This is a genomic window from Thermosynechococcus sp. M3746_W2019_013 (genome assembly GCF_015296045.1).
Taxonomy (GTDB): domain Bacteria; phylum Cyanobacteriota; class Cyanobacteriia; order Thermosynechococcales; family Thermosynechococcaceae; genus Thermosynechococcus.
In genome coordinates this window covers 1-57,671 of sequence record NZ_DVDW01000026.1, presented here as the reverse complement: position 1 = coordinate 57,671, position 57,671 = coordinate 1, and the positions used below count along the sequence as shown (strand labels likewise).

General features: G+C 53.8%; 42 protein-coding genes, 1 tRNA gene and 1 pseudogene (1 of these 44 running past the window's edge). 29 read left to right on the top strand and 15 right to left on the bottom strand.

Features of this window, described 5'->3' with window-relative positions; translation table 11 throughout:
• The 3 genes from tig to clpX form a co-directional block, all read left to right on the top strand.
• Positions 1-1,144, top strand: partial view of a trigger factor gene (tig, locus tag IGQ16_RS05100; RefSeq protein WP_225871808.1) — the 3' portion only. The gene continues 290 nt to the left of window position 1, outside the view; the window shows 1,144 of its 1,434 coding nt (coding positions 291-1,434); its start codon lies beyond the left edge, outside the window; its stop codon occupies positions 1,142-1,144.
• Positions 1,145-1,239: 95 nt separating this feature from the next.
• A complete protein-coding gene (gene clpP / locus IGQ16_RS05095) occupies positions 1,240-1,929 on the top strand; it encodes an ATP-dependent Clp endopeptidase proteolytic subunit ClpP (protein ID WP_024125397.1) in 690 nt (229 codons plus the stop codon).
• A 32-nt stretch (positions 1,930-1,961) separates the two neighbouring features.
• On the top strand, positions 1,962-3,284 hold the full coding sequence (gene clpX, locus IGQ16_RS05090; RefSeq protein WP_024125398.1) for an ATP-dependent protease ATP-binding subunit ClpX: 1,323 nt from the start codon (positions 1,962-1,964) through the stop codon (positions 3,282-3,284).
• An 18-nt stretch (positions 3,285-3,302) separates the two neighbouring features.
• On the opposite strand, the gene IGQ16_RS05085 is transcribed toward clpX, so the two are convergent.
• On the bottom strand, positions 3,303-4,022 hold the full coding sequence (locus IGQ16_RS05085; protein WP_041429190.1) for an SDR family oxidoreductase: 720 nt from the start codon (positions 4,020-4,022) through the stop codon (positions 3,303-3,305).
• 163 nt (positions 4,023-4,185) lie between these two features.
• On the opposite strand from IGQ16_RS05085, the gene IGQ16_RS05080 reads away from it, so the two are divergent.
• The 5 genes from IGQ16_RS05080 to miaE all read left to right on the top strand — a co-directional run bounded on the left by IGQ16_RS05080 (position 4,186) and on the right by miaE (position 13,114).
• Positions 4,186-8,895 (top strand): translocation/assembly module TamB domain-containing protein, encoded by a 4,710-nt coding sequence (locus IGQ16_RS05080; protein WP_297060485.1) that lies wholly within the window; start codon positions 4,186-4,188, stop codon positions 8,893-8,895.
• A gap of 88 nt (positions 8,896-8,983) precedes the next feature.
• Positions 8,984-11,272, top strand: coding sequence for a PAS domain S-box protein (locus tag IGQ16_RS05075; protein ID WP_297060483.1), 2,289 nt, complete (start codon positions 8,984-8,986; stop codon positions 11,270-11,272).
• A 2-nt stretch (positions 11,273-11,274) separates the two neighbouring features.
• The gene (ubiE, locus tag IGQ16_RS05070; protein ID WP_297060482.1) at positions 11,275-11,952 is read left to right on the top strand and encodes a bifunctional demethylmenaquinone methyltransferase/2-methoxy-6-polyprenyl-1,4-benzoquinol methylase UbiE; all 678 of its coding nucleotides are present in this window, start codon (positions 11,275-11,277) and stop codon (positions 11,950-11,952) included.
• Between the two features lie 81 nt (positions 11,953-12,033).
• Positions 12,034-12,525, top strand: coding sequence for a universal stress protein (locus tag IGQ16_RS05065; RefSeq protein WP_297060481.1), 492 nt, complete (start codon positions 12,034-12,036; stop codon positions 12,523-12,525).
• Positions 12,482-13,114 carry a tRNA isopentenyl-2-thiomethyl-A-37 hydroxylase MiaE gene (miaE, locus tag IGQ16_RS05060; RefSeq protein WP_297060480.1) on the top strand — a complete coding sequence of 211 codons (633 nt, stop codon included), beginning with the start codon at positions 12,482-12,484 and terminating at the stop codon, positions 13,112-13,114. The genes IGQ16_RS05065 and miaE overlap by 44 nt, the downstream gene beginning before the upstream one ends.
• A gap of 2 nt (positions 13,115-13,116) precedes the next feature.
• On the opposite strand, the gene IGQ16_RS05055 is transcribed toward miaE, so the two are convergent.
• Complete coding sequence (locus IGQ16_RS05055) at positions 13,117-13,776, bottom strand: hypothetical protein (protein WP_297060479.1); 660 nt, start codon at positions 13,774-13,776, stop codon at positions 13,117-13,119.
• A 204-nt stretch (positions 13,777-13,980) separates the two neighbouring features.
• Between IGQ16_RS05055 and rpe the strand changes: the two genes are divergently transcribed.
• Positions 13,981-14,676, top strand: a complete 696-nt coding sequence (gene rpe / locus IGQ16_RS05050) for a ribulose-phosphate 3-epimerase (RefSeq protein WP_024125405.1) — start codon at positions 13,981-13,983, stop codon at positions 14,674-14,676.
• On the opposite strand, the gene thiO is transcribed toward rpe, so the two are convergent.
• Complete coding sequence (thiO, locus tag IGQ16_RS05045) at positions 14,673-15,779, bottom strand: glycine oxidase ThiO (RefSeq protein ID WP_024125406.1); 1,107 nt, start codon at positions 15,777-15,779, stop codon at positions 14,673-14,675. The two genes, rpe and thiO, sit on opposite strands and share 4 nt — an antisense overlap.
• A 171-nt stretch (positions 15,780-15,950) precedes the next feature.
• Between thiO and IGQ16_RS05040 the strand changes: the two genes are divergently transcribed.
• From IGQ16_RS05040 to hmpF, 7 genes are all read left to right on the top strand, one after another.
• Positions 15,951-16,460 carry a TIGR02652 family protein gene (locus IGQ16_RS05040; protein ID WP_297041652.1) on the top strand — a complete coding sequence of 170 codons (510 nt, stop codon included), beginning with the start codon at positions 15,951-15,953 and terminating at the stop codon, positions 16,458-16,460.
• A gap of 2 nt (positions 16,461-16,462) precedes the next feature.
• Complete coding sequence (gene thiL / locus IGQ16_RS05035) at positions 16,463-17,449, top strand: thiamine-phosphate kinase (protein ID WP_365971106.1); 987 nt, start codon at positions 16,463-16,465, stop codon at positions 17,447-17,449.
• Positions 17,450-17,667: 218 nt separating this feature from the next.
• Positions 17,668-21,087, top strand: a complete 3,420-nt coding sequence (locus IGQ16_RS05030) for a phycobilisome rod-core linker polypeptide (RefSeq protein WP_297060478.1) — start codon at positions 17,668-17,670, stop codon at positions 21,085-21,087.
• Between the two features lie 237 nt (positions 21,088-21,324).
• Positions 21,325-22,080 (top strand): response regulator transcription factor RpaB, encoded by a 756-nt coding sequence (gene rpaB, locus IGQ16_RS05025; protein WP_071823306.1) that lies wholly within the window; start codon positions 21,325-21,327, stop codon positions 22,078-22,080.
• A 22-nt stretch (positions 22,081-22,102) separates the two neighbouring features.
• Entirely contained in the window at positions 22,103-22,903 is an 801-nt protein-coding gene (locus IGQ16_RS05020) for a hypothetical protein (RefSeq protein ID WP_297060477.1), read from the top strand.
• A gap of 5 nt (positions 22,904-22,908) precedes the next feature.
• A complete protein-coding gene (locus IGQ16_RS05015) occupies positions 22,909-24,105 on the top strand; it encodes a homocysteine biosynthesis protein (protein ID WP_024125412.1) in 1,197 nt (398 codons plus the stop codon).
• A 275-nt stretch (positions 24,106-24,380) separates the two neighbouring features.
• On the top strand, positions 24,381-26,066 hold the full coding sequence (gene hmpF, locus IGQ16_RS05010) for a pilus motility taxis protein HmpF (RefSeq protein ID WP_297060476.1): 1,686 nt from the start codon (positions 24,381-24,383) through the stop codon (positions 26,064-26,066).
• Between the two features lie 3 nt (positions 26,067-26,069).
• Here the strand turns inward: hmpF and IGQ16_RS05005 are convergent, their stop codons facing one another.
• Complete coding sequence (locus IGQ16_RS05005; protein WP_024125414.1) at positions 26,070-27,122, bottom strand: tetratricopeptide repeat protein; 1,053 nt, start codon at positions 27,120-27,122, stop codon at positions 26,070-26,072.
• Between the two features lie 203 nt (positions 27,123-27,325).
• On the opposite strand from IGQ16_RS05005, the gene IGQ16_RS05000 reads away from it, so the two are divergent.
• A complete protein-coding gene (locus IGQ16_RS05000; RefSeq protein ID WP_024125415.1) occupies positions 27,326-29,320 on the top strand; it encodes an elongation factor G in 1,995 nt (664 codons plus the stop codon).
• Here IGQ16_RS05000 and IGQ16_RS04995 read toward each other — a convergent pair.
• Positions 29,317-30,165 (bottom strand): glycosyltransferase family A protein, encoded by an 849-nt coding sequence (locus tag IGQ16_RS04995; protein ID WP_041429196.1) that lies wholly within the window; start codon positions 30,163-30,165, stop codon positions 29,317-29,319. The two genes, IGQ16_RS05000 and IGQ16_RS04995, sit on opposite strands and share 4 nt — an antisense overlap.
• A 100-nt stretch (positions 30,166-30,265) precedes the next feature.
• On the opposite strand from IGQ16_RS04995, the gene IGQ16_RS04990 reads away from it, so the two are divergent.
• A tRNA-Glu gene (locus IGQ16_RS04990) sits at positions 30,266-30,338 on the top strand.
• A gap of 104 nt (positions 30,339-30,442) precedes the next feature.
• The gene (locus IGQ16_RS04985; RefSeq protein ID WP_297060475.1) at positions 30,443-31,606 is read left to right on the top strand and encodes a pyridoxal phosphate-dependent aminotransferase; all 1,164 of its coding nucleotides are present in this window, start codon (positions 30,443-30,445) and stop codon (positions 31,604-31,606) included.
• A gap of 596 nt (positions 31,607-32,202) precedes the next feature.
• Here IGQ16_RS04985 and IGQ16_RS04980 read toward each other — a convergent pair.
• The gene (locus tag IGQ16_RS04980) at positions 32,203-33,099 is read right to left on the bottom strand and encodes an ROK family protein (RefSeq protein WP_297041830.1); all 897 of its coding nucleotides are present in this window, start codon (positions 33,097-33,099) and stop codon (positions 32,203-32,205) included.
• Entirely contained in the window at positions 33,096-34,466 is a 1,371-nt protein-coding gene (locus IGQ16_RS04975; protein WP_297041828.1) for an LCP family protein, read from the bottom strand. Before IGQ16_RS04975 ends, IGQ16_RS04980 begins: the two co-directional genes overlap by 4 nt.
• Before the next feature lie 199 nt (positions 34,467-34,665).
• On the opposite strand from IGQ16_RS04975, the gene cgtA reads away from it, so the two are divergent.
• The 5 genes from cgtA to dnaN all read left to right on the top strand — a co-directional run bounded on the left by cgtA (position 34,666) and on the right by dnaN (position 42,343).
• Positions 34,666-35,676 (top strand): Obg family GTPase CgtA, encoded by a 1,011-nt coding sequence (gene cgtA, locus IGQ16_RS04970; RefSeq protein WP_024125419.1) that lies wholly within the window; start codon positions 34,666-34,668, stop codon positions 35,674-35,676.
• A 38-nt stretch (positions 35,677-35,714) separates the two neighbouring features.
• The gene (locus tag IGQ16_RS04965; RefSeq protein WP_297060473.1) at positions 35,715-38,237 is read left to right on the top strand and encodes a CHAT domain-containing tetratricopeptide repeat protein; all 2,523 of its coding nucleotides are present in this window, start codon (positions 35,715-35,717) and stop codon (positions 38,235-38,237) included.
• A 5-nt stretch (positions 38,238-38,242) separates the two neighbouring features.
• On the top strand, positions 38,243-39,514 hold the full coding sequence (locus IGQ16_RS04960) for a sensor histidine kinase (protein WP_367116114.1): 1,272 nt from the start codon (positions 38,243-38,245) through the stop codon (positions 39,512-39,514).
• 66 nt (positions 39,515-39,580) lie between these two features.
• Positions 39,581-41,146, top strand: coding sequence for a murein biosynthesis integral membrane protein MurJ (murJ, locus tag IGQ16_RS04955; protein WP_024125422.1), 1,566 nt, complete (start codon positions 39,581-39,583; stop codon positions 41,144-41,146).
• An 87-nt stretch (positions 41,147-41,233) separates the two neighbouring features.
• Positions 41,234-42,343 carry a DNA polymerase III subunit beta gene (gene dnaN, locus IGQ16_RS04950; RefSeq protein ID WP_297040986.1) on the top strand — a complete coding sequence of 370 codons (1,110 nt, stop codon included), beginning with the start codon at positions 41,234-41,236 and terminating at the stop codon, positions 42,341-42,343.
• Here the strand turns inward: dnaN and IGQ16_RS04945 are convergent.
• Entirely contained in the window at positions 42,340-42,972 is a 633-nt protein-coding gene (locus tag IGQ16_RS04945) for a CPP1-like family protein (protein ID WP_024125424.1), read from the bottom strand. The two genes, dnaN and IGQ16_RS04945, sit on opposite strands and share 4 nt — an antisense overlap.
• Before the next feature lie 625 nt (positions 42,973-43,597).
• Here IGQ16_RS04945 and bchL point away from each other — a divergent pair.
• From bchL to IGQ16_RS04930, 3 genes are read left to right on the top strand one after another with little or no spacing between them, the layout of a single operon-like run.
• Positions 43,598-44,443: a ferredoxin:protochlorophyllide reductase (ATP-dependent) iron-sulfur ATP-binding protein gene (bchL, locus tag IGQ16_RS04940; RefSeq protein WP_024125425.1), complete on the top strand. Its 846-nt coding sequence runs from the start codon at positions 43,598-43,600 to the stop codon at positions 44,441-44,443.
• Positions 44,444-44,487: 44 nt separating this feature from the next.
• Positions 44,488-44,868: a DUF5331 domain-containing protein gene (locus IGQ16_RS04935; RefSeq protein ID WP_297060469.1), complete on the top strand. Its 381-nt coding sequence runs from the start codon at positions 44,488-44,490 to the stop codon at positions 44,866-44,868.
• A gap of 33 nt (positions 44,869-44,901) precedes the next feature.
• Positions 44,902-46,284 (top strand): ferredoxin:protochlorophyllide reductase (ATP-dependent) subunit N, encoded by a 1,383-nt coding sequence (locus IGQ16_RS04930; protein WP_297040987.1) that lies wholly within the window; start codon positions 44,902-44,904, stop codon positions 46,282-46,284.
• Between the two features lie 76 nt (positions 46,285-46,360).
• Here IGQ16_RS04930 and IGQ16_RS04925 read toward each other — a convergent pair whose 3' ends face one another.
• The 5 genes from IGQ16_RS04925 to IGQ16_RS04905 form a co-directional block, all read right to left on the bottom strand.
• Positions 46,361-48,508, bottom strand: a complete 2,148-nt coding sequence (locus IGQ16_RS04925) for an AMIN domain-containing protein (RefSeq protein ID WP_297060467.1) — start codon at positions 48,506-48,508, stop codon at positions 46,361-46,363.
• A 94-nt stretch (positions 48,509-48,602) separates the two neighbouring features.
• Positions 48,603-49,340: a pilus assembly protein PilO gene (locus IGQ16_RS04920; protein ID WP_297060465.1), complete on the bottom strand. Its 738-nt coding sequence runs from the start codon at positions 49,338-49,340 to the stop codon at positions 48,603-48,605.
• Positions 49,337-50,038 (bottom strand): PilN domain-containing protein, encoded by a 702-nt coding sequence (locus IGQ16_RS04915; protein ID WP_024125429.1) that lies wholly within the window; start codon positions 50,036-50,038, stop codon positions 49,337-49,339. Before IGQ16_RS04915 ends, IGQ16_RS04920 begins: the two co-directional genes overlap by 4 nt.
• 8 nt (positions 50,039-50,046) lie before the next feature.
• On the bottom strand, positions 50,047-51,126 hold the full coding sequence (gene pilM, locus IGQ16_RS04910; RefSeq protein WP_041429787.1) for a type IV pilus biogenesis protein PilM: 1,080 nt from the start codon (positions 51,124-51,126) through the stop codon (positions 50,047-50,049).
• Between the two features lie 298 nt (positions 51,127-51,424).
• Positions 51,425-52,654, bottom strand: coding sequence for an acetate/propionate family kinase (locus IGQ16_RS04905; protein ID WP_024125431.1), 1,230 nt, complete (start codon positions 52,652-52,654; stop codon positions 51,425-51,427).
• A gap of 122 nt (positions 52,655-52,776) precedes the next feature.
• Here IGQ16_RS04905 and IGQ16_RS04900 point away from each other — a divergent pair, with 122 nt between their 5' ends.
• Positions 52,777-54,474 (top strand): DUF655 domain-containing protein, encoded by a 1,698-nt coding sequence (locus IGQ16_RS04900; RefSeq protein WP_297040989.1) that lies wholly within the window; start codon positions 52,777-52,779, stop codon positions 54,472-54,474.
• Positions 54,475-54,536: 62 nt separating this feature from the next.
• Here the strand turns inward: IGQ16_RS04900 and IGQ16_RS04895 are convergent, their stop codons facing one another.
• Positions 54,537-55,049, bottom strand: a complete 513-nt coding sequence (locus tag IGQ16_RS04895; protein ID WP_024125433.1) for an adenine phosphoribosyltransferase — start codon at positions 55,047-55,049, stop codon at positions 54,537-54,539.
• A 50-nt stretch (positions 55,050-55,099) separates the two neighbouring features.
• Positions 55,100-56,404 carry an NCS2 family permease gene (locus tag IGQ16_RS04890; protein ID WP_225871747.1) on the bottom strand — a complete coding sequence of 435 codons (1,305 nt, stop codon included), beginning with the start codon at positions 56,402-56,404 and terminating at the stop codon, positions 55,100-55,102.
• A gap of 406 nt (positions 56,405-56,810) precedes the next feature.
• On the opposite strand from IGQ16_RS04890, the pseudogene IGQ16_RS04885 reads away from it, so the two are divergent.
• Positions 56,811-57,671, top strand: a pseudogene (locus IGQ16_RS04885) (hypothetical protein); the annotation flags it as partial.

The window sequence follows — 57,671 nt, the reverse complement described above, 5'->3', positions numbered from 1 at the left end:
CGAAGGGGGCATTACAGAGCTACTGGATCAATTTCATCCCGGCGAAAACTTTTCTTTCAGCGTCACCTTTGATGTCGAACCAGAAGTTACGGTCACAGCCTATAAAGGGTTAACCATTGAGTACAGTCCCGTCACCTACAATCCCGCAACCGTCGAGAAGCTCTTGCAGCGGCACCAACGGGAGCACGCCACCCTCATTCCCGTAGAAGACCGGCCGGCTCAGTGGGGCGATGATGTCACCCTGAAACTAGTGACCAAAGATGAAAATGGGGAAGTGGTGAAGGAACTCTCAGCAGATGAATTGCCCCTGTCCCTCGATGAAGATCAACCCTTTTTGCTCAAAGAAATTCCTGCTGCTGTTGTCGGCATGAGTATTGGTGAAGCGAAAACGGTGTCTGTTACCCAGGCAGCAGAGGTTCCCAAACAGTTGACCGCTGAGATTGAACTCTTGGGAATTAAAGTCCCGGAACTGCCCCCCCTAGACGATGCCTTTGCCGCTGAGCACAGTGAATTTAGCACGATGGCAGAATTGCGGGCTTATTTAGAGCAAAATCACCAAGAGCGAGCTAAAAATCAAGACAAGCAAGCCAAAGAAGCTGCCCTCATTGATACCCTCATTGCTCAAAATCCCGTTGAATTGCCAAAAACCCTGATCCATAAAGAAGCAGCTGTGAAGGTGCGGACCACTTTGATGCAAATTCAGTCCCAAGGTGTTGATCTCAACAAGATCATGACCGAGGAACTCTACGAGAAAATGCGTCAAGAGGCAGAGCCGGCGGCGGCTAAGGAGGTCCACTCCCGTTTGCTGTTGAAGGCGATCGCTCGCCAAGAGGGTATTGAGCCCAGTCCCGAAGCAGTTGAGGAACGACTAAACCGCTACAAAGAGGTGGTGAGGAACCAAACGGCAAAGGATCTGGAACGACTCCGCGAATTGGCCCACGATGAAGTGCAGCAGGAGCAAGCCCTCAACTGGCTCCTAGAGCAAAATACATTTCAGCCGGCGCAGTCCGACACAGCCACTGAGCAGTCCCCAGCAAGCGCTGAAGCGCCAGAGGATACCCAGACGGAGGCCGTTGCCGCAAACCCATCCAAGCTGCAAAAACGATCTGGCAAAAAAGCAAGTTCTGCCCCATCCCAAGAATAGTTCGGCATAATGAAGGTGATGATCCCTACGGGGATAAACCGCTAGTTACAATCTAGTTACAATTAATTACAAACGAACCGTCATTTTAGGCAACTATGCTGCAATCGCGTTACGACCATCCCCTTAGTGCCATTCTGCGCTCTCCAGCGCTCAACCTGCCACCTACCCATGCCAATATTGTGCCGATGGTGGTTGAGCAGTCGGGGCGGGGTGAACGAGCCTTTGACATCTATTCGCGGCTCCTCCGCGAACGGATCATCTTCCTAGGTGGGGGTGCAGGCGATCGCCGGGGCATTGACGATGCGGTTGCTGACTCCGTTGTGGCACAGCTTCTATTTCTTGATGCCGAGGATCCGGAAAAAGACATTTACCTGTACATCAACTCACCGGGTGGCTCGGTCACAGCCGGCATGGCCATCTACGATACGATGAAGCACATTCGCCCTGATGTGTGTACCCTCTGCTTTGGCTTGGCGGCAAGCATGGGTGCCTTCTTACTGTCCGGCGGTACTCCTGGCAAACGGATGGCGCTGCCCAATGCTCGGATCATGATTCACCAGCCCCTCGGAGGTGCCCAGGGTCAGGCCGTGGATATTGAAATCCAAGCGCGGGAAATTCTCTACCACAAGCGCAAGCTCAACGAACTCTTGTCACAGCACACGGGGCAACCCATCGAGCGCATTGAAGCGGATACGGAGCGGGATTTCTTTATGTCCGCTGAAGAGGCAAAAGCCTATGGTCTGATTGATCAGGTGGTGACGCGGCAGACCCTCCCTAGCCACTAAGTACACCCTACGTGCACCCCTAGAGGTTCCCTATGGCCAAATATGACACCCACCTCAAGTGCTCCTTTTGTGGTAAGTCACAGGAACAGGTGCGCAAGCTTATCGCGGGCCCTGGGGTCTATATCTGTGATGAATGCGTAGAGCTGTGTAATGAAATCCTCGATGAGGAATTGGCCACCGTTCCCAATGTCGCCGCTCCCCGTCGAGAATCCACGCCGTCGCGATCGCCCCGCAGCACACCCCGTAGTCGCCCCCTCAGTCAGGTCCCCAAGCCTCGGCAAATCAAGGAATTTCTTGATAAGCATGTGGTCGGGCAGCACGAAGCCAAGAAAATCCTCGCGGTTGCAGTCTACAACCATTACAAGCGCCTGAGTCTTCTGGATAGTGATCAGCGGGGCGATGACAACGTCGAACTGCAAAAGTCCAATATCCTGCTCATTGGCCCGACGGGTTCCGGCAAGACTCTCTTGGCTCAGACGTTGGCGAAGCTCCTCGATGTTCCCTTTGCGGTTGCCGATGCCACCACCCTCACGGAAGCAGGTTATGTGGGGGAAGATGTGGAAAATATCCTGCTGCGGTTGCTGCAAAACGCCAATATGGATGTGGAGGAAGCACAGCGGGGGATTATCTACATTGACGAGATTGATAAAATTGCCCGCAAAAGTGAGAACCCCTCAATTACCCGTGATGTTTCGGGGGAAGGGGTACAGCAGGCGCTACTGAAGATACTGGAGGGGACGATCGCCAATGTGCCACCCCAGGGGGGGCGCAAGCATCCCTACCAAGACTGCATTCAAATCGACACGACGAATATCCTCTTTATCTGCGGCGGCGCCTTTGTGGGTTTAGAAAAGACCATTGAGCAGCGGGTGGGCAAAAAAGCGATGGGCTTTGTCCGTGATGGCGAGCTCCTTCCCAAGGAAAAACGCTCTGCGGATATTCTCAAGGAACTGGAGCCCCACGATCTGGTGAAGTACGGCATGATTCCAGAGTTCATTGGCCGTATTCCGGTGGTTGCTGTGCTAGAGCCGCTGGATGTGGCGGCCTTGGCAGAAATTCTCACCCAACCTCAAAACGCGCTCCTGAAGCAGTACCAAAAACTGATGCGCATGGACAGTGTGGAGTTGCGCTTTGAACCGGCTGCGGTGGAGGCGATCGCCCAAGAGGCCTACCGTCGCAAAACCGGTGCCCGTGCCCTGCGCGCCATTGTTGAAGAGATTATGCTGGATGTAATGTACGAACTGCCCTCCCGCAAAGATCTGCGGGAATGTACCATCACTCCCGAAATGGTGGAAAAACGCTCCACGGCTGAACTGCTCCTGCATCCTTCTTCGCTGCCGACACTATCGGCATAGGGTTATAGCTACGGAGGACTAGAAGAAAACGTGGCTATCGGGCATCAAGCTCAACTCAAGGGGAACCGCATGGGGATCCGTCTCTAGGGTAGCGCGAATCAAATGGGCAACGGTGGCCGGCCGCAGGAGTTTCTGGCGATCAATTTTGAGGCTGACAGTATCCCAAAAGGGGGTATCCACACCGCCAAAGTAGAACAGGCTAAAGCGAATGCCATAGCGCTTCAGTTCTTCGGCCATACACTTGCTAAAGCCCACTACCCCAAATTTTGCAGCACAGTAGGCCGACCCCATCGCCATTGAATGTTTACCGAGAATGCCGACAATGGTGCAGATGTGTCCCTGCTGCTGCGCTTTCATGAGTTCGGCAGCCTGTTGGGTGGTGTAAAAGCAACCCTTGAGGTTAAGGTCTAACATTTGATCTAGTTCAGCCGCAGTAATCTTTTGATAGGGCTTGAGGAGGCCAGCGCCCGCTGCGTTGATCAATACATCGAGTCGTCCCTGTTGACTGCGGATAGCTTGCATCAATGCGCTCACTTGCTCCGGTTGGGTGATGTCACAGGGCTGAATTTGTACCGTTACTGAGGAGGGAAGTTGCTCTGCCAAGGCCTGCAGGCGATCGCGCGAGCGTGCCGCTAAGACCAACGTGGCACCGGTTTCTTGGAGTTGCTCGACAACGGCTTGACCAATACCCCCTGTGGCACCCACCACTAACACCACACGATCTGCTAAGACACTCATTTTGTTACATTTCTTTATGTTTACCCTTTTATCCTAGCGTTTCTTGAATGCCCGAGAACCTGCCAATGGCTTAGGCGATCCAATTTAGAAAGACAAGCCTTTGTTCTGCGTATTAGGATTGAGCCGTTAGGCTTCTCGCCTAGGTGTGACGGAGTTGGGATGAATGACGCAACAACCACAACCCCCCTCTAGTCTTCGGGTTGGTCAGTGGGGATGGAGAATGATTGGCTTGGCGGCCCTAGGGGCGATCGCGGTTGGCACGCGGACGTGGTGGTTTGTGCGCTATGAATTAGCTCCTGAAATCGCCCAACAACTGCAACAGCGCCTCAATCGGCCAGTGGAAATTGGTAGCGTCGAGTACGTCGGGCTGAATGTTGTGCGTTTTGGCGCCTCAGCGGTTCCCAGTTACACGCCAGAGAAGGGTAGCCCAGAATTGGACAATGCCCTAATCAACAGCATTGAGGTTGCCTTTAATCCATGGCAGCTCCTGACGGGTCAAAAGCTCGATATTGAGATTACCCTCCACCAACCCCAACTCACGGTGGTTCAGGATGCCCAAGGGCAGTGGTGGCGCACGGAAGTTAAGCTGCCAGAGGAGGAGCCGACCTTCTTTCAACTGAATCAAATCAGCGTGAAGGTGCGGGATGGCTCTGTGCTGGTTCAGCCCTTTCAGCGTCCTGCCTACCTGCTGCGTCGAATTCATGGGGGATTGACCCTGACGCCCGATCGCCAGCAGTTTGCCCTTGCTGGTCAACTGGCAGGACACCTGGCCGGCGGTGGCCAATGGCGATTGCAGGGGGACTGGAACCAATCCCAAGAAAGGGGACAACTGGATTTGCGCTTTAGGAAGATTCCCCTTGCGCTCGGTAATGAGATTCTGCCAAGGACCATTCGTGTCCAAGGGGGCCAACTGGCGGGGCAGTTGCGCGTTCGCCTTCCTCTGTCAGAAACACCCCAAGTCACGGGTCAAATTTGGTTGCGCGATGGTAGGCTGCGCACGGCCTTTGTGCCCCAGGATATCAAAGCAGTGCAGGCCCATGTGCAATTGCAGGGCAATCAGGCAAAGCTCCACTATTTGCGCGGGGCGATCGCTAACGTCCGCTGGCAGGCTGCAGGCACGGTTAGTCCTGAAAGGGGCTGGAATATCAATGCTCAAGTGTCGAGGTTTGACCTCATCCCCACCTTGAGGGCCTTGCAGATTACGCCGCCTGTTCCCCTCAAGGGTCAAGTAGAAGTTCCTACCTTCCGCCTGCAGGGGGATCTGGAGAATCCTAAAATCGTGGGTGAACTGCGCAGCCAAAGACCTCTCCAAGTGGATCAACTGCAACTGCAACAGGTGAGGCTGCCATTTATGGCCTCCCTTGAGGGGGGGGTTAGGCTGATGGATGTCCGCGCCCAGTTGGTGGATGGGGGTGAGGTACGGGCAACGGTAGGGATACAGCCCACAGGGGAGTTTCGCGGCCAAGCACAAGTGCAGCGGGTGAATCTGCAGGCGATCGCCCGCCGCTATGATGTGGTTCCCCCCATATCCCTAGGGGAGGGCTTTGCGCACTTGGATTTTCGTGGCAGTCTGCGTACCCCAGAGGCTTGGCAGGCCAATGCGGCCTTTCAACTACCGACTGCTCAGTATCCACTGCGGGGCACCGCTCGTCTGACGCAAACCCAACTGGTTGTTCCTGAGTTTCAAATGCAGTTTCTCGGCGGGAGTCTGCGGGGTCAAGTGCAAGCCGCTGCTGGTCGGTGGCAGTTACAGGCTCAGGTCGCAAATATTCCCCTGCGGCAGTTGAATCAAGATTTACAAGGTCGGCTCAGGGGGCAGGCGATCGCCCAAGGGCGAGTGGATCAACTGACGTTGCCAGCGATTCGCGCCAGTGCCAATCTCGAAGTCGATCAAACCCCCACAGGGGATCCCCTGATTGCGGCTGTGAACTGGGATGGCCAGCAATTGCAAGTCCAACAAGCCACCCTCGGTGCTATCCGCGCCCAAGGAACCATTGGCGTTGATTTGGCGGCTTTAAAACCTACTGACATTCAATTGGGCATCCAAGCCAGGAATCTCTCCCTGAGTAGGTTAAGTACCGTCTTGAAACCGAATCTCCCTGTTTCCCTCGTCCTTGCCGGCACAACGTCCTTTGAAGGCCAACTCACAGGCCGCCTCAATCGGCTCCAGTTTCAGGGGACACTGCTGACCCAAGGATTGGCAGTGAATGATTTACGCTTTGCCCCTCAACTCACGGGCACGGTTGCCCTGGGCCAACAACAGGGGGCAACCCTCAATTTACAGGGTGGGGGCGATCGCTTGGCGCTTCGTCTGGATGCCGATGGCTTACCCCACTCCCTGCTGATTCAACGGCAACAGGCGCAACTCATTGGTCAGCGCCAAGGGGAAATCTTTGATCTGCGTCTTCAGCAATTTCCCGTGGAATCCCTGCGGTTACGTTTGCCGGAATTTCCTAGGGATGCCATTCTCGCAGGAGTCGCCTCTGGCGAGCTACAGTTGCAAAACTGGACAAGCGCTCAGGGCAGTTTTACGGTAGAGCGACCGGGATTAGGGGCATGGCGGGGCGATCGCCTGCAAGGGCAATTTCGTCTGAGGCGCGATCGCCTGACGATTCAATCGGGCCTTTTTGAAAAAGGGAAAAGTCGCTATGAATTCACTGCCGATCTCCAGCCTCAGCAATTGGGGGCGCAGCTGGCGATTGCCCAAGGCAATTTGGCGGATTTGACAGGACTAGCCACTGTCCTCGGGATTGCTCAACCCACCGCTCGGGGCACTGCTGCAGATTTGGGTACACCCACCGCAGGGGAAGGTCTGCCAGTATCACTGCTAACGCAAATTCGCCGCCTTGCCGAAATCGAGATGCTACAAGCCCAAGCGGCTTTGGTGCGGCGGCCGGAACTACTGCCCTCCCTAGATCAGCTTCAGGGCATGTTTAATGGCCAAATCAATCTGAGTCAAACCCCCCAGTCAGGTCTTGTGGCCAGCTTTGATCTCAAGGGCGCCAATTGGCAGTGGGGAAATTACCAAGTGGATCAGTTTCTTGGTCGCGGTCGCTTTGCCCAAAATCGACTGGTGCTGACGACCCTCAATATGCTCATCAACGGTGGGCAATTGAATGTCAATGGCATTTTCGGCGGTAACCAGCAAAAGGCCCAACTGCGGCTAGCGCAATTCCCTGTGGGTCTTGTGGCCAGTCTCTTGCCGCCGGGGGTGGATCTGGAGGGTCAAGTGAATGCCCAAGCGGTGTTAACTGGCTCATGGCAGCAGCCCATTCTCGCGGGTGAGGCTACCCTTGCGGAGGGTCGGTTGAATCAACGTCCCCTTGAAGTTGCCAATGCCACATTCCGCTATGCCCAAAATCGGCTTGCCCTGCAGGCGATCGCCCGCTTGGATACGCCAGAACCCCTGAGGGTGACGGGTTCAGTTCCCTTGATCTATCCCCTTGATCCGCGACCAGTGGTAGATCCGCAGTTAGCCCTAGATGTGAGTGTCAAGGATGAGGGCTTGTCCTTCATCAACCTCTTGACGGATCAGGTGCAATGGCAACAAGGAAAGGGGCTTTTCCAAGCTCAACTGCGGGGCACATGGGACGCTCCCATTGTGAATGGCCTCCTTAGTTTGGATGATGCGGTTATTAAAACTCCTGCCTTTGAGGAGCCAGTGACAAATCTCAGTGCACGGGTGCGCTTCGATCGCGATCGCCTACGGGTGGATGGGATTCAAGGTCGCTTTAGCCAAGGGCAAATTACCATGACAGGGGTGCTGCCAATTCAGACTCCCTTGGCCGCAGATGATCCAGATGCTGCAACACCCCTCACTGCTTCCCTGCGACAATTGCAAGTGAATGCCGGCAATATCTATCGCGGTGCAGTAGATGGCACACTCGTAATTAGGGATACCCTCCTAAGTCCTGATCTGGGGGGCAGTGTCCAACTCAGCCAAGGCCGCTTGGATTTAGGCGCAATCAATGGTTTTGCTAATGGCAATGGGTTAGCCACTCCTGCTAACTCTCTATTTGAACCACTGGTCTTTGGGAATTTAGAAATTAATATCTTAGATTCCTTGCGGGTGACGCGATCGCCCGTTCTCAACCTAACGGCCACTGGTCGTTTAACCCTCAATGGCGGCCTCGATAGTCTTCAGCCTGACGGCAAAATTCGCCTCACGGGAGGGCAACTGAATCTTTTTACCACCCTCTTTCTGCTCCAGCGGCGAGCGGATAACTATGTGCTCTTTACCCCCGCCAATGGCTTGGATCCCGAACTCAACCTCACCCTTGCTGCCACTGCCACTGAAGTGTATACCCCCGGTACGGTGACGCGACTATCGGATGTGGGTTCCGTGACAGCCACCAGCCTAGGAACGTTGAACACCATTCGGATCACTGCCCGCATCAATGGTCGTGCCAGTCAACTCCAAACCAATTTACCTGCGGTGCTTGAGCTATCCAGTACCCCCTCCCGTAGCCCAACTGAACTACTGGCATTGATGGGCGGTGGCTCAATTGCAGATCTCAACCAAGTGGGGGGAGAAACAGTCGTCGCCAGTCTCGCCGGATCTGCTCTTTTCAATAACCTACAGGCATTGATTGATCAGGCCACGGGTAACCGCACCTCGTTTCGGATTTTTCCAGCCGTGGTGCCCCCCGATCGCCAAGCCCAAAGCCAAGCCCCAACCCTTGCCGTGGGGGCTGAACTCGGCTTCCAAGTAAATAGTTTTACCTCGGTCTCCCTCTTGCAGTTGCTAACTGCCCCCAATGATCCGACGCGCTTTAACCTTGGGTTTCAGGTGACAGAGCAGATTCGCCTTGGCGGACAGGTGAGCACCAGTGGTCAGGGCACAGGCTTTCTTGAGTTCCGTTACCGTTTTTAATGTCGTCTATGATCAGAGTACTGCCAGCAACGCTCAAGCTTGGAAGGTGACAATTGCGGCAGTTGCAGTCGCCTCGGTATCAATCTTGATGAAAAATTCCGCTAGCGCCTTATCTCAACGATTTGCGATCTCATGGCAGCGGTTAAGTCTGCGTTGGAAATTTACCTTGGCCTTGGCGCTGGCGGCGCTCTTTCCAGCCGTGATTATTACTGAAGCCCTGATTCAAGTCAGCTATCGCAGCTTTGAGCATCACCTCGATCAGCAACTGCGCTCTAGTTTGCGGGATTTGCAGTGGGAAATCGACAATTTGGCCTATGAGTCTCGCATCCAAGCCCTCTTAATTGCCAGTGGAATCTATGCGCGACATGTGGGTCAATCCCTTGTCAGTGTTTTGAATCCTGCCGCTATCCAAGCTATTCTTGCGGAAGTGGATAGGACTGAACGCCCCATGAACCTGATGCTGGTGGCCGATGCGAGGGGTAGGGTACTGGCACAGCAAACAATGGTCTTGGCTAAAACGGGAGAGGCGCTCCTCGACTTGACTCCCGAAACCCATTCCCCCTATCGTCTCAGCCGGCATCAAGCCAACAGTATTGCTAACTTACCGATGTTCCAACTGGCTCGCGATCGCCAGCAACTGATTAGCGGTCTGGTACTCCTCAATCGTGAACAGTTACAAGAACTGGGCTTAGCACAGCAGGCAAAGATTACATTGCGTCCTCAACCCATTGCCAATCTACCCCCTAATCAGCAGCCGGCCCCTACGGGTACCTACCCCATTGCGGACGGCAATATTGGCTTACTAGCCTTTGCCGCCAAGCCCCTTTATGAAAACAACCAATTTCAAGGGCTAATTTTGACGGGCATTTTGCTCAACAATATGCCGGATCTTGTGGATAGCACCACTGCCTGGTCCACAGTAGATACAGTGGCAACAATTTTTGCCCAAGATTTGCGAATTGCCACCAATGTGCCTTACACCGATGGTCGGACTCGCGCCCTTGGAACCCGCGTCGCTCGCGAAGTGGCCACTCAAGTTCTCGATCAGGGCAAAATGTTTGTCGGTACAACTGACATTGTGGGTTCTGCCTACGCAACTATCTACAGCCCATTGCAGGACTTTCGCAAGCAGCTCAAGGTGCCGCATCCACCCCCCATTGGTATCGCCTTTGTGGGGAAGTCCCAGGCATGGATTCATACCATAGCCAACCAAAAACGGTTGGTGTCCTTTGCTATTACCCTTGGTGCCCTCTTGTTGGCCAGTGTTTGGGCCTATCTCACGGCCAATGCGATTGTTAAGCCGATTCAATCCTTGGTCACTTCCACCCGTCGCGTGCAGGCAGGCGATTTGGCGACACTGGTGCAGGTGCACTCCCTTGATGAGGTGGGCAAACTGGCCAATTCCTTTAATGCCATGATGCGCCAGTTGCGTATCTCCTTTGAGGAGTTAGCCCAAAAAAACCGCTGCCTCGAGCAGATTCGCGATGAACTGATTGAGGCCAATGAACAGTTTGAGGCGGTACTCAATGCTGTTCCCGGCACGATTGCTTGGATTAATGCTGAGGGCATCTATAAGGGGGTCAATCGCAAATTGGCAGAAACCTTGAATTTGCCACCAGAGGCATTTATTGGCCGTCCTTTGGGCTTTTTGTCTGCGGATTGCGAGCTAGCCGCCTTTATGCAGGAGTTTTTGGAGTCTCCAGATCAATTTGCCTCACGGGTGATCTCCGTTCAGCGCAATGGTCAAACCAGGTTTTACCTCGTTGCTTTGCAAAAGTATATGAAGGGTACCCATACCGTTGCCGTCGGCATTGATATTAGCGATCGCATGCGAGCCGAGGAAGCGCTGCGCATTGCTGAGGAAAACTACCGCAGTATTTTTGAGAATGCCCTTGAGGGAATTTTTCAAGCGTCAACCGAAAATCGGTTTATTCGGGTCAATGCCGCCATGGCCAAGATCTTTGGCTTTGACTCCCCGGAAGCAATGGTGGAGACCGTCACCAGTATCCGCGACCAAATTTACGTGGAACCCAGCACCCGTGATGAGATTCTGAATCATTTTGCGACTGGCGAGACAACGGGGCATTTTGAATTCAAGGCCTATCGGCGCGATCGCCAGATCATTTGGATTGAGTTGGATATGCGAGCGGTCTTGGATACCGACGGCAAAATTTCCTACTATGAAGGATTAGTGCAAGACATTACCGAGCGCAAACAGCGCGAGCAAGCCATGCAGCAGCAAATTGAAGAGCTAAGGGTGGAAATTGATCACGAAAAACGGCGGCAGCAAGTGGCAGAAATTACGGAAACGGAGTACTTTCAGCAGTTGCGCCGTGAGGCGAATGATTTGCGTCAGCGTCGCCATTCCAAAAGGTAACCATGACCGATATCCAAGCCCTGTTTGAGCGCATTGCCCCCCTCTACGATCGCCTCAATGATCAATTGAGTTTTGGTCTGCACCATGTGTGGAAACAGATGGCCGTGGACTGGCTCGAACTCCCTCAGGGGGCAACGGCTTTGGATCTGTGCTGTGGCACGGGGGATTTAAGTCGTGTACTGGCGCGGCGGGTGGGGCGGCAGGGGCGGGTGGTGGGCTTGGACTTTGCTGCCGCCCCGCTGGCGATCGCCCGCCAACGGAGTTACCATTACCCGCAAATTGAATGGCTCCAAGGAGATGCCTTAGCAGTACCCTTTGCAGCTCAAACATTTCAGGGCATCACGATCGGCTACGGGCTACGCAACGTGGCGGATATTCCCCAAGCGCTCAGGGAAATGTTTCGGCTGCTTGTCCCCGGTGGGCGAGCTGCCATCCTCGACTTTAGCCATCCCCAAACCCCCGCCCTACAGCAATTTCAGCAATGGTATTTACAGCAGTGGGTAGTTCCTACGGCACGTCAGTATGGATTGGCAGCCGAGTATGACTACTTGTGGCCGAGCATTCAGGCCTTTCCCACTCCGCCTATCCTCTGTAAACTGATTCAACAAACGGGTTTTGAAAGTGTGAAGCATTATCCTCTGCTGGGGGGACTCATGGCGATTACTGTTGCCCAAAAGTAATCGAGTTAAAAATGTGAGGCTTCACTTTTGGGGGAATCCTCTAAGCTATAGATAGGAGATAGGTAAACCGCAGGGGGCAGTATGTATAAAAAAATTCTCGTTGCAGTTGACGACAGTGAACAGGGGGAACAAGTTTTCCAGACGGCACTGGATTTGGCACAACACTACCAAGCTCGCATGATGCTGATTCATGTCCTCTCCCCTACCAATGAATCCTATCCTGACCCAATCTTTACGACACCTTTGGCTTCAGGCGTATATGTGGGACTGCACGAGGAAGTGATGCGTGCCTATGCCGAGCAGTGGGAAAACTTTGAGCAAAAGGGCTTGGAGATGCTGCGCAACCTCACCCAAATTGCCACTGAAAAGGGGGTGCCCACCGAATTTACCCAAGCCTTGGGGGATGCGGGTCGTGCCATTTGTGATCTGGCCAAGGATTGGGAAAGTGATTTGATTGTGCTGGGGCGGCGGGGTCTCAAGGGCTTGAGTGAATTTTTCCTCGGCAGTGTCAGTAACTATGTCCTCCACAATGCCCACTGTTCTGTACTCACCGTCCAGCACCGCCGTGATTGAGACTCCCGTTCGCATTAAGTTCCTTCTACAACCTACCCGTCCTGAGTGGGTAGAGCAAGCGATCGCTCACCTAGATACGATTTTGCTCGATCACTCCCACTGTGAGCGCAAAGCTGCTGGGGTAGCGATCAATCTCATGTTTCGCTATCCTTCCCACAAACCATTGGTGGATGCCCTCACCGATATTGCCCAAGAGGAACTCGACCACTTTCGCCAAGTCAATCGGCAATTAGAATGCCGCCACATTGCCCTTGCGCCCCTAAGTGCGCCCCCCTATGCCTCTCGCTTGAATGCAGCTGTCCGCCAACAGGAACCCCAGCGCTTCTTGGATAGCCTATTGGTCTGTGCCTTGATTGAAGCCCGCAGCCATGAGCGATTACAGTTGCTCGCGCAGCACTGCCCCGATCAGGAACTGGCAGAGTTCTTTGCTCGCTTAGTGACCTCCGAGGCACGCCACTATGGCACCTATTGGTACTTGGCCTCTGGGTCCTTTGGTCAAGAGGTAGTGGCAGAGCGATTACAGCAGTTGGCTGCCCTTGAAAGTGAAATTCTCAGCACGCCCTATCCCCTGCCCCGGATCCACAGTTAGCCTTAAATAGCTGGTGGTGTTGCCCCTTGAGCAGTCGTGGGCTGACCGACCGTAACGCGTACCGTTTGGCCAAATTGCTCCAAAACCACTGTGGGTGTGGTGTCATAGGCATCAATTGCACGAACAAGCACATTGCCCGCGATCGTATCCCCCACTTGTACCGTGCGCGTCACATTCTCCTTGGGTGAGCGAATAATCGCTTGTAGGCGGCCATTCACTGCGGCCACACCAAAAACTTGTACAGCTTGGGCATCAACGGGTGGTGGCGGCGTTGGTGGTGTGGGCCGGCTAGGGGTACCACCAGTACCTGTACCGGTGCCCCCTGTTCCAGAAGTGCCATTGCCACCCCCTGCCACAGTGCCACCATTGTTAACGCCACCAGTCTCTGGTACCCGAACTGGATTAAAAGGATTCGCGCGACCAATATTCGAAAGCCCCTCAATGTAGGTTTTGGGGTTGGTGGGGGGGGTGAGGGCGGCAACCGCAGAGCCAGCAGCACTGGGTTTGGGTGCGGTGGCTTCAGGGGTGGTGGGAGGTGCTGCGGGGGGAACAGGGGGTTGATTCGTAATTTCTGTTTCAGTAACCATCAAGCCACAGCCACTGATTGCTGAGGCTAGCCACCCGGCTGCAATGGTAACAATCTTGGTGCGCTGTTTGAACATTTGGCTCTCACCCTTGGATGATGGTCTGGTGGTGCAGATATGCTCTTTGTTGCCTACTATAAAATGTACTGTTAGCTTGTAGTGGCTATGCATAGGCAGTTGCCAAAGTGGTCTTAGGTGCTCTTAGGGACCGCCAGTTGCTGTGGGGGCGATCCCTCGGTACACTGAGAACAACTGTAACGTTATTTACGGAATGAATTGGTCATGAGTGCTAAGCCCGTCGTGATTGCTCCCTCCATTCTCTCTGCGGACTTTAGTCGTTTGGGTGAAGAGATCCAAGCGGTAGATCGGGCGGGAGCCGACTGGATCCATGTGGACGTGATGGATGGTCGTTTTGTTCCCAATATCACGATTGGGCCATTGATTGTTGAGGCGATTCGCCCCTTGACCCAAAAGCCCCTCGATGTGCACCTCATGATTGTCGAGCCAGAAAAATACGTGGCTGATTTTGCCAAGGCCGGTGCAGATATTATCTCTGTCCATGCTGAGCACAATGCCTCACCCCACCTCCATCGCACCCTCTGTCAAATTCGTGAACTGGGCAAACAGGCGGGGGTAGTGCTCAATCCCTCGAGCCCTCTGGAACTCATTGAGTATGTCCTGGAGGTCTGTGACCTCGTCCTAATTATGAGTGTTAACCCCGGTTTTGGGGGTCAGAAGTTTATTCCGGCAGTGCTGCCGAAAATTCGGCGACTACGGCAACTGTGTGAAGAGCGTGGCCTAGATCCATGGATTGAGGTGGATGGTGGACTCAAGGTGGACAATACTTGGCAAGTCCTTGAGGCAGGCGCCAATGCCATTGTGGCCGGTTCAGCCGTCTTTCATGCCCCCGACTATGCCGCTGCGATCGCCGGTATTCGCAATAGCAAACGCCCTAGCCCTGAGTTGGTGACTGCCTAGGCGCCGGTTTCTGATCGAGCCTCAAATCGCTGCCAGGAAAAGGCTTTGAGGTGGCGATCGCCCGTCTGGTGCAGGATCAAGTTGGCCATCAGCTTCGCTGTAATTGGGGCAAGCAAAATACCATTGCGGTAATGCCCCGTTGCCAGGTAAAGATTAGCAGCTGGTCCTTGACCCAGAATGGGTAAGTCGTCGGGGGTAGCTGGACGATACCCCCACCAGGTATCCATCACTTCGTAGCTTGCCAATTCTGGAATAACGGCGGTGGCACGGTTCAGCAGTGCTTGCAGGCCAGCAACCGTAGTTCCTTCTTGAAAACCGACATCTTCACTGGTGGCACCCACCACCACTTTGCCAGAGCGACGCGGCACAAGATAGAGCTGATCCCCAAAGATCACATGGTTCAGCAGAGGTTGCCCCGGTGGTTTCAGTGCCAACATTTGCCCCTTGCGAGGGGTGACGGGTAGAGGCAGGAGGCTTTGTGCCCATGCCCCTGTGGCCAGAATGTAAATCCCCGCAGACCACCGCCCGCGATCGCTCTCTAACGCTGTAATGTCTCCCTGCGGCGTTTGCTGAAAACGTTGAACAGTAATGCCCTCAATGACTTCGATGCCAAGAAGGCGAGCCGCACTCACCAGCACCTTGGCCAAGTTGCGTGTGTTCACCTGGCCATCTTGGGGAAACCACCAAGCCCCTAGCACACTCTCCGCAAAGCCCGGCTGGTAGCTTGCAAGTTCAGACCTATCCAACCAGCGGCTGTCGGGCTCCATGGGGTGGGAGCGATCCCGCTGTCGCTCATCGGTCACTGGTGCCAAAATGCCACAGGGCCAGTAGCCCGCATCCAGCCCCGTAAGTTGTTCGAGCTTGTCAATCCAACTGGGATACAAATTGCGGCTTGCCGTACACAAATTCCACATGGCTCCTGCCGGCAAACCTTCTGCTTGGGGGGCGAGCATTCCCGCTGCTGCATGGAGCGCTGCTTCCCGAAACTGGCGACTGAGAACCGTGGGCCGTGCTCCCCGCAATGCCAATTCGATGGCGATCGCCAGCCCCATGGTGCCGCCGCCAATAATCAAAATGTCCCGCTGTTCATCCCCCAGGATCATTCTTGACGCTTCAATGCCAACTTACCCATTTCTTTATCTTGGCACCTGCCACCCCTTAAGGGTAGCCCAAACTTCATCGGAGAAGACGTGTTCAGCCTACTGGCTTGAGGTGAACTCGTTATAATGAAGAGCGATCGCGGTGGATTTACTGCCGCTGTGTGGTAACTGTCCATGATCTCATCCGGCTCTCACTACCCGATCTTTGGTCCTGAAATCCGTTGTCCCCACTGTCGGCAAATCATTCCCGCTCTGACCCTCACCGATACTTACCTGTGCCCGCGCCACGGCCCTTTTGAAGCAGATGCCAAAACCGGCGAATTGATGCACCTGCAATCCGGTCGCATTTGGCGTCTCTGGGAAGGCGAATGGTATCGCCAGCACACCCACCCCGACGGCATTCGCTTTGAAATCCACGATGCCCTCGATCGTCTCTACACCCAAGGCTACCGTGCCACCAAAGTCATTATTGCCGAACGCTATCGGGATCTCTTTTGCGCCTACCTCGAACGCAGTACCCCTTGGGGAGGCACCACAGATCCGCAAATGCTGCGCCTGTTTGGCTTGCCCGTTGAGTTTAGCCCCCCCGCTAGCCAAGAGGAGCGCTGGGATGTGATTAACTTTGATCTGGAAAAAGAACCCGGTGCCCCCATTCGCCCCCCCTATTTTCGGATGTTTGACTAGTGATGCTCACCCTCGCCGACTGTGGCGAACTAGAATTGATTGCCCGCCTGCGCCCCTATTGCCACCAGGAATTGATTGGGGATGATGCAGCGGTGTTGTCCCTACCCCTTGGGGAACAACTCATTGTTAGTACCGATGTGCTGGTTGAGGGGGTGCACTTTAGTTTGGGGATGACCGATACCCCCGTCACCATGACACCTCAGGATGTTGGCTGGCGATCGCTGGCCGCCAATTTATCAGACCTTGCAGCCATGGGGGCATTGCCCTTGGGGTTAACCGTGGGTCTAGCAGCACCTCGCAACTGTCCTGTGGCAATAATTGAGGGCATTTACCAAGGGATGGCTACCTGTGCTCAGGCCTACGGCACCAGTATTATCGGTGGTGATACCTGTCGCTCTAGTGTCCTCAGTCTCAGCATCACGGTCTTGGGCAGTGCGCCGCCAGAACGGATTATTTATCGCAATCGCGCTCAAGTGGGGGATGTCATTGTTGTAACGGGTGTTCATGGGGCCTCCCGAGCGGGTCTCGAATGCCTTTTGTATCCCCAGGGGGCAAGCGCCGTCCCTGCAGAACTGCGGCAGGCATGGATTCAAGCCCATCAACGTCCCCGACCGCGGTTGGATATTGTCCACTGGCTGCGCCAACAGGTCCCCCCGCCGCGGCTTGCCGGCATGGATAGCAGTGATGGTCTGGCGGCTGCCGTCCTGCAAATCTGTCAAGCCAGTGGGGTGGGGGCGGTTCTTTGGGCAGAGCGGATTCCGATAGTGGACTATGGCGATCGCCTGCAGGCCCTGAACTGGGCGCTCTATGGCGGTGAGGATTTTGAATTGGTATTGTGCCTTTCCCCAGAATTGGCTCAGGCTCTCTGTGGAGCAGCGGGTGAACGCGCCGCCATGGTTGGCGAAATTATTCCTGAAAAAAGGGTGCAACTCAGGCTCAATGGTGAATTATTACCCGTCCAAGTCGATCGCCTCTTTCAGCACTTTTAAGGGGTTAGTGGGTTAAAGCACAGCGACAGTTGCAGCAATGGGTATTCAGGGAAGGCGCAGCCGTCAAGGAATATTACAAAAATTCATAAAACTTGGGGGCGATCGCCAGCAAATCCCCATAAATTTATACATTTCTTAAAAAAATACCGAGCCACCCCCGAATCGTTCTAATCTAAGTTAGCGCGTTAACTAAAAGTAAAGGGAGCCTCTTAGTAACCATGGTTGTCAAAGCAAGTGGTGGAAGCTCGGTTGCCCGCCCGCAACTTTATCAAACAGTCCCCGTTTCAACGATTATCCAAGCCGAGCAGCAGGATCGCTTCCTGAATCGGGGTGAACTGGCTGAACTCGCTGTTTATCTGCGCTCCGGGGCAAAACGCCTTGAAATTGCCACCACCCTCACCCGCAACGCCGACATCATTGTTTCCCGTGCTGCCAACCGCATCTTTGTCGGTGGTTCCCCCATGGCCTTTCTCTCCCGTCCCCAAACTGAAGAAGCCCCCCAATTCACCACTGGGGCAAGGGGCGAAGCCATTGACATGAAAGAAGCCATGAAGCTGGGAACCGCAACCTATGTGGACACCCGTGGTGGGTTCCTAGAGGGATTGCGCTCCATCTTTAGTGCGTCCAGTGGCGGTGCGCCCGTGGGCTTCAAGCCGATCAACATTGCCCGCTATGGCCCAGCGCGCATGGAAAAATCCCTGCGGGACTTGGATTGGTTCCTGCGCTATACCACCTACGCCATTGTGGCCGGTGATCCCAACATTCTGGCGGTGAATACCCGCGGCTTGCGGGAAATCATTGAGGCTGCTTGCTCCAGTGATGCCACGATTGCTGCCCTGCAGGAAATGCGGCGGGCAGCTCTCAGCTATTTTGAAAAAGACGCCGAAGCCAAGGGCATTGTCGAAACCTACTTTGACGTTCTGATCAACGAATTTATTGCCCCCGCCCCCTCCGATAAGGTGCGGCAGCGCAACTCCACCGATCTACAAGGTCTGCAGCTGCCACAGATTTACTTCAATGCCGCCGAGCGTCGTCCCAAATTTGTGATGAAGCCAGGGCTATCCGCTGCCGAGAAGAACGAAGTAGTTAAGGCCGCCTATCGGCAAATCTTTGAGCGCGACATCTCCCGGGCCTACGGTTTGGGTATCTCCGACTTGGAATCGAAGGTGAAAAATGGCTCCATCTCCATGAAGGAGTTCATCCGCCAACTGGCCAAATCGCCTCTCTACCGCAAAAACTTCTACGAACCCTATATCAACAGCCGTGCCCTAGAACTCGCCTTCCGCCACATTTTGGGTCGTGGGCCCTCTAGCCGCGAGGAAGTGCAAACCTACTTTGCCATTATTTCCAAGGGGGGTCTCCCTGCCTTGGTGGATGCCCTTGTGGATTCCAAGGAATACAGCGACTACTTTGGCGAAGAAACGGTGCCCTATCTGCGGGGTCTGGGTCAAGAGGCCCAAGAGTGTCGCAACTGGGGTGCCCAACAGGATCTCTTCAAGTACAGTGCTCCCTTCCGCAAAGTTCCCCAATTCATCACTACCTTTGCTGCCCAAGATCAGCCCCTGCCAGATCAACACCCCTATGGGTCCGGCAACGATCCCCTGGAAATTCAGTTTGGCGCCATCTTCCCAAAAGAAAAGAAAAACCCCAGGACTCGCCCTCAACCCTTCAACAAAGACACCCGCCGCATTCTCATTGCGCGCGGGCCAGGGATCAACAATCAGGTGAGCAATCCAGCAGCCCGTGGTGTCACCCCCGGTACCCTAGGGCCAAAGGTCTTCAAGCTGGATCAGCTTCCCAGCATCAATGCCCGCATTGGCAAGCGCTCCATCGCCACGGGCGGCGACAGTGTCAAATTTGCTGAAAGTTCGACCCAGCGAGTGATTCGTGCCGCTTATCTCCAAGTTTTTGGCCGTGATGTCTATGAAGGGCAGCGCCAAAAAGTCGCTGAGATCAAACTGGAGAACGGTGAAATCTCTGTCCGTGAGTTTGTGCGGATTTTGGCCAAGTCAAACCTCTTCCGCAGCCTCTACTGGACACCACTGTACGTCACGAAGGCGATTGAATATATTCACCGTCGCCTCTTGGGTCGTCCCACCTATGGTCGCCAAGAGATGAATGCCTACTTTGACATTGCCTCGAAGAAAGGTCTCTATGGCTTGGTGGATGCCATCATTGACAGCCAAGAGTACAGCGAAGCCTTTGGTGAAGATACGGTTCCCTACGAGCGCTACATTACGCCCCAGGGTCTGGCTCTGCGATCGCTACGGGTGGGGACAATTGGCGAAACTGGCGTACCCCCTGAAAAAGAAGAAACACCTCGCTTTGTCGAACTAGGGGTGGTCACCGAACTGCGCACTGAGCCAGCGATTCAGTTCCGTGCCAATCAAGGGGTGAGCAAGCGCCGCGAGCAGACCAAGGTCTTCAAGCTCACGGATCTCAACGACAAGCAAAATCTGCAACTGGTGATTCAGGCGGCCTATCGTCAGGTTTTTGAGCGGGATGTTGCCCCCTACATTGTTCGCGATGAGTTTACCGCCCTTGAATCCAAGCTCAGCAACGGCGAGATCACCCTCAAGGAGTTCATCGAAGCCTTGGGTTGCTCTGAACTCTATCAGAAGGAGTTCTACACCCCTTACCCCAACACCAAAGTCATTGAACTGGGTACCAAACATTTCTTGGGGCGGGCACCCGTTGATCAAGCGGAAATTCGCCGCTACAACCAAATTCTTGCCACCCAGGGCTTAAAGGCCTTTGTCCAAGCCCTCGTCAGTAGTGCTGAATACGCTGAAGCCTTTGGTGAAGATACGGTGCCCTATCGTCGCTTCCCCACCTTGCCAGCGGCCAACTTCCCCAACACTGAGAAACTGCACAATCAACTCACGAAGCAAAGTGATGCGATTGTCGTGCCCAGCTTCGCGCCGGTCAAACCTCGCCTCGATAACACGAAGCTGCCGCTCCTTAGTCGGGCGATCGCCGAGCAAGAAGCTAAAGCCCGTCAAGCGGATCCCAGCAAGCCCCGCTTTATCGAATTGGGACGCTCCTTCCGCAATGGCGATGGTCAATCGGTGGAAGTGGGGGTCGGTACCACCCGTCGCCGTCCCGCTCGTATTTTCCGCATGACCGTGGGTGCCCCTAGTGCTGAAGTGGAGCTGGTCATCAATGCCATCTACTGCCAAGTGATGGATGTCTTTAGTGGCCAAGTGCCGAGCCAGTTCCGGCGCCCTGATCTGGAAAGCCGCCTGCGCAATGGTGAAATTACCGTCCGCGAGTTTGTGCGTACACTGGCCAGCTCGGAGATCTATCGCAACCGCTTCTACACCCCCTATCCCAACACCAAGGTGATTGAGTTCCTCTTCCGTCACCTCCTTGGTCGCGCCCCAGCCACCCAAGCGGAAATTCGCCAATACAACAAAATCTTGGCGGATCAAGGCCTCAAGGCTGCTGTCGAAACGATGGTAAATAGCCCTGAGTACAGCCGCTACTTTGGCGAAGATGTCGTGCCCTACAAACGCTTCCCGACGCTGCCAGCGGGCAACTACATTGGCAGTGTCAAAGCCGATGCCGACTTGGTGAAGCAATCCTGGTCGAGCCTCTCGCCCTCATTGGTGGGGATTCAGCCCAGTCATCGCGACTAGGGTACGCTGCCACTAACCACTTGTGAATCAATCCACTAGCGGATGCTCCTGTAGGGGTGTCCGCTTTTTTGCGCGACAAGACCACGTTAAAATATCTTAAAGATTTCCAATTCTGAAAAACCCGCAAAATCCCGTTCTGGTAAGGGTTGGCAGTCTTTCTATAACCAGTAAAAAAATGATAGAGTACAAAAAATTCACATTTTAATTTCTATCCATTGCTGTCCCCATTGAGTAGGAGTGTCCGTTACTTTGGAGACCCACAAAGAAAAGATACTCGTTGTTGACGATGAAGCGAGTATTCGTCGCATCTTAGAAACTCGGCTGTCAATGATTGGCTATACCGTCGTCACTGCTGCCGATGGCGAGGAAGCCCTGACCACCTTTCGGCAGGAGCAGCCAGATTTAGTGGTGCTTGATGTGATGATGCCGAAACTAGATGGCTATGGCGTCTGTCAAGAACTGCGCAAGGAATCGGATGTCCCGATTATTATGCTCACTGCCCTTGGCGATGTTGCTGATCGCATTACGGGGCTAGAACTGGGGGCCGATGATTATGTGGTCAAGCCCTTTTCCCCCAAGGAGTTGGAAGCCCGCATTCGCTCGGTACTGCGACGCATTGAGAAGACCAATACCTCTGGCATCCCTAGCTCCGGGGTGATTCAGGTGGGCAATATTCGCATTGACACCAATAAGCGGCAGGTCTACAAGGGGGATGAGCGCATTCGTCTCACGGGCATGGAATTTATGCTCTTGGAATTGCTGGTAGGACGCTCGGGCGAGCCTTTCTCCCGCGCAGAAATTCTGGAGCAAGTGTGGGGGTACACCCCCGAACGCCATGTGGATACACGGGTGGTGGATGTCCACATTTCCCGCTTGCGGGCTAAATTAGAGGAAGACCCCAGTAATCCAGAATTAATCTTGACCGCACGGGGCACAGGGTATCTCTTTCAGCGCATTACTGAACCGGGAGAAGCAAGCAACAAAAATCAATAGCTGCTTGGCTTGAGGGTGAGCCATGAATCAAAAACGCTGGCGCTGGTCAGAGGTGGTGGGTCTAGGTCTGATGGCTGTGGCTCTAGGCATTGTTGCCTTTATGCAGCAGGATGCCCTGCGTCAATTACAAGCTCAAACGGGCGAACAATTCACCGATGCCGAATATGAGCGCCAGAATGCTCAAACCATTACTCAAATGCAGCTTTTGGCAAAGTTACCTTCCTTTGGGTTTGACAATTTAGTTGCCGATTGGGCATTTTTGCAATTTCTGCAGTTTTTTGGGGATTCTGCTGCCCGCCAAGTCACGGGTTACGACGACGTACCTGCTTTCTTTGAGGTGATTATTGCCAAGGATCCCGGCTTTGCCCAAACCTATCCCTACCTCTCGACGGCAATTACGGTGTATGCAGGACAGCCACAAACCGCTGTGGCTTTGATGGATCGGGGGCTGGCTGCTATGGATCCCGCCTATCAACCAACGGCCTACTTGGCATGGGTGTTTCGGGCTATGGATGAATTGCTCTTTTTGGGCAACGGCCGAGCGGCAGCGGAGTCCTACGATCGCGCGGCGGCTTGGGCAGAACTGAATCCAGAGCCACAGGTACGTGCTGCAGCAGGGTATTATCGCTCGTTGGCACAAACCCTACGGCGAGATCCCGACAGTCGCATGGCCCAGATCAATGCCTGGATTTGGGCATTGGTCAATGCTGTCAGCGATCGCTCGCGACAAACAGCCATAGAAAATATTGAGCGCCTAGGGGGCAAAGTCTCACGGCTCCCCGATGGTACTTGGCAAATTCGCCATCCTGAAGATCTGCGGTAACCCCTGTGGAACGGACTATTGCCGAAATTAATGAAAAGATTACAGCAGGCAAAGCCACGGTTTGGACATTGGCAGAACTCAAAGCCCGTCTTGAAAGCCTGAGCATTGCCGAAGCAACCCGCCAAGTGGATGTGATTACGACGGGTACGTTTGAACCTATGGAGTCCTCCGGGGCGATCATTAACTTGGGACCGACAGATCCGCCCATTAAACTGCGGCAGTGCTGGCTTGATGGCATTCCCGCCTACAGTGGTTTTGGCGCTGTGGATCTGTACCTTGGGGCGGCCCAATCGCTGGATCCCAACTCTGAAGCAGGAGAAGCCGACAGTCTGCGGGAACGGGGGGGTGGCCATGTCATTGCCGATTTGATTGCGGGTAAAGCCATTCCCCTACGGGCGGTGGGCTGTGTTACGGATTGTTATCCCCGCGCCAGTTTAGAAACGGTGATTAGCAAAGACACCATCAACCAGTTCTATCTCTATAATCCCCGCAATCTGTATCAAAATTTTATTGTGGGTGTGAATGGGGGCGATCGCCCCCTCTATACCTATCTGGGTCCACTGCAACCGCAATTGGGGAATGCCGTTTATGCCTGTGGCGGTGCCCTCTCACCTCTGTTGAATGATCCCTACTTGCGATTGGTGGGGATTGGCACGCGCATTTTCCTCGGTGGTGGCATTGGTTATGTGGCCTGGGAAGGCACCCAACACTTTCCGTTGCAAAAACGCCTGGCCAACGACACCCCCATTGGTCCAGCCGCAACCCTTGCCCTCATTGGTGATGCCAAGCAAATGGATCCCTTTTGGGTGCGCGGTTGCTATTTCAAGCACTATGGGGCCTCTCTGATGCTGGGGGTGGGAGTTCCCCTGCCGGTGTTGGATCAAGAGGTCATTGCCCGCTGTGCCATTCGCGATGAGGACGTAGTGGCACCGATTATTGATTTTTCAATTCCTCGCCGGGTACGTCCCACCTTCGGCCTGGTCAACTATGCCCAACTCAAGTCCGGCAGCATCAAAATTGAAGGCAAAACCGTGCGCACTGCTCCCCTGACCAGCCTCTACTTGAGTCAACGCATTGCCGAAGTCCTCAAGGATTGGATTTACAGTGGTCGTTTTACCCTGACAGAACCCATTGCCCCTCTGCCGCGCGATCGCGCCTTTTTACCGCAACAACCTTGGATGCCCGCTGTCAGTGAGGATTAGTGAGGGTGGCAACCCTCCTTTCGCTATACTGACAAATAGGTCAACCGCCTTGGCCTTGGAATTCTGCAGTGCCTGACCTACGTGATTCAGACTACTGATAAACTCTTACGGATCGGTGTTTAATAAAATAAAGATATAGGGCTCTGGATTCCAGCGATCGCGGACAACCCAAAAGTTGCATCCTTCATCAGCTCAAATCCATCATACGTATTCTTACGGTTGTTGCATGTTCTAGTTGTGTGTCAGTCTCAGCATTAGGGTAGAGGTCAAAGGCTGTGCAGTATCTCGCCGAAGTGATTAAAAAAACGGGTTTTATGGGGACGAGATCCGAGTTGAAATTATTGATGCGTGAGCAGTCGGGCTACTGGCACCCTGTCCCCCAAAACGAAGAAACGATTCCCTTTGACAATAGTCGCGACTACGGCAATGGCGTGCTGGTCTTTGTGGAAATGGCCGCTAACCGCCAAATTCAAAACGTAGATGAAGCGGCTCGCCGCCTCACGGGTATTTTGCACGGCTTTACACGGATGCGGGAGCGTTTCCAAAGTCAAGAGGAAGAAATTGAAGGCTGGAAGCAATCCCTCTTATATCAGGCGGAAGCGCTTAATCAACGGGAACAGGAATTTGAGCAGCGCAAAGAAGAACTCCAGGAACTAGAGGCACAACTGGCTGGCGCTGAGGAGCAGCTGGCACAACTCAACAAACTACGGGAGGAATTGACCACAGAGGAAGAGCGGCTTCAAGCGGAACGCCAAGCCCTTGAAAATTTACGCCACCAAGTCCATCAAGAGCAGCAGCGCTGGGAACAACTCAGATCAAGCCACAGCAATGGCCTATCCCCAGAACAAATTCGCCAAGTGGACTCGATTTTGCAGCAGTTGGCAGAGACCCTCAGCAGTGGTGGGGGTTCCCAAATCGCCGAATGTTTCCAAATTTTAGACCAGCAGCAGGCCTTGCTGAGCCAATACTGGCAGCAACTGGAGCAACTAGAGCAGGAAGTGAGCCAGCGGCAAGCCACCCTAGAGCAGCAACTTCAAGCTTTCCATGCAAAGGAGGAGACCTGGCGCACCGCTCAAGAACAATTTTGGCAAGACAGTCGGGCGATCGCCCTACAGGAGGAACTCTGCCGCTACAAACAGTCCGTTCTTGAAAAAGAACGCCACCTCCTTGCTCAACAGGAGGAAATGATCCAGCAAATGCGCCAAGCCATGGTCAGTGATCTCACAGAGGCAGTGGATGTGAATGCCCTGATGAAAATGCCCATGGAGGAACTCGAAAAAGAAGTGGCCAACCGAGGCAATGACCTCAAGCGTGCTTCTGCCTTTGTCAACGATCAAGAAGAAGAGCTAAAAATGGCTCTGGAGTCCCTAGCAGAACTGGAGCAAAAAATTAAAGAAGCCAGTGACTTCGATCGCCTGCAACTGGCGGGGGAACTAGAGGATGAGCGCCAGCGCTGTAATCTGCTCAATCAGGCCCTTGAGGGACAACGGCAAAATATTCGTGAAAAAGAAGCGATCTACAAAATTTACAAGCAAGTGTTAGAGGCCCGCAAAGATCCGGCCTCGCAGCAGGGCATTAGCCTCATTCCCATTCTCAGTGAACTTGAACACCAGTTTCAGGACTACAGTGTGGCCGTCAATCAACTTGCAGAGGAATTGCAGCAGGCCTATACCGATCTCGAAAGTTTGCGCCACGACCTCGAAGAGCGCCGCAAGCTGCAACAGCAGCAAAAAGATCAACTGAGCCAAGAAGAACAGGCACTGATTGAAGAACAACGTTTACTCGCCGCCAAACGGGGGCAGGCAAATCTGCTGCGGGAAATTTTACAACCCGTTCAAGATCGTCTCAATCACCTGCGCCAAAGCTTAGAGGGACTCAACCAAAATATCCTCAATGGCCGCCCCAGTGCCCTCATTTCTGACTTGCAGCAGGTGGTTATGAATCTGGGGCAGGGGGCTTAGCCCCTAGTGCCGCTGCCGCATTGCATCTCGGACTTTGGTTTCCCCTGTGGGGTTATTTTGCTCACGGTACAGCTTCAAAGCTACTTGATAGGCACTGCGGGCCTCCTGCTGCCGCCCTTGGGCTGCCAAGGCTTTCCCCAAGCGGTAAAATCCCTCGGGATCCTTGGGGTTGATCTGCGTGGCTTGACGATAAATCGCCGCCGCTTCCAGGGGATTATTTTGCTGCATTAACAGCTCACCAAAACTGAAGTAAGTGGCGACCCGTTCGGGTTGCAGGGTAATCAGGCGGCGGTAGGCTTGAATCGCTCGCTCGGGTTGATTCGCTGCCGCAGCCAGTTCGGCCACCTGTTGTAGCAGATCTGCATCCCGCTGACCCAAGTTAGCGGCGCGGTCAATTGCCTGCCAGCCATTGCCAGGATCGCCGGCCGCAAGGAGTGCCATTCCTAAATTGAGTTGAATTGAGGCATTGCCGGGGGCAAGGGCTGCCGCCTGTTGCAGGCTACTGAGGGCTTCAGGAATATTGCGTTGTTGGAGCAGCAAAACCCCTAATCCCTTTTGAGCTGACCAATTGCGGGGAGCAAGACGGAGGGCGGCGCGGTAGGCTTGTATGGCGCCTTGGGGATCCCCCATGCGGGCGAGAATTACCGCCAGTCCTTCATAGGCTTGAGCATTACGGTTATTCAGGCGGATGGCTTGGCGGTAGGCGGCAGCAGCACCGTCGTTTTCCCCCATCATCCCCAGACTGTAGCCCAGGGCATAGTAAAAATCAGCGTTTTGTTGATCCAGCTCAATCGCGCGTTGGTAAGCACGGGCAGCCTCGGCAAATTGTCCCTGCTGGGCATAGATGTAGCCAATGGCAGAATGCAGGCGGGGATTACGGCTCTCACTCTGGAGCAGTTGCTGATAAATGGCCAAGGCTTGGGCATAGTTTCCTCCTTCCACTAGCCGCTGCCCTTCCTGCATCAGCCGGCTCACTTGGCTATTGGCGTGGACTGGCGATGCCATCCAAAGGCTAAGACTGGCAATACTAGCCCACAAAAGGGAATTGAAGCGCATTGTGAGTGAGTCCTCCTCGCAAACGTTAACCCCAACTTAATGGTTGTTTACAGCTCCCTTAAGAGATACTGCAAATTCCGCCAAGGGCGATCGCCAAGGGTTAAGAGATCTAGTTAAAGCAAACTAAGGGTCTATTCTGGACAATTTTGACCCCCATGGCAAATCAGGCCAATTAGTAAGGGAATTAGTAAGGTAGGTGTCCGATGGCGAGACGATGCAACATTGCCCTTGTGGGCAACTACAACAGTGGCAAAACGACCCTTGCAGAAAGTATTTTGCGCCTTACCCGCGCCACCAACGGGAAAGCCAGTAGTCTTCTGGATACCAGTCCTGAGGCGCGCGATCGCCAGATGGGCGTGGAACTGAATGTTGTCCATACCCAGTACGGGGAGCTAGACCTCACCCTTCTCGACTGTCCCGGCTCAGTGGAATTGCTCCAAGAAACCCTCAATGCCCTTGTGGGTGTGGACATGGCGATCGTGGTCTGTGAACCCCTGAGCGATCGCGCCTTTACCCTAACCCCCCTATTCAAGTTCCTCGATGACTGGCAAATTCCCCATATCCTTTTTGTCAACAAGATGGAGCGTGCCCATGATCCCTACATGGAGATTCTAGCCGCCTATCGCCAAGTGTCTAGCCGTCCCCTTGTGCCCCACCAGTACCCCATTTGGCAGGGGGATGACCTCTTGGGCTACATTGACTTGGTGACGGAGCAGGCCTATCACTACCATGCGGGGGCGGCGGCGGATTTAGTCCCCTTTCCTTCGGAATTACAAGCCGTCGAACAGGCGGCGCGGGCAGAGCTCCTAGAGGCGCTGGCCAACTACGATGATCACCTCCTCGAAGAACTCCTGGAGGATATTGCACCACCGGAAAGTGAAATCATGGCGGATTTGCGCTGGGAATTGGGAGCCGACTTAATTGTGCCCGTCTTTTTTGGCAGTGCCCAAACGGACGATGGTGTGCGCCCCCTATTGGCAGCCCTCGATCGCGAAGCACCCGATGCCACAGCAACCGCTGCCCATCGCCAGATCAACGGTGAGGAGCCTCTCGCCCAAGTGCTCAAGACGTTCTATGTACCCCAAGGAGGTGGCAAACTCTCCCTTGTGCGGGTCTGGCAGGGCACCTTGACCGATGGCATGAGCTTGAATGGGGTGCGCGTGGGGGGCATCTACCGTGCCCAGGGCACGCAATTAGAATCCTTGGGGCAAGCAACGGCGGGTGAGGTTGTCCTATTGGCACGGCTGGAGGGCATTCGTACAGGTGAGACCCTCAGTGGCAGTGGTCAGGTACCCCCTTTGCCCTGTGCACCACAACTGGAACCGGTCTATGCCCTGGCCATGACTCCCAGTAAACGGAGTGACGAGGTGAAGCTCACTGGCGCGCTGCAAAAACTCCTTGAGGAAGACCCGGCGCTGCATTGGGAACAGCATGGCGATACCCATGAAATGATTCTCTGGGGACAGGGTGAAATTCACTTGCAGATTGCCCTCGATCGCCTGCGTCGCAAATATAACCTACCGATGCAAACCCATCTACCCCAAGTCCCCTACAGGGAAACCATTCGCCGTAGTATCAAAAATAGCCATGGCCGCTATAAACATCAAACCGGTGGCCACGGCCAATTTGGGGATGTATACCTCGATATCGCTCCCCTAGAGCGCGGCAGCGGCTTCCAATTTAGTGAAACCATTGTCGGTGGCGTTGTTCCCAAGCAATATATCCCCGGTGTTGAGCAGGGGGTGCGCGAATTCCTGAACCAAGGCCCCTTGGGGTTTCCGATTGTGGATGTGGCTGTTACCCTCACCAATGGCTCTTACCACTCTGTGGATAGCTCTGAGCAAGCCTTTCGCCAAGCAGCCCGCCTTGCTATGCAAGCGGGAATTCCCCAGTGTGAACCGCAACTCCTAGAACCCATCATGGCGGTACAGGTGTGGATGCCCCAAGCCTTTACCGCTAAGGTGATGCAGGCTTTGACAGGGCGGCGCGGTCAGGTTTTGGGCTACAGCTGTAAGGAGGGTTGGCCCGGCTGGGAACAGATTGAGGCCTATTTACCGCAAGCGGAAATGCATGACTTTGTGGTGGAGTTGCGATCGCTGACCATGGGCACTGGTGGCTTCCATTGGCAATTTGACCATCTTCAGGAAGTACCGGAGAAACTGGCCGCGATGATTGTCCAGCGCCACAAAAACGCCTAGGCCACTCCTTGAGCCGCCTTGGCCTGCAATTCCTGAAGTCGTGTGGCCATAATCTCCTGAATCTGCGCCTCCCGCTGGCGATCGCCCTCATCAAGGTCATCGGCCACGGTGCCGGGAGCGGCTTGGAATTTCTTGAGTTGACGGTCAAAGAAACTATTGGGAAAGCGGCGATACTCAACGGTCCGCTGCTCGAGGCGGGCAGTGTGGCAAAACTGGTGCAACCAATAGGCATAGGCCACATCCTCAGCCCCATAGCGAAATTGGCGAAACACCTCATCCTCTGGAAAGCCGCCAATAAACTCATGGACTTCGCGGCGCACAGCCAGGTTCAGCACCAAGGTTTGCTCGAGGCTCTGGTGCCAGTAGGGATGCAGGCGATCGCGACAATAGACCCCCGTGCGCACCGCCCCAAAATAGGCCGGGGCATAGGGTGCCGGCAAGGGCTGATTCAACACCGATAGAGCTAAAAACAGGTGCTCAGGGCGGTACAAATCATCGGCATCACAGAAAAAAATCACCTCACCTTTGGCTAAGCGCACTCCAATGTTCCGCGCCGCCGCAATCCCAACATTCGTCGGTAGGCCCACCAATTGCAGAGGGACGGCATTTGGCCATCCTGCCATCGCCACATCGCAGGTGCGATCCGTTGAACCATCGCTAATCAGGATGAATTCCCCCTCAGTGGCGTAGGGGAAGTGCCGTTGGAGGTAGCGGCAACTGGCAGCAATGCTCTCAAGGGTTTCGCGAAAGATCGTTTCTCCCCGCTGGCTCACCACATTGTAGGCGGGCATCACAATCGAGAAGGAACGCAGGCCAGCAAGTTCCACAGCAAGTCCCTCAGTCACTCGCCCTGATCTTCTCCCTAGGAGGGGCTTCGATGCAAAAATTGCCCGAGGTGTTGACAAACGCTCAGGGTATTCGCTAGATTAACTAATGCTGAGTCTTGCCCCCATCGTCTAGTGGCCTAGGACACCTCCCTTTCACGGAGGCGACGGGGATTCGAATTCCCCTGGGGGTATCCCACACGGGCAACCTCACATGAACAAGACGAACGGTGGATATTTGATTCGCCGCTCTCCTGCCAAAGTGCCACAATACGGAAAGTAGTGCAGGAGACAAAGGATGGACTGGGCAACACGGGTGATGCGGGTCACGCCGTCGGTAACCTTGGCGATGGATGCAAAAGCCAAAGCAATGCGGGCGGCGGGCGAAGATGTCTGTAGCTTCAGTGCGGGCGAACCCGACTTTGACACCCCTGCCCACATTCGTGAGGCTGTGAAAACAGCTCTCGATCAAGGTAAAACTCGCTATGGTCCGGCGGCAGGGGAACCGGCTCTGCGGCAGGCGATCGCCACCAAGCTCAACAGGGACAACCACCTGCCCTATCGTGCGGAAAACATCCTCGTCACCAATGGCGGCAAGCAGGCCCTCTTTAACCTGATGCTGGCCCTGATCAACCCCGGTGATGAGGTGATTATTCCTGCCCCCTACTGGGTGAGTTATCCAGAAATGGTGCATCTAGCCAGTGGTACGCCAGTGATTGTGGCAACCACGCCGGAAACAGGTTATCGGATTACCCCTGCTCAACTGGAGGAGGCAATTACACCCAGGACGCGGCTTTTTGTCCTCAATTCCCCCAGTAACCCCACGGGCATGGTCTATACACCTGAGGAAATTCGTGAGCTGGCGGCAGTGGTTGTGCGGCATCAACTGTGGGTCGTTTCTGATGAAATTTATGAAAAAATTCTCTACGATGGTGCCCAACACCTGAGCATTGGCGCAGTCAGTGGGGCCGCCTTTGAGCGCACGATTGTTTGCAGTGGGTTTGCCAAGGCCTATGCCATGACCGGCTGGCGGGTGGGCTACCTAGCAGGGGCAACGGAGATTATTAAAGTGGCAACCAAAATTCAGAGCCACAGCACCTCAAATGTGTGTACATTTGCCCAGTATGGTGCCCTTGCGGCCCTAGAAGGCAGTCAAACCTGTGTGGCTGAGATGGTGGCGGCATTTCGCGAGCGCCGTGCCTATATGTATGCAGGGATTTGTGAGATTCCGCGGCTGCGCTGTCTTAAACCCAATGGAGCATTTTATTTGTTTGTGGATATTGGCGAAACAGGCATAGGGTCCGTGGAATTTTGCGATCGCCTGCTGGCGGAGGAAAAAGTGGCCGCCGTCCCCGGTAAAGCCTTTGGCATGGATGATCACATTCGCCTCTCCTACGCCACGGATCTAGCCACGATTGAAAAAGGCCTGACCCGACTAGCAAAATTTGTCCAGCGGCTCTAAGTCCACAACCGCCCCACCGCTAGCAGCAACCCCGGCAGCACCTCGCTGCAATCAACCCTCTCCGGCGAGTCTAAACCAACCACTGCCTCTTGGGGACGCTAGCGTTCTCCTTAGCGGTCTTGGCTATTGATCAGCACTCCTAAGGACACCCCCAGTGGCCGATACGCCTGCATTTTGGTGCGGCAGCGGTCAATAGGATCCAATAGGATCCGAGGGCGATCGCAACTCAGCAACAAAATCCGGCAGATTGGGATAAGGCCCATCGGATCAACACCCGCTAGGGGGGAGTTAGCAATCCCAGAGATATCTGGGGAGGGTTGGCCGCCCCATTGGCCTTTGCCGGTTCCAAAGCCCCACTTCCACAATCAGCTCAAAATTTTGGCTACTCCCTTGCCCCCTGTGGGTGGCAGAATAATCAATTCACTAGTCTGGTCAATTCTAGGCGCAGCTCAGGAGGATGCGGCAGAGTTGATCAAAGCACCGTTGCATTGGGGACATTGAGCAGTAGCGGCGAGCTATCCCCAGGGGTTGGAGGAGTCATAGCCTTTGCCCAAGTGGTGTCACTTAATCCTAGGTAAGATCCTAGGTAAGGCTACTTAGGGATGCGCTTTGACATGTTGCCATGCCAGTTTGGCTGCACCGACAATGCCTGCGTAATTCCCAAGGGTTGCTCGCAAACAGTGGAGGTTATGGCGGGAGGTGGGCAGCACCCGCTCTTCCAATTCAGCAATCATCGAGGGAAAGAAGAGATCACTGGCGGCACTAATCCCCCCACCAATAATCACTGCTTCTGGGGTGAGCACATACACAAGGCTAGCAATGCCAGCGGCTAATTCGCGGCCATAGGTTTGCCAGAGGGCGATCGCCTCAGGATCGCCATTGCTGGCCCGCTCTGCCATCTCATGGGGTTCACAGCCCCAACGCCGCCGCAGGGCTTGGGCGGAAACGTGTTGCTCAAGGGAACCGCGATTGCCACTGTTGCAGGGAGGCCCGTTGTAATCGAGGGTAATCAGCCCCAACTCGCCGGCGGTGCCATCTCGACCAACAAACAACTCCCCATTCAAGATAATGGCACCCCCTACCCCCGTCCCCAACGTGAGCAAAATTAAATCCTTGAACTGACTCCCTGCTCCTAGCCATGCTTCCCCCAGGCCGGCACAGTTGGCATCGTTACCAATCACTGTGGGTTTGCCCGTCTGGTGTTCCAGGCTATCGCTAATAGGCACTTCGTACCAGTCAAGGTTGATGGCACGGCGGGCAATGCGACCACTGGCATCCACGGGTCCCGGTACGCCCATACCAATCGCCAACGCCCGATTCTCACTATCCAGTTCTTTCATCCCCTGCAAAATGGCTTTGATCACCCGTTCTGGAAAAGGGGGCTGAGGGGTCGGCAACACCAGGGAATGGAGACAATTCCCCTTGGGACTAAAACACCCCATTTTGATGGCAGTGCCACCTAGATCAACGCCAATAACGTAGGATTCACTCACAGAGATTTTGTTTGTCTCAATTGCAGGCGATCGCGGGCATCGTCGCCCAGTTGAATCGTCACATCCGATGCTAGCACACCCGTACTCTCCACCCGCACTTCTCCAAATCCCAGCAATAACTGCACTCGACGTGCTGCTGCCAAGTCCCCCTGCTGAGCAATGATCCGCGTAATCGGAATCGGTTGGGGGAATGGCTCCGCTACCAAGGGATAGGGGTAACCAGCGGTTGCCAGTTGCTCACTCAGATGCGTGACTAATGATTCTGGCAGGGTAGTATTTTGAATAGCAATCTGCACTTGGGCAGGGGAGGTCAAACCCGTCTCGCGCGGATCAGCAGTAGGGGTGTCACGGAAATACTGATCCGTTAGCCAAGCAATCCGTTGGTAATTGGGCAACCAATAGCTCACTGCCACTTCATCAGTGCTGCCATTAAAGTTCCCCGGCAGCAGCAGAAACTGCACCCGCGATCGCGGCAAGCTGGTAAGGAATTGACCCAGGCTCATCAGTTCTCCAACTGTTAGATTCGTATCCAAGTTTTCGCGGATAATACTGAGAATTTGGGGAGTACGGGCAAGGGTTTCCGGGCGAGCCGTTTGCTCCATCAATGCCCGCAAAAACATCTGTTGTCGCTGCACACGGCCAATATCGCCAAGGGCATCATAGCGAAAGCGCAGAAATTGCAGGGCTTGATTGCCATTCAGGTGTTGTCGTCCGGCTTGCAAATCAATATGGAGGTGCTGACTGTCATCGCGATAGCGCATAGCTATGGGCACATCCAGGGTCACACCCCCAAGGGTGTCAATGAGTTTCTCGATTCCTTGAACATTAATGCGCAAATAGCGATCGATGGGCACATCTCCCAACAGCTCACTGACGGTTGCTGCCGCCAACGCTGGTCCCCCAAGGGCATTGGCTTCGTTGATTTTGGCATCCCCGCGGCCGGGAATAAAGGTCAGCGTATCGCGGGGAATTGATAGTATCACTAAACGTTGCTGCACTGGGTCAAAGCGCACCAGTAGAAGTGAGTCCGATAGCCCCTCAACGGAATTAACTAGGGCATGGTAGGTCAGGTTGGGGTCGGGGGGGTGATCTAAGTCGGAAGTTAAGACCTTAGAGCCAATGAGCAATAAATTTAGCGGCTGATGGAGCCTTGCCCCTGTCCAGCGATCGCCCCGTTGAAACGCCTGCCACTCCTGACTGCTGAGTGATCGCTGCATGAGCGGTGTGCTCTGACTGAGTAGCCCCCAGAGTGCCCCTAGGCTGCCGGAGATCAAGGCCACCCCTAGCCACAACACCAGTCGCCAAAATAGGACCCCTTCTTCAGGCGGAGCCGGTTGTCGTTGGCGTTGCCATCGAATAAACACCATTGCCTCGCCACCCTAAAATTCCCTTAAGCCTACCATGTTGCTCTTTTCTCCTAGGACATTCATCAAGGGTCTTCGATAGGGAGTTTCATCCTTGGGCGTCTATGTCGTCCCCATAAAAAGAACTATCAACAAGTTGGCAGCATACAATACTCAAATATGACTCAAATATCCAACCGATCAGGAACTGATTGCGGCCAACATGCAATTTATTGACCTTGCAGAAATTCACGTCAAAGCCGGCAAAGGGGGTGACGGCATTATTGCCTTTCGCCGTGAAAAGTATGTGCCTGCAGGGGGGCCATCGGGGGGCAATGGTGGCAATGGTGGCTCGGTGATTCTCAAGGCAGTCTCCAATTTACAAACGCTGCTGGACTTTCGCTATGCCCATGTTTTCAAGGCCGAAAATGGCCAACGGGGCGGACCGAATAACCGTACCGGTGCCTGTGGTGCGGATTTAGTGATTGAGGTGCCCTGCGGCACAATGGTCTGGGATTCGCAAACCGGGGAATTGCTGGGAGACTTGACTACCCCCGGTCAAACGCTGCTGGTGGCTAAGGGAGGCAAAGGGGGGTTAGGGAATAAGCACTTCCTCAGCAATCATCAGCGGGCACCAGACTATGCCCTACCGGGCTTGGAGGGGGAAGAGCGGCATCTACGGCTAGAACTGAAGCTACTGGCCGAAGTGGGCATTATTGGCCTGCCTAATGCGGGCAAGTCCACACTGATTTCAGTACTGTCAGCAGCGCGACCCAAAATTGCTGATTATCCCTTTACAACCTTGGTGCCCAATTTAGGAGTTGTCCGCCAACCCAATGGCGATGGAACTGTATTTGCCGATATTCCGGGTCTGATTGCCGGTGCCCATGCTGGGCTGGGGTTGGGGCATGAGTTTCTCCGTCATATTGAGCGCACCCGTCTGCTGCTGCATTTGATTGATGCCACGGCTGAGGATGTGGTGGCTGCCTACCAAACGATTCGCGATGAGTTGGTGGCCTACGGGCATGGCTTGGGCGATCGCCCCCAAATCGTAGCTTTGAATAAAATTGATGCCCTAGATGCCTCGCAAATCACGACTATTCAAGAGACCCTCGCTGCCTACGTGGGTCAACGGGTTTTTGCCATCTCGGCGGTAGCTCGTCAGGGGTTAGAGCCTCTCTTAGAGGCTGTTTGGCAGGAACTGGGGGTCAGCGTTGCCCATCAGTATTCTTGATTGCGACGGGTGCTGTTGAGGAACTACCAAGGAAAAAAATGAACACCAGAGGATGCCTTGTCTCGGGTGCGATCGCCCTTGGCAGTAGTCTGATTTTGGGGCTGTGGGTTCCAACTCTAGCCCAGCCATCCCCCCAGCAATTTGAGGAACTTGCCACTCAAATTGATCAACTGCGGGAACAAGGCAATATGCAGGCTGCTATCTCCCTAGCAGAGCGCTTTGTGACCCTCGTGGAAAACACCCTAGGCCCCAACCATACCTTTTTGGCAGCGAGTCTCAACCAGTTGGCAAAGCTCCATGTTGACCAAGGAAATTATGCAGCAGCACTCCCCCTCTATCAGCGGGCATTGGCTATCTATGAGCGGGCGGGGGGGTCAGATCAACTGGAGGTGGCTGCAACACTAAATAACTTGGCCAATCTCTACCGTGCCCAAGGGAACCATGATGCTGCGTTGCCAGTGTTTCAGCGGGCATTGGCGATCGCCGAAAAGACCCGAGGATTAAATCATCCTGAGGTGGCGATCATCCTCAATAACATGGCTCTCCTCTACACTGAGCAAAAAAAGACTGCAGCCGCTCTGCCCTTATATCAACGCGCCCTCAGGATCTTGGAGTCAACCCTTGGGGAGAAAAGTCCCTATGTGGCAACAACGCTGAACAACCTTGCAGGCCTGTATCGACAGCAAAAGAATTACGCCGCCGCCTTGCCCTTGTACCAACGGGCCCTGCAGATTCGCCAACAAACGTTGCCCCCAGGTCACCCCGATATTGCGGCTAGCTTGAATAATTTAGCCACGCTCTATTTTGATCAGCGCAACTATGCAGCAGCACTCCCCCTCTATCAACGCACACTAGCGATCGCCGAATCCCGCCTAGGGCACAACCATCCCAATACTGCCCTTGCCCTGAGTAACCTTGCTGCTGTCTATTGGCAACAGGGCAATCTTACCCAAACCCTTGCCCTGCTGCAAAACGTACAGGAGGTTGAGGAAAAGAACCTCAGTGAAAATCTGATCGTGGGTTCCGAGGATTACAAGCGCAATTATTTGGCAACATTTCAAGACAGTACCAATGCCATTCTCACACTCCATCTCCAGCATCTGCCCCGGCACCCTGAGGCCACTGCCCTTGCTCTGACAACCATTCTGCGCCGCAAGGGGCGGTTACTCGATTTTTTCAGTCAAAACCAAGCACGCCTGCAACGGCAACTAGCGGCTCCAGATCAAGCGAAGCTTGAGCAGCTGACCAAACTGCGCACAGCCATTGCCAAACTCGTCTTTGCTTCGGCAGCGCCAGCAGCTTTCTCCCAACTGCAGCAGCTTGAAACCCAAGCCAGTCAACTGGAAGCCGAACTGAGTCTGCGCAGTGCTAGCTTTCGCGAGCTCACTCAACCCGTAACCATCGCTGCGGTTCAACGGTTGATTCCGGCCAATGCCGCTTTGCTCGAGTTTATTCGCTATCGACCCTACGACTTGCGCACACAGAACTTTGGTGAGCCGCGCTATGGCGTCTATGTATTGCGTCCTAGAGGTCAACCCCTCGGAAAAGATCTGGGCACTGCTGCTGAAATTGATGCCCAAGTACGCCAGAGCCGTTTCCGTTTGGCTGACCCGCGTTTACCCAAGGTTGAAGTTCAACAGGCGGCTCAAGCTCTTGCTGAGCAGGTGATTACTCCCATTCGTCCCTGGCTTGGCAATGCAACTCATTTGCTCATTGCGCCGGATGGGGAGTTGAATACTATTCCCTTTCAGGCGCTTGTGGATGCCCAAGGGCGCTATCTGGTGGAATCCTATTTGATTACATTGCTGACCTCTGGGCGCGAACTTCTGCGCTTCCAATCCCGATCTGTAACTGCTAATACCCCTTTGATTATTGCTGACCCAAGTTTTGATCGCTCCTTTGGAAATGCCTCTTCATCAACGATGCACTCCCTTGATTGGCGGAGTTTGACTTTTACTCCCCTACCGGGGACAGCGGAGGAAGCGCAAGCCCTGAGGGCGCTCCTTCCCCAAGCCCAAGTGTTACTCCAAGCTGCGGCCACCGAAACAGCGGTTAAAGCTGCAAATTCCCCTAAAATTCTCCACTTGGCTACTCACGGCTTCTTTCTAGCTTCTTCGGGGAACAAAGGCATCCTTGAAAACCCCCTCCTGCGATCGGGGTTGGTTTTGGCGGCATCTAACGCACGCCAGAGTGGCTCAGAGGGTGATGATGGCTTCCTGACTGCCTTGGAAGTAACCAGCATGAATCTCAGTGGCACAGAGTTAGTCGTGTTATCCGCCTGTGATACGGGGCGAGGGGAGGTGGTGAATGGGGAGGGGGTCTATGGGTTGCGGCGAGCGTTTACATTGGCTGGGGCGCGATCGCAGGTGAGTACCCTGTGGAAAGTGGATGATCGAGTAACCCGCGATATGATGATAGCCTTTTACCAAAACCTGCACCGAGGCATGGGGCGAACAGAAGCCCTGCGGCAAGTCCAGCTTCAGCGACTCAAGGAGGAATCTCCCTACTATTGGGCAGCGTTTGTGTCCAGTGGTGATTGGTCTCCCTTAGCATTGCCCTGATGACGATGGTTCGTGCGATTCAATACCGTCTAGCCCTGTGGTACGTAGGAGTAACGGCACTCCTGCTCCTCATTTTTGCGACGGGGTTCTTTTTTTATGTGCGGGGAACGCTGATCGAGCGGATTGATGACACCCTTAGCCACGTTGTGGAGGTGGTGAGCCGCTCCCTAATGATTGACACAGGCACAGCAGAAGCAATTGATTGGCAAACCAGTTTAGGCAGTAGTCCCATTGCGGCACTGGAGGAAGATCACATTGACCTTGAGGGGTTTACCCCAAATCAGGAGTTGGCTTGGAGCACGTTTTCAGAACCCCTTGATCTGCCTTTGCATCTGAGTCGGACGGCGCAAACGGTACAGGTGGGCGAGGATCGCTGGCTACGGCAGATGACGGTGCCCTTAGTCGTGGGCGATCGCCTACTGGGCTATTTGCGGGTTAGCCATCCTTGGTTCGAGGTGACGCAACCTAGTCAAGCCCTCCTCTGGGATCTCTTAGTCGGTATTACCATCACGCTGACACTGGTGAGTATTAGTGGCTGGTTTCTGTCACGGCTAGCCATTGCCCCCTTGCAGCAATCCTATGCCTATTTGAAGCAATTTACCGCCGATGCCTCCCATGAACTGCGTAACCCCGTGGCCCTGATTCAAACCAATGTCCAAGTTGCCTTAGCCACTGCGGATCCTGAAGCCCAACGGCAACAACTTCTGGTCATTGAACGCCTTAGTCGTCGCCTCAGCCGTTTGGTGGATGATTTGCTGTTTCTGGCTCGCCAAGATAGCGGCATGATTCCCCTGCAGGCCCAACCCTGCCACCTCGATGCGATTCTTTTGGGGGTGATTGAGGAGCAGATGCCCCTGATTGAACAAAAGCACCTGCAACTGGAGTTGGAGCTGGCAGATCCCCAAACCTCAGAAGCGACAGCCTATCGCCTTTGGGGCAACCCCGATCATCTCAGTCGCTTGTTAACCAATATCCTCAGTAATGCCGTGCAATATACCCCTGCGGGTGGTCAGATTCAAGTGACATTGGATCAACAGGGTAAATTTTACCGTGTGGTAATTGCCGATAATGGACCGGGGATTCCTGCCAGTGAACTGCCCCGCCTTTTTGATCGCTTTTATCGCCTTCAGGGCACAAAGTCCGAGGGAACGGGTTTAGGGCTGGCGATCGCCCAGTCTATTGTTCAGGCCCATCGAGGTCAGATTCAGGTTACTAGCGAAGTCGGTCAAGGGACCGGCTTTACGATTCTGCTGCCAACGGAAATAAAAGAAAGCTAGATCGCTGGTACGATCATCGCCAGAGTTATCCCCAAATCAGCCAATTTGATTAGGATTGCCACCACTGTGGAAAAGAAATCCCGTTCGCTTGCCCACATTGCCACCATTGTTGCCGTTGCTACGCTGTTGAGTAAAGTCGCGGGACTGGTTCGCCAGCAGGCGATCGCCGCCGAATTTGGTGTTGGCGCCGCAGTGGATGCCTACAGTTACGCCTATGTGATTCCGGGGTTTCTCTTTGTGCTCTTGGGGGGGATCAATGGCCCTTTCCACAGTTCGATCATCAGTGTGGTTCTCAAGCAACCCCCCGAAAAAGCCGCGCCCCTCGTGGAAACCATTACCACCGTTGTGGGCGCCCTATTGCTGGTGCTAACCGTCATTTTGATGGTGCTGGCGGATCCCTTAATTCAACTCATTGCCCCCGGCGCAAGTCCAGAGATTCAAGCCTTAGCCGCAGAGCAGTTTCGGATTATGGCCCCCTTGGCCGTACTCTCGGGTTTGATTGGGATTGGCTTTGGCACCCTCAATGCTGCCGATCAGTACTGGTTGCCTTCCATTAGTCCCCTGCTGTCTAGCTTGGCGGTAATCATTGGGATTTGGTTCTTTGCCGACGAATTTGGCCCCGCAGTGCTCGCTTGGGGAACCCTAGCGGGGGGGGTGCTGCAATGGCTTGTACAAATTCCTGCCCAATGGAAAGCTGGCATGGGCACATTGCGATTACGTTTTGATCTCAATCGTCCTGAGGTGCGGGAGTTAATTCAACTCATGGGGCCTGCCACTCTGTCTTCAGGAATGCTTTTGATCAGCGTTTATATCAGTCTCTTCTTTGCTTCCCAGTTGCCTGTGGGTGCTGCGTCGGCCTTGAGTTACTCCCAACTCCTATTTCTGACGCCCTTGGGGATTCTCTCCAATGTGATCCTTGTGCCCTATATGCCCATTTTTTCAAAGTTGGCACAGCCAGAACACTGGCCGCATCTTAAGGAACGCATTCGCCAGAGCTTGGTACTCACTGCCTTGAGTATGATGCCCCTCGGTGGCATGATGGCGGCTTTGGCATTGCCGGCAGTGCGGGTGGTCTATGAGCGGCGGGCCTTTGATTTTCAGGCCTCCCAATTGGTGGCGGCGCTCCTGCTGGTCTATGCCATTGGCATGTTTTTCTACCTTGCCCGCGATGTGATTGTGCGGGTCTTTTACGCCCTTGAGGATGGTCGCACCCCCCTGCAGATCACTCTCTGGGGGCTGGGTGTCAATGCCCTGTTTTGCTTTTTCTTTACCCAAGCCTTTGGCGCCGTCGGCCTTGCAATGGCGACAGTGGGGGTGAATACGGTATCGTTTATTGCCCTGACTTGGATTTTGCACCGCCGTTTGGAGGGACTACCTTGGGGGGAGTTGATTGTGCCTTTGCTGGGAATTGCTCTAGCCAGTGTTCTCGCTGGGGGGGCAGGTTGGGGTACCCTCAAAGGACTGGAATTGCTCTGGGGGCGCGAAGGTTTGGGGGTACAACTGTTGCAGCTGGCGATCGCAACCGGCGTCGGCCTGATCGTTTTTGCAGCGGCTATCTCGCCCCTGAATCTGCCAGAGCTGGAGTTTTTTCTAAGTAAAGTGCGGCGGTTTTTGCCCAAGCGATACCAGTAATCGGTTGCCATAGTATGCTAGTAAATCGGCCAATGACAAGCAGCGTTTTTGCGCTTCATTCCATCTGCCTCGGCCGTGGAGTACACCATGAAAGTTGTTTGTTCACAATCGATTCTCAATAGTAAACTGGCCCCCCTGAGTCGTGTTGCTCCTAGCAATCCGTCGCACCCGATTTTGGCAAATATTCTTCTGCAAGCTGAGGGTGGCCGCCTCGGACTCTCCGTTTTTGATCTCAGTCTGGGGATGCAAATCTGGCTCGATGCAGAGGTGAAGGTGCCGGGGGCGATTACCGTTTCCGCCAAGCTCTTTAGTGAGATGGTGTCGCGGATGCCCAATCGCGATATTGAGATTACGGCGGAAGATACGCGAGTGATCCTTGACTATGGCAGTGGTTTCTTTGAGATTCAGGGGATGAGTGCTGAGGAATTTCCTGCATTGCCCACGTTAGAGGATGTGACGCCCGTTACTTTAACCGCAGAGGCATTGCGGCGAGGACTTCAGGGGAGCTTGTTTGCGGCCAGCACTGATGAAACCAAGCAAATTCTCACCGGCTTGCACGTGACCTTTGAGGTCGATTGCCTTGAGTTTGCGGCTACCGATGGCCACCGCCTTGCCGTTACCGTAACTGAACAGCCTGTTCCTGACGCTCTCTCGCCGATTACCATTCCAGCAAAATCCCTCAAAGATCTAGAGCGGCTGATGGCGAAACAAGATGGGGATGTGGCACTCCGCTGTGACCCCGCCCAGGTGGTGTTTGACATTGGCAATGATGCTCGCATCACCAGCCGTCTGCTGGAGGGCCAGTACCCCAACTACCGCCAACTGATTCCGAAAACCTTTGCTCGCCAAGTCACGGTTGAGCGATCGGCGTTGGCAGATGCCCTAGAACGGGTGGCGATTCTTGCGGCTCAAAGGAATAATGTTGTCAAAATCAACATTGATACTGAGGCTCAAGAACTCAAACTCTCCGCTGAGGCTCCGCAATTGGGAAGTGGTGAGGAGAAGGTGCCGGCTCAAATTTCTGGGGAGTCAATGGAGGTGGCCTTCAACGTCAAATACCTCCTTGAAGGACTGAAGGTGATGAATAGTTCCGATGTGCAACTTCAGCTGAATGGCGAAACCCAGCCCGCGATTCTCCTCCCCCTTGGGTCAGCCCAGATGAAATACTTGGTGATGCCAATTCAAATTCGTGCTTAGCGCAGGAAGTTGCTGGTGAACCAAAAGGTGACAAAAACGCCAATACCCACCAGTTGATCCACGCTAAGGAAGACCCCCGGCAGCCCAAGCTGATAGATGCCCACGGCGATCACCGCCCCCAAGATCAGGGCAAGGAGGGTGATTAAAAAGGCGCGGCCAAGGCGCTTTTCCTTGCGTTGCAGCCACACTAAGTTAAAGCCAACCCCCAGCGACAGCACCAATGCCAAGGTGTCGGGATTGGCCTGAGCCAGCCCGATTGCCATCAGAACAGCATAGACGGTTGAGGTAATGGCGATACCCCGCAGGTTGGGGGTGTCCAACTGTTGCTGCCACCACTGAAGGGCGGGATGATTGGCAATGCGATTTAGCTTCGCTGGCGCCGGTTCATTGAGTTGCTCAGCATAGCGAATGCGCTCAGGCACTTTGATTTTGCCCTCTTGGCGTTGCCGCAGCCGATCCATCAAAATTGCATCGTAGGCTGCTTCAATTTCGGTGCGCTGCCGTTCATCCCCCGGATGAGCCGCTAATAGCGCATCCCGTGCTTCTTTAATCTGCTCGAAAGAAGCGTCTTCCGGCACTTGCAGCTTTTCGTAGGGGTTATCACTCATGGCAAATTGATCTTTGTTCATTGGCCATTCTTACGGGCAGTATCAACAGCGGGCTGAAGGCTACCCTACAGCTTTTTCGTAACGATGCCGTACCTTCCCAAGGAGCTTATCTTGCTCGTTTAGATGGATGGCAGAGAAAAAAAACTGCAGCGCGATCGCCTTCCCTCAAATTCTAGCGAGTTCCTAGGAAAAACGAGAGAAAGTGGCGATTAAAGGGATGCAACCCCTTAAATGTAACAAATAATTTACTTTTGAGATTTTTAATTATTCTTTACAACGATGCGGGCGATCGCCCCCCAGGAGAACAGTTTCTTGTTGCAGATTTCCTTTGGCGCGATCGCGAGGCAGACAAACGTTAGCGTTGGGTTCAGTTGGTCAGGGGATGACTTGGGGAGGGGGAACTTTTGTATTTTTGTTTAACTTAAAAACAAAATTAACAGCAAAAACACGAAAACTAGTTTCTTAAAGAATGACTGCTTGTCTGAGAGACTTAGAGAGCTTGAGAAATTTTTTACTGATCCTCAAGGAAGCTGGAATTTTATTACAAAAAAATAATTTTCTTGACCGCTGCGGCTTCTGGCGATCGCTGGCGGACAATAGCAGTTAGGTCATCGTGTCGCTCCATTACCTAGGAGGCAAGCTCAACGTGAAACTGGCAGTGTACGGTAAAGGCGGAATTGGCAAATCCACCACCAGTTGCAACATCTCGGTGGCGCTGGCGCGGCGGGGCAAAAAAGTCCTGCAAATTGGCTGTGACCCCAAGCACGACAGCACATTTACCCTCACGGGCTTTCTGATTCCCACCATCATTGACACCCTCCAAGCCAAGAACTATCACTACGAAGATGTCTGGCCAGAGGATGTAATCTACAAAGGTTATGGCGGTGTGGATTGTGTTGAAGCGGGGGGCCCTCCAGCCGGCGCAGGGTGTGGGGGCTATGTTGTCGGTGAAACCGTCAAGCTCCTCAAGGAACTCAATGCCTTTGATGAATACGATGTCATTCTCTTTGACGTTCTTGGGGATGTGGTCTGTGGCGGCTTTGCTGCCCCCCTCAACTATGCTGATTATTGCCTGATTGTCACCGATAACGGCTTTGATGCCCTCTTTGCGGCCAATCGCATTGCCGCCTCCGTCCGCGAAAAAGCTCGCACGCACCCTCTGCGCCTTGCGGGTCTCATTGGTAATCGCACCAGTAAGCGGGATCTCATTGAAAAGTATGTGGCAGCAGTTCCCATGCCCATCCTTGAGGTGCTGCCGCTGATTGAGGATATTCGCGTGTCACGGGTTAAGGGCAAAACCCTCTTTGAGATGGCTGAAGGTGATCCGAGTCTCAACTATGTTTGTGACTACTACTTGAACATTGCCGATCAAATTTTGGCGCGGCCTGAGGGTGTCGTGCCTAAGGATGCCCCCGATCGCGACCTCTTTGCCCTGCTATCTGACTTCTACTTGAATCCTCAGGGATCAGAGCCTTCACTCGCTGCTGTCTAAAACTCCCCTAGAATACTCCACGGAACCCCCTCGCTGGAGTGAGTATGAACCCTGAACAACTACGGCAAAGCGCACGCAGTAAGTGGCTAGCCTACTACCAAGAAAACCGCCATTGGATTGTCCGCCTGGCCATTTGGGGTACCTATCGCGGTCAGCGGCGCCCCTCCTCGAGTTTTATTCTGGCAGTACTCACGACCCTAGAGCCCCGCCTAGTGGATGCTCTACCCGTCATTGTCGAACTCACCAACGATCCCGATCGCATTATTGCTGCCCTTGGCTTGAACTTCAACCCTGACGAAGAGCTAGCCAATCGGGATAACCCTGCTCAACTGCCCCCAGAACCTCGCTTACTTCCCCCTCAGCCCTTTGTGAGTAATCGGGCTGAAGAACACAGTGAGGAGGCTGCTCGAAGTCATCAAACCTAGTTTCAATAGTTTCTAAATTTGGAGGCTCTCCCTATGACTGCCACTGCTCCCAACGCCCTCAACTTTGAGTGTGAAACAGGTAATTACCATACCTTTTGCCCCATCAGCTGTGTGGCGTGGCTCTACCAAAAGATTGAAGATAGTTTCTTCTTGGTCATTGGTACTAAGACCTGTGGCTACTTTTTGCAGAATGCCATGGGGGTGATGATTTTTGCAGAACCCCGCTATGCCATGGCGGAGCTAGAAGAGGGGGACATTTCAGCACAACTCAATGATTATGAAGAGTTAAGGCGCCTCTGCCTCCAAATTAAGCGCGATCGCAACCCCAGCGTGATTGTTTGGATCGGCACCTGCACCACAGAAATTATCAAAATGGACTTGGAGGGACTGGCTCCCAAACTCGAAGCCGAAATTGGCATTCCCATTGTTGTTGCTCGTGCCAATGGTCTCGACTACGCCTTTACCCAAGGGGAAGATACAGTACTAGCAGCAATGGCCGCTCGTTGCCCCACGCCCACAGCGGTTAGTGATCCAGAGGAGCGTAACCCTATTCAACGGCTTCTCAACTTTGGCAAAAAAAAAGAAGAAGTCCAAACCGAATCAAGCCAATACCACGACCACCCACCCCTTGTTCTCTTTGGCTCCCTGCCAGATCCCGTGGTGACCCAACTCACCTTGGAATTGAAAAAACAGGGCATTAAAGTTTCAGGATGGCTTCCTGCCAAACGCTATACCGAATTGCCAGTCATTGATGAAGGCTACTATGTCGCTGGCGTGAATCCCTTTCTCAGTCGTACCGCCACCACCCTGATTCGCCGCCGTAAATCTCAACTCATTACGGCGCCTTTTCCCATTGGTCCTGATGGTACTCGCGCCTGGATCGAACAGATTTGTGCTACCTTTGGCATTCAGCCCCAAGGCCTAGCGGAGCGCGAAACCGAAACTTGGGAAAAACTCAGTGACTACCTTGAATTAGTGCGAGGCAAATCGGTCTTTTTTATGGGGGACAATCTCCTAGAGATCTCCCTAGCGCGGTTTTTGATTCGTTGTGGTATGCGGGTGCATGAAATCGGCATTCCCTACATGGATAAGCGCTACCAAGCGGCCGAGTTAGAACTCTTGACAAAGACCTGTGCCGAAATGGGACATCCCCTACCCACCATTGTTGAAAAACCGGATAACTACAACCAGCTGCAGCGGATTAAGGCGCTTCAGCCCGATCTGGTGATTACGGGTATGGCCCACGCCAACCCCCTTGAGGCCCGTGGCATCAGTACCAAGTGGTCTGTGGAATTCACGTTTGCTCAGATCCACGGCTTTGGCAATGCCCGCGACATCTTGGAATTGGTGACTCGTCCCCTACGGCGCAACCAAGCCCTGGCGGGATTAGGCTGGCAAAAACTGGTTGCCAATTGAGAAAAAGAACCCCCTCTGAAGGTAGCAAGAGGGGGCAACAAGCCACACTCCACACTAACACTCCACACTAAAAACGTTATTGGGGCGGTTGTAAAATTCGATTTTGGAGATTGGGCGGCATGCTACCTGGCGTTGGCGAGTACTGGTAGCCAAATTCAGCATCCTGGGTATCATTAATAATCTTTGGCGTTACCATCACCACCAGTTCATTACGTTGACGTGCGTTGGTTTCCCGGCGGAAGAGTCGCCCCAGGAGGGGAATATCGCCTAGGATGGGAATTTTCGTAACTGTTGAGCGATCCTGATCTTGGATGATCCCCGCCAACATCAATGTCTGGCCATCCCGCAGGCGGATCCGCCCTGACTCCATCCGCCGTTGTGACAGCAGCGTTCCTGTGGACGGGTTTGCTACCCCCGGAAAGACGACCGAATAGGTGCCACTCGGAGCACTCACCTCAGGAGAGAGTTGCAACGTAACGAAGCCATTGTCGTCAATTTGATCCACTGTGACATTGAAAATCACCCCTGCAGGTCGAATGATGGGTCGAATTGTCTGAGACTGAAGGGCTGCCCCTGACCCTGTCCCCTGAGCTTCAACAGTGGATTCAATCCCTGAGAAAATCTCTTGGGTCAAATTGACCTGGGCAGCACTGCCCTCTTGAATCACAAGGGTTGGATTAGTGAGGATTGTCGCATTCCCTGTGTCGATAGCCAATTGAATTTGGGCAAAAAAGTCACTGAGCAAATTACCCACTGGTGTGTTGGGAACGGGAGGTAAAGGTGTAGGGGTCAAACCACCCACATTGGGGGTGGTACCACGGATAACGCTGAGTCCATCAGCGCTGAAGATAGCTCCCCAAAGACCGCTACCAAAGTTAGTGATTAAGTCTGCATTTGCTCTCTGGCCGCGCAGTAGATTAACGTCAATAAACTTGACATTTACCATGACCTGTCGCTTGCGGATGTCAAACTGCTGAATGAGCTGGGTGGCAATTTCCACCTTACGTGGTGTGCCAATGAGGGTAATTGTGTTCGTACGAGGATCCCCAACGACCTCCAAACCCTTTAGGAGTGTACTACGGCAAATTTGACTGATGGCGCCGCCGGCTGCAGATGGGACCTGAAGCTGCTCACAGCCCGTTGCTGGCGCTTGTCCTGTATCAGGCAAGTTGGCACCATACATTTCCAACAACTGCACAGCACCCAACTGTAAGTCACCCTCACGAGTTCGAGTTTCACGGTTGAGGGCTGTTTGAGCGGTTGTTGAGGCTTGGGCACCAGCGCCGCCGGCAGTGCCAATAGTACCTCCCGTTTGCGCAACGGAGCTAATTTCCCGTGTGGTTGAACCCGCACCGAAGACTCGCATTTGATTCAAACGAATGGTGCGAACAATACGGTTTTGGGCATCGGGAGGCAAAGCTTGACCAATAAAGATGGTGCGGCCTTGACGATTGGCTTTGAGGTTGGTGACCCGCAGCACGTAGTTGAACACATCTTGGACAGATTCGTTTTCAATGTCGAGGGAGATGGTTGGCCCGCCAGTCGTGCCCCCTTCGGGAAAAACCACGTTCAGATTGACTGCCCGTGCCAACAGAGAAAGCACTTCCCGCACGGGCGCTTCCCGCAGGAGTAAGCGGGGAATCCGCTGATTTGTGCCCAGTTCAATAACATCCGGTTCTGCGTTCAGAGGACTAATGAGCATATCGCCAACGGGTGGCGGTACTGGGCGCGGCAGAAAAGGAGGAACGGCACTGGGGCCGGGGGGCATAGCCGTGGGTTGGCCACTGGGAGCAACTTGGGGACCAGCAGGGCCTTGAGCTGTAATGAAGTTAATTTGCAGGCCAGCGCGTCCTTCGCGGATGACCTCACCAATGGGGGCAGCACTAATGCCATTCACGGTGACGCGGATGGTTTTGGCATCGAGTTGCACGACCTCGACGGAGGAGATACCGGGAGCGGGGTTCTCTTGGCGGAAGGCCCCCCCTTGGGGTAGGCGCAGTTGGCTATTGGCAATGTCGGCAATGGAGGTATTGCCACGATTGACAGTGAAAACCGCTGGCCGTAGATTCCCTTGCACGTTAAAAAGGAGCTGGATACCGTTAGCAGCAGTCACAAGGCGAATGGCGGTAATTTCTGTGGCTGCGGCCCAAGTGGGTGTTTGACCTGCAGCAATGAGGGCCGTTGTGGCCACCCCTAAACCGAGACGATGTAAAAACTGACTCACGATGCTTGACTCCTCACAAATGCCACCAAACCTACGAAAAGAGAATGCTACTCAGTCCTAAAATAATCTACGCTGCTTCTTTAATTGCCATGCGCTATTGCTGTTGTGGTTGCTGCGGTTGTCCTTGCTGCTCACCTCCTTGGGGTTTTTCCTCCTGAGGGGGGGGTGCTAAAGCAGCGATTTCCTCAGGGGTTAGGGGCACATAGGCTATGAGCTTAAATGTGGTAGTGACGTCACCAGGCTTGTCGGCTATCGCTTCCATCGTCAGGTTGTTAATAACGAGGAAGTTTTGCTGCTGATCAATTTTTTGCATAATCTGCAAAATACTGGGAAATGGCCCTTGAACTGTAATGTTGGTAACTTGTCGTTTTAGCTTGCCATTTAATTCTGGACCCAGGGAGCCATCTTGGACGATTCCTGAACCTGCACTATCAGGTTCAAAGGTGATGAGTTGAGCGCCGCTTGTAACAATCAGCCGGTTAATGTCCAGTAAGAGGGTGTCAAGGGCTGCTTGGGTAGCAAAGAGCGATCGCACATCCCGATTTTCCTGCTTGGCGCGCTCTAACCCCGCGATCACATCATTGAGTTGCTTCAGGAGCACTTCCCGCTGGGAGAGGTCATTTTCCTGTTGGGTAATTTCTTGCTGTAGCTTGGCGGCTTCCTCGAGCTTGGGGGCAATGAGAAGACTGCCCAGATAGACGGCGGCTCCCAAACCAACAAGGGCAATCAATACCCCACTCACTAGGGGTGTCAAGGTGATGCCAAAGACTGTCGGATAATTGGGTGCTGGTTCCTCAAGTGGGGGGCCGCCAAAATCGCCAGTTAGAGTCATTGCTGTACCACTCCTTTTTCTTTGAGAAATTGAATGCGCGCCACTAGTCCTTGAAGGCCATTGGCGGCAAGTTGCTCAAGGAGTTCCGATGCCGGCACGCTAGCGATCGCGGTCTTAACACTAAAGGAAACAGTGGTGATTTTCTCCTCTGCGTTGCCACCGGTTGAGCGCTCAGCCTTGATTAACTGGGTGGCCTTGCCATCAAAGAAGGGAGAGCGATTTTGCAGGAGCAATAGAAACTCACTCACGGCGTCAAAGGACACCGCTGTTCCCTCGATGGTTAACTCCTGCAATGCTTCTCCCCCTTGGGTAATTTTGCGAATTTGTACCCCTGCTGGCGTTTGAGTTGCCATACTGCGCATCGCCGCAGACCAAGGTTTGACCTGATTAAAGACGCTGGCAAGGGCTTTGGTTTCAGCGGCAATTTGATCTTGCTCTTTTTTAATTTGATCCATACGTTGCAAATCCGGCGAAATTGCAGCAAGGCGATCTTGAATTGTTTTTTGCTTATTCGCCAGTTGTTGCAGCCAGAGGTTGGCACCCACTGAGCCCAGGAGAGCGAGACCCACAAAGAAGAGGGCGGCAATACTACCAATAATAATCGGTACGTTACTCATTCCTGCTGCTGTGGTTGTCGCAGCAGCCATCCCTCCCACTTCAGGACGTTCTTTGAGGAGGTTAATCTCAATTGAGTACATACATGCTCCTAAGCGCCACGCAGACCAAGACCAATCACCGTGCCGAGGGCAGGGCGTTTTTCGAGGGGAATCTCTTCAGGAGTTTGCAGCCCTAGCAAACTAATGGGGTCAACTAAAGTGGTGGCATAGTTGAGCCGCTGACTAAAAAACTCATCCACTTGACCGATACTGGCACCCGGACCTGCCAGCAGCAACTGTGACACCTCTAGACTCTCCCCTTGATTGAGATAGAAGTCTATGGAGCGGCGGATTTCGTCCGCCAGATCCGAGAGAACGCGCAAAATAGCTGCGCCACTGGGGTTGAGGGCTCCGGTTAAATCCATTGGCTCTAGGGGAACCGTAAGATTCTCAATGAGGTCAACGCCCATGGAGGGAGGTAAATTCATGGCGCGGCTGATGGCCTCTTGCATGCGTTCTTTACCAATGGGCACTTTGCGGTTAAACTGGGGAATCCCATCCTTGACGATGCTAATTTCTGTGCCTTCATCGCCAATATCAATAATGGCTGCTGCTTCCCCCACAAATTGTTGTAGCGAATCCCGCAGCGTACGCATGAGGGCAAAATTGGTAACTTCCAATGCAGTCAGTTGCAAACCGGCTTGGGTAAAGGCATTGATGTAGGCATCGGTCACCTCGCGGGGTGTACCCACCAACAGGATTTCTACTCGCTCAATGCCATCTTCATCAAGGGTGGTTCCCAGCTTTTGATAGTCAACATCCGCTTCTTCGCGGGGAAAGGGGAGGTAGAGGGGGGCTTCCTGCATGAGAACCACTTCCCGCAATTCGTAGTCCGGTAATTCAGCAGGCAGGCGAATCAGGCGAATCACGGCTTCATTCATGGGAATGGCACTGATCACCTCTTTTTGTTTGATGCGTTTATCTTCAATCCCTTGACGGATGGCATCGGCGACGGCGGTGGTGTCAATAATGCGGCCTTCTTCAATAGCGCCTTCAGCCAAGGGTACTGAGGCCATGGCCGTCATTTTCAGACCCTGCTTTTGCCGCTGAATCTGCACGATATTGACCCGCTCTGGGGTGAGTTCAATCCCCAAGCCTTGCTTTGGTTTTGCAAATAGGTTTCCCAGCACAATATCACCCACCAGTAACGGTCAAGTGTCCATGAACGAAACGACGTCAAGAGTCAAGGATAAGGGTTTCACAACAGAGCAGCGTTGCACCCGAGGGGGTTATGCAAATGCCGCTATTGCTAAGGCAATCATAACCAATGGGCATCGGTTCTTTTCAATGGGTTGGTATGGTTTGCAAAGTGTCTTTATGCAAAAGTATGCAAAACTGAAGGGCAAACCTGTGGCAATGTGCAAGGCCCCTATTGCGTACTAGGAAAGATAAAAATGCTCATAAAAAACGTGAGCTGGTGATGGGGAGCTATAAAAGTTGTCCACAGGCACGGGCGATCGCCCAATCTTCTTGGGTCTGAACCACGAGCACTTGTACAGGAGCAGTAGGCAGCGCAATGTTACGATCCCCTTTACCCTTTTCGTTAGCTGTGCCATCTAACTCAATTCCCAGCCAAGCTAGCCCTCGGCAGACATCGCGGCGCACACCTGCGGCGTTTTCACCAATTCCTGCCGTGAATACCAATGCATCGAGGCTCCCAAGAGCTGGCAACAGACTGGCAATGCCCCGCTGTAGGGAATAGATAAAGCAGTCATAGGCCAACTGGGCTTGGGTATTTCCCTGATCAATGGCTGCCAAAATCTGCCGCAAATCATTACTCACTCCAGAGACGCCCAACAGTCCCGATTGCCGATTCACCAGCCGCTCCAGTTCTTCAACCGTCCGACCCCGCCGCAGTAGATAGAGCAAAATCCCCGGATCAATGTCGCCACAGCGCGTCCCCATCATCACTCCCGCTGTAGGGGTAAAACCCATCGTGGTTTCCACGGAGATTCCTCCCTTGACCGCAGTCAGAGAACAACCATTCCCGAGGTGGCAGCTAATCAGGCACAACTCTGCTAGGGGACGCTGCAACAGGGTCGCAGCCCGCTCACTGACGTATTGATGGCTAATGCCGTGGAAGCCATAGCGTTGAATACCAGCAGTTGTTAGTTCATAGGGAATGGCGTAGGTGCGTGCCACTGCTGGCAGTTGAGCATGGAAAGCAGTATCAAACACGGCCACTTGGGGCGTTTGGGGACAAATGTCGGCCATTAATTCTATCCCCAGCAGGTTGGCTGGATTGTGGAGCGGCGCATATTCACTAAATTCGGTAATCACTGCTTTCACCTGTGCATTCACTCGCACCGGTGCTTGGTAACGGCTACCGCCATGGACAACGCGATGACCGATGATCGTAATTTCTGCAAGGCTTTCCAAGAGCTTTGTCTGGCCACTGGTGAGGGTGTCTAGGAGGCTTTTGAGCCAGTCCCGTAGGCCTGTAATTCCCCCCTCTGGGTGAGTTAAGTTGGCTTCGTAGCACTGGTCGGCAGTGGTTACCTTGAGATGCGCCACCGTCGGGTTTTGTCCCCAATCGAGGAGGCCTTGCCAAAGGGGAGTGGGGGGTGTAGCAGCCGTTGCCCCTATTTCAGGGGCTAGCCGATACAAACAGGCTTTGAGGCTACTAGAGCCAGCATTTAACACCAGCACCGTGATCATGGCAGCTCAGCAAAAGCATTGCCTCTATCCTAGCCAAGCGCCTTTGGCAACCGATGCAGCGCAGAACACCTTGAGGCGAAAAACATGGCCCTAGAATTGGGACAGGCATTGGGGAAGTTAGCATGTTTTGGCAAAAGCTGAAATGGCGGCGACAGGGTGTGTATCTGCTGTTGTTTCTCCTGGGGCTGTTAATTGCTGCAGTGGTGTTCACCCAATTGCGATCGCACCCCATTATCCGCCCTTCCCTAAGCCCGCTGCCTCAACATCCGCAAATTGCGGTACACATGAATCACTCCCAAGCCCACAGTTACCAAGAACCCTATCGCCCCTATACCCGTGAAGGGGAAGACCTTGAGGCAATCATGATTGAGCAGATTGCTAAGGCACAAAAGACCATTGATGTGGCGGTGCAGGAGTTTCGCCTCCCGAATCTGGCAAAGGCGCTAGCAGCACGGCAGCGGGCAGGCGTACGGGTACGGGTGGTAATGGAGAATACCTACACTGCCCCTTGGGCAAAATACAGTGCTGCTCAAGTCAGTGCCATGGATCCGAGGATGCGGGAGCGCTATAACGACTGGAAGGCGCTTGTGGATACCAACGGCGATGGCCAACTCAGTGCAGCGGAATTGAGCGATCGCGACGTGCAGACCATTCTCAACGAGGCGAAGATTCCTTGGATTGATGACACTGCCGATGGCTCCAAGGGCAGCATGCTCATGCACCACAAGTTTATTGTGATAGACAATCGTCAAGTGATTGCAACTACGGCGAACTTTACCCTCAGTGATGTCCACGGTGACTTGGCACGACCGGATACCCGTGGCAATGCCAACTCCCTTTTAGTGATTGATAGCCCCGCCGTGGCACGCCTATTTACCGAGGAATTTAACATCATGTGGGGCGATGGCCCCGGTGGTCAGCCCAACAGTCGCTTTGGGGTCAAAAAGCCGGTGCGTCCCCCCCAACGGGTGCCTGTGGGCGATGCCATAGTCATGGTGCGCTTTTCGCCGACCCCGCGATCGCAACCCTGGGCGGCCTCTACAAACGGCCTCATTGGTCAAATCCTGAGTCGCAGTCGCCAAAGAATTGATATGGCGCTCTTTGTCTTCTCGGATCAGGAACTGTCCAACGTTTTAGAGGAACGCCATGACCAAGGGGTAAAAATTCGTGCCCTCATTGATGCCGGATTTATCTACCGTGACTTTAGCGAAGCCCTCGATATGATGGGAGTGGCGATGGCGAATACGGCCCAAGCCCGTCAAGGTAACTGTTACTACGAAACCGGTAACCGCCCCTGGCAAAACCCCATTCAAACGGTGGGCACTCCCCTACTACCGGAGGGGGATAAGCTGCACCATAAGTATGGCGTTATTGACGATCGCACCGTGATTGTGGGTTCCCACAACTGGTCAGAAGCAGCCAATCGCGGTAACGATGAATTTTTGCTGGTGATTGAGCATCCCACGGTAGCAGCTCACTATGAACGGGAGTTTGAGCGGCTCTATAGCAATAGTCGTCTGGGTCTACCGCAACACACTCGCGATCGCCTCCAGCAACAGTTGACCGCCTGTGGCGGTAATATTGCCACCCGACCCGCCCCCTCTTCCGCAAATCGTGCCCGCACGCCTACCTCACGGGTCAATTTGAACACAGCTACTGCGGCTGAACTGGAGACCCTACCGGGCGTCGGACCAAAACTAGCGGCCGAAATTATCCGTGCCCGCGAGCAAAAGCCTTTTAATTCCTTGGCGGATCTAGATGCCGTCCCCGGTGTTGGGCCGAAGCTCCTGGAACGCCTGCGCGATCGCGTGACATGGTAACGGCCTAAATCACGCTTAACAAATCACACTTCCTAAGTCACACTTAACTAACTAAGTCACACTTAGTAAGTCACAAGGGTGGTAATTGGCACGTCGGGAAGCTTTTGCCGTCCCTCTAAGTCCGTCAGCTCCACAATAAAGGCAAAGCCATGGAGTTCGCCTTGCGCTTTCTGAATCAGGCCCGCCGCCGCTGCCGCTGTGCCCCCTGTGGCAATCAAGTCATCGACAATTAGCACTCGCCGCCCCGGTTCGATAGCATCCTGGTGCATTTCCAAGCGATCGCGCCCGTATTCAAGTTCATACTCCACCGCATAGACAGGAGCACAGAGCTTACCGGGTTTGCGCAGAGGGATGAAGCCTGCTCCCAGGTGGTAGGCCAAAGGGGCGCCGAAAATAAAGCCGCGGGACTCAATGCCAGCCACATAGTCAATGCCAGCATTGGCGTGTTTTTCCACCAGTTGATCAATGACGTAGCGCAGCCCCGCCTGATTTTGCAGTAGTGTTGTTAAATCCCGAAACAGAATGCCGGGCTTAGGGAAGTCTGGAACATCGCGAATCAGGGATTTGAGATCCATAGGGTAATGTATTTCCAATCAGTTCAGAAGCATCCTATCTCAGATCCTGTCTAACGCCAAAAGTAGTGGGCAACAAAGATAACCGCCAATCCCCAGAGGGCGGGGTGCACTTCTCTGCCTTTCCCTGCAGCTAATTTGACGATTGGATAGCTAATAAATCCCACCCCTAGCCCCTCACTGATGGAGTAGCTCAAGGGCATCACTAACACCACCAAAAAAGCGGGGATCGCCTCCGTCAGATCAGACCAAGGAATCTCTGAGAGCGATCGCGCCATAAAAACACCCACCAGTACCAACGCCGGTGCCGTGGCAAAACTGGGAATAGCCGTCGTAATCGGCAAAAACAGTAGTGAGAGCAAGAACAACCCCCCCACCATCAGTGCCGTCAGCCCTGTCCGTCCACCCACAGCAATGCCCGCTGCCGATTCAATATAGGTGACCACGGTGGAGGTGCCAAAGAGGGCGCCAACAATTGTTCCTACTGCATCCGCCATAAAGGCTCCCAAGGCGCGGGGAAAATGCCCTTGCGGATTGAGAAACCCTGCCTGTACCCCCACCGCTGAAAGGGTGCCTACGGTGTCGAATATATCGGTAAAAAGCAGAACCAGCGTCACTAAGAGAAAAGACCCCACCTGCTGCGGTTGCAATTGTCGAAAGCCCACCAAGGCTTGACCAAAGAGATGGGAGGGCCATTGTGGCCATTGGAGGAAACCCGTTGGCCAAGGGGCAGCCCCCACTAGCCATGCAGCTAAGGCAGTGATCATCACCCCCCAAAAAATTGCCCCCCGCACCTCCTTGGCACAGAGAAAGGCCGTCAAAAGAATCCCAAGGGCAGCGAGGATGGGTGGCCATGTGTGAAAAGTGGTGAGTTTTGTTTTCGTAGCCGCATCAGCGATGATAATTCCAGCATTGCCAAGGCCAATGTAGGCGATAAATAGCCCCACCCCGGCAGCGATCGCCACCTTCAGAGACAGAGGAATCATACTCACAATCAGCGATCGCACCCCCGTGAGGGTCAGTAGCACAAACACAATGCCCTCGAGGAGTACAGCACTCAACGCCACTGGCCAAGGCAACCCCATCTGCCCCACCACTGCAAAAGCAAAAAAGGCATTGATGCCCATGCCAGGAGCTAAGGCAATCGGATAATTCGCCCAAATCCCCATGAGGATACTGCCCACTGCCGCAGATATTGCCGTTGCAATCAGCAACTCCACCTGCAAATCCTGTGGTTGCTCAAGAAAAATTGCATTGGAAAGAATTTGCGCATTGACGGGCAAAATGTAGGCCATCGTTAGAAATGTGGTTAGCGCCGCCAGTGCCTCGGTACAGAGTGAGCTGTGTGCCTGCTGCAAATTGAAGCAAGCCCTAAACCGTGAGTACCAGCGTCCCCTCAAGCGATTACTCCTTATATGGAAGATAGATTTAATTTTGTTAATTTTGTTTACACTGCAGCCAAGGATGAATGAACTGAATAGGGCTTGGGCTTGCCCCTCAGCGCGAGATTCGCCACTTCCTACTGGGAGACTCTTGAAATGTGGCTTTCTGGGGGAAAGTGCAATAAGGAATGGAAAATAGATGTAACCAAGAGCACATTACTTTTGCCAATTTTGCCAAATCTGCGATTAAATTATATCAACTCTGTACAAAACCCAAAAGATTGAGGGCATAGTCAATTCACCATCAGCAGCAACTAAATTCTGGCAGTTAAGATATTATTCAGCCTAATTATTGATAGGGAAAAGGGCAGGAGACAAGCCAATGATCAAGAAATGGGTACGCTCACTAAAACGTCGCTATCCGCCCCTAGGGCATTGGCAGCGGCAGCGGGGGTTTACACTGCCTTTAGTCTTGGGGATGGGGCTGATCATGATCGTGGTTGCCCTGACGCTCCTCTCGCGATCGCAGCTAGATGTCACCACTGCCAGCCTCCAAAAACAAACCCAACAGGCCTTTGCCGTAGCCGAAGGGGGTATGGCCCGTACCCTTGGCTTACTCAATGGCAACTATCAGGTTCTGCTGCGCCGTACCTACAACCCCGCCACCAACACCAACTTTAACCCCCCCAGACCCTACCTCATTGATCGTTCAACAGATGCTACGAAAATTGGTCAGCCCAATACCAGCGGTCTAGCTGTTCCCTCTGTCAATGAATGGACAAAGGAAAGCCTTGGTTCCGATGCTCCCCCCTGCTTTACCCTTGACAATCTGAATACGATTCTCCTCAGCGGCACAATTGGCACCCCTGTGCAGGGCAATTACCGCCTTCTCTCCTATCTCTACGATGCGCCAACGAAAACAGGACACCTGTTGATCGAAGGCCGCTTGCCCAATGACTCACCCGCCAATGCCTTCATCTGGCAAAAGATGGTGATTACAGATCGCGCCGTCCCTTCCAACTTCCCTGGACTCTTGGCAGAAAAGATTAACCTCGGCAACAACGATGTCTTTGGCACGGTTAATGGCAATGTGATCTGCACCAATCCTAGGAACTGTATTGTCCCTGCAAGCCAGTGTAGCAATGGCCAGCCGACCCAAGAGGGACTGCGCAGTGCCGTGGGAGCGCTCAATAACTCAACTATTGAAGGAACGATCGCCATCAATAAAATTGACCTACCGCCC

Bases quoted from the DNA above. Each gene is read 5' to 3' on its own strand.
- clpP (WP_024125397.1), top strand. From the start codon at position 1,240: ATGCTGCAATCGCGTTACGACCATCCCCTTAGTGCCATTCTGCGCTCT.
- clpX (WP_024125398.1), top strand. From the start codon at position 1,962: ATGGCCAAATATGACACCCACCTCAAGTGCTCCTTTTGTGGTAAGTCA.
- IGQ16_RS05085 (WP_041429190.1), bottom strand. From the start codon at position 4,022: ATGAGTGTCTTAGCAGATCGTGTGGTGTTAGTGGTGGGTGCCACAGGG.
- IGQ16_RS05080 (WP_297060485.1), top strand. From the start codon at position 4,186: ATGACGCAACAACCACAACCCCCCTCTAGTCTTCGGGTTGGTCAGTGG.
- IGQ16_RS05075 (WP_297060483.1), top strand. From the start codon at position 8,984: ATGAAAAATTCCGCTAGCGCCTTATCTCAACGATTTGCGATCTCATGG.
- ubiE (WP_297060482.1), top strand. From the start codon at position 11,275: ATGACCGATATCCAAGCCCTGTTTGAGCGCATTGCCCCCCTCTACGAT.
- IGQ16_RS05065 (WP_297060481.1), top strand. From the start codon at position 12,034: ATGTATAAAAAAATTCTCGTTGCAGTTGACGACAGTGAACAGGGGGAA.
- miaE (WP_297060480.1), top strand. From the start codon at position 12,482: ATGCCCACTGTTCTGTACTCACCGTCCAGCACCGCCGTGATTGAGACT.
- IGQ16_RS05055 (WP_297060479.1), bottom strand. From the start codon at position 13,776: ATGTTCAAACAGCGCACCAAGATTGTTACCATTGCAGCCGGGTGGCTA.
- rpe (WP_024125405.1), top strand. From the start codon at position 13,981: ATGAGTGCTAAGCCCGTCGTGATTGCTCCCTCCATTCTCTCTGCGGAC.
- thiO (WP_024125406.1), bottom strand. From the start codon at position 15,779: ATGATCCTGGGGGATGAACAGCGGGACATTTTGATTATTGGCGGCGGC.
- IGQ16_RS05040 (WP_297041652.1), top strand. From the start codon at position 15,951: ATGATCTCATCCGGCTCTCACTACCCGATCTTTGGTCCTGAAATCCGT.
- thiL (WP_365971106.1), top strand. From the start codon at position 16,463: ATGCTCACCCTCGCCGACTGTGGCGAACTAGAATTGATTGCCCGCCTG.
- IGQ16_RS05030 (WP_297060478.1), top strand. From the start codon at position 17,668: ATGGTTGTCAAAGCAAGTGGTGGAAGCTCGGTTGCCCGCCCGCAACTT.
- IGQ16_RS05020 (WP_297060477.1), top strand. From the start codon at position 22,103: ATGAATCAAAAACGCTGGCGCTGGTCAGAGGTGGTGGGTCTAGGTCTG.
- IGQ16_RS05005 (WP_024125414.1), bottom strand. From the start codon at position 27,122: ATGCGCTTCAATTCCCTTTTGTGGGCTAGTATTGCCAGTCTTAGCCTT.
- IGQ16_RS05000 (WP_024125415.1), top strand. From the start codon at position 27,326: ATGGCGAGACGATGCAACATTGCCCTTGTGGGCAACTACAACAGTGGC.
- IGQ16_RS04985 (WP_297060475.1), top strand. From the start codon at position 30,443: ATGGACTGGGCAACACGGGTGATGCGGGTCACGCCGTCGGTAACCTTG.
- IGQ16_RS04975 (WP_297041828.1), bottom strand. From the start codon at position 34,466: ATGGTGTTTATTCGATGGCAACGCCAACGACAACCGGCTCCGCCTGAA.
- cgtA (WP_024125419.1), top strand. From the start codon at position 34,666: ATGCAATTTATTGACCTTGCAGAAATTCACGTCAAAGCCGGCAAAGGG.
- IGQ16_RS04965 (WP_297060473.1), top strand. From the start codon at position 35,715: ATGAACACCAGAGGATGCCTTGTCTCGGGTGCGATCGCCCTTGGCAGT.
- IGQ16_RS04960 (WP_367116114.1), top strand. From the start codon at position 38,243: ATGGTTCGTGCGATTCAATACCGTCTAGCCCTGTGGTACGTAGGAGTA.
- dnaN (WP_297040986.1), top strand. From the start codon at position 41,234: ATGAAAGTTGTTTGTTCACAATCGATTCTCAATAGTAAACTGGCCCCC.
- IGQ16_RS04945 (WP_024125424.1), bottom strand. From the start codon at position 42,972: ATGAACAAAGATCAATTTGCCATGAGTGATAACCCCTACGAAAAGCTG.
- IGQ16_RS04935 (WP_297060469.1), top strand. From the start codon at position 44,488: ATGAACCCTGAACAACTACGGCAAAGCGCACGCAGTAAGTGGCTAGCC.
- IGQ16_RS04930 (WP_297040987.1), top strand. From the start codon at position 44,902: ATGACTGCCACTGCTCCCAACGCCCTCAACTTTGAGTGTGAAACAGGT.
- IGQ16_RS04920 (WP_297060465.1), bottom strand. From the start codon at position 49,340: ATGACTCTAACTGGCGATTTTGGCGGCCCCCCACTTGAGGAACCAGCA.
- IGQ16_RS04915 (WP_024125429.1), bottom strand. From the start codon at position 50,038: ATGTACTCAATTGAGATTAACCTCCTCAAAGAACGTCCTGAAGTGGGA.
- IGQ16_RS04905 (WP_024125431.1), bottom strand. From the start codon at position 52,654: ATGATCACGGTGCTGGTGTTAAATGCTGGCTCTAGTAGCCTCAAAGCC.
- IGQ16_RS04900 (WP_297040989.1), top strand. From the start codon at position 52,777: ATGTTTTGGCAAAAGCTGAAATGGCGGCGACAGGGTGTGTATCTGCTG.
- IGQ16_RS04895 (WP_024125433.1), bottom strand. From the start codon at position 55,049: ATGGATCTCAAATCCCTGATTCGCGATGTTCCAGACTTCCCTAAGCCC.